Here is a 56,991-nt window from a genome sequence, read left to right as displayed (position 1 = left end):
GAAGCCCGTCTTACCCATTTAGCCTATGCTACTGAAATTGCAGGCGCAATGCTGCAACGACAACAGGCTTCAGCTATCCTCTCCGCCCGTCAAATAATCGTGGAAGGTGCTGTGGGCATGGTTCAGATGGCTGTTGAGCGGATCGAAAAAGATGGCGTCGTTAAACTGGACGAAGAACGCAAGGCGGCTATGATTAATAATCTCTTAGTGGCAGTCGTTTCCGAACGCGCTGTCCAACCGGTCATTAATACGGGGACAGTCTATTAAAGATACTCGTTTCTTAGATTCTCGTTTATTCAATCTATAACCCCAGAACAGCAGCTTGATATCGGATGTGGATAAATATGGCAATAAAAAAACAATTCCCCTTACGGCTTGATCCCAAACTTTATACCGCTCTGGAGCGTTGGGCTGCCGATGAATTTCGCAGCGCCAATGCCCACATTGAATTTTTACTTCGGGAGGCAGTTCGCCATGCTGGGCGTTTAAACGACAGAGTCAGTCCGGAAACATTAGAAGATGTTAAATAGTACGCAATATCATTAGATAAGCCCGTGAATTTCTCCTTACTTGGAGTTCACGGGCTTATTTATGTTATTCAGCGGTCCCTTCCCGCCATACGGCATCTAGCCATCCTTGGCGACGCTCTAATCTCGAACGTCCTGTTCGAGTCCTTGGTTACAGGGATACTCGTTCATCCCTGGACAGCGCCCTTATCTCGAACGTCCTGTGCGAGTCATGACCCCTCCGCATTTCTTTGTTTAAGGCACCAGGACACGCCGAGCGCCCAGATACCGTGCTGCATAATAGGTATTTGCCATGTCATCGTAAGTTACACCACCACTAGACGAATGAATCATCGTGTTATTACCGACATAGATTCCGACATGGGAAGCACCTGAAGAGTATGTGTGAAAAAATACTAAATCTCCCGGCCGTAATTCCGAACGCGAAACGGAAACTCCATTGTGAAACTGCTGTTCTGAAGTTCGACTCAAAGAAACGCCATTATTACGATAGACGTATTGCACAAAACCCGAACAGTCAAATCCAGAAGGGGTCGTGCCTCCCCAGACATATGGCGTGCCAAGAAATTGCGCCGCAAAGCTATGAATTTTTTGGGCACCGCCTGAAACTTTAACAGTTCCTGAAACCCCTCCGCCCGAATTTGCTCCCCGCGAAATACCAGAGGACTTCTCCCGAGCAGCATAGTCTGCTTCAAGCGCTTCTTGCTCGATCAATCTTTGTACCCTACTCACATTAGCTTGTGCAGCTAAAGAAGCATTCAGAGCCGTATTTTCATCTTTGCTTAATTGAGCAAGGATAGTTTGCTGCTTGTCCAGGGTTTGTTGCACAGCTTGCTGGGTTTGTGCTTTTTCCTGGATTGAAGCCTGGATTGTATTCTGCTTTTGTTTGATGAGTTCTTTCTGATTGTTCATGGTTTCGTTCAACGCTGCAAGATCCTTTTGCAGCTTACTATAACTGCCTACGATCATCTGAATCTTGTCCGCGCGGTCAATAAAGTCCGATAAACTGCTGGCCTCGAACAGCACAGCTAAATAAGTTGTTACACCTTCTTCATAATTACTCTTCAGGAATTGTCCCAGCGCTTGAATATACTCCTGCCGCTGTTTCTCAAGTTTTTTTTGCTTTTCTTCCAATCTCTTTAGGTTCTGTTGTTCCTCAGTCAGTAATAGTTGTTCCCGCTCCATACTGTTCTTCAAAGTCTGAACAGATTGCTTTAGTGCCAAAACCTGTGGCGCTACACTCGCCACTTTATCTTTCTGTATCTGTAAAACCCCATTTAGCTGATCGACTTGTTGTTTTGATTGATTGAGCTGCTGCTGCAAATCATCGGCTTGAACCGGGATTACTGAAGCGACTAAAAGACTGACTCCCAGGCTTATGACTAAGGTTGTCCTATATAGAAAACGTATTCTTATCATTCAATTAACCCCTCAAAACCCCTCAACTACTCTTTTGTCTTAGAATTCGCCACAAATGCTGAAATTCCTTGTCAACTATGTAAAAAAATTAGGAAAGCATTACTCACAAGGTTCCGAACTCAGAACATCGCCTCGTGGAGCAAAAAAAAGCAATTACGCAAGTAAAAAAGAAAAACCCACCCGTCCTAAAGGGTGCCTAAGAGCTTGGATTTTTCATGATTAGACGGGTATACTAAATAAATAATTATTAGGAGTGCATAAAGTGGACCATCCCGCATCCAATTCAGCTGGACGACGTTACCTGGCCTATGTCAGTACACTTGGTACAACTCAACTTCATTTAAGAAGCCCATTTGTAGTTGCTTTTTGGTCTCTGGCCTTCCCCGGCTTAGGTCACTTATTGTTATCAAAATACCTAATGGGCTATCTTTTGTTTCTTTGGGAACTTTTCGTGAATTCGCAAGCCCATATTAACCTGGCCATTCTCTATTCCTTTACAGGCAGACTCCAAATGGCCAAAGACATTCTTGATCTAAACTGGGTACTGCTATATATTCCTACGTATATTTTCGGCGTTTGGGATTCCTATCGATCTACAGTTGACCTGAATCATCAATATATCTTAGCCTCCAGAGAAGACGCCGAAGTTAAGACGTTTAACATCAATTCAATTGAAATTAATTATATCGATAAGCGAACACCCTGGAATGCGGCTCTATGGTCAGCAATGATGCCCAGCCTGGGACAGATCTTAATTCATCGGATCCCAAGTGCCTTGTTTATAATAGTTTGGTTTATAGTGATTGTTCAGCAGGCCAAACTGCTTCCTGCTCTCCATAACACACTCCTGGGCCAGTTTGCCTACGCTAAATCTATTCTTAATCCACAATGGTTCTTAAATCTTCCGAGTGTCTGGCTCTTTGCTGTCTATGATGCTTATGTAAGTGCTGTATCAAGAAATAACTTATTTGATTGGGAACAAACTAAATTTCTCAAGAAGAATTATGAAAATAAAAACTTTAAAATGCCCGTTGACAAGATGGCTGGAAGCGGTGATGGTATGTATATTGTCTCGACATTTGACCATTCAAATTATTATTAAGTTGCTAACCACTAAAAAATACGATAATAGGCGGAAAAAATCAAAGGCAACAGAGGTTGTCCTAATCATTGAGTGTCAAGAAGCTCAAATGGAGATGGTTCATGACTTACTTTGGGAAAACCATGCTCTCGGGGTTCGAAAGTTAAATCTGAATTAAGAAAAGTATTTTTAAGGATTTACTTATTTGGGGGGCATTAGGTTTTATGAACGAGTCAGAACTGATTAATCAAATGATTCAAACTAAGATAATGTATAAACAGTTATCCATAGAACACTGGGTTAAGTATGAGGTGTTCACCTGGCAATGGTGGCTTGGGATAGCTAGCGTAAGCTTACCATTATTATTATGGTGGAAACTGGTAGATAGACGAAGGATACTCGAAATAACGGTATTTGGGTTCATTATAAGTACTTCAGCAACCTTTCTTGATGTAGCGGGTTCAGAGTCAATGCTATGGAATTACCCCATAAGAATACTTCCCCAAATTCCGTTGCTTTTTCCCGTAGATTTCGTCTTGGTGCCTATTATTTACATGCTAATCTATCAGCGTTACAACGCCTGGAAGCAATTCCTGTTTACAAATACAATTGTTGCCCTGGTTTTAGCATTTGTTGTTGAGCCACTAGCAGTGTACATCAAACAATACCAATTAATTTATTGGAAATTTGAATATTCATTTCCAATTTATATTTTATTAGCAGTTTTTGGGAGATTATTTGTCAATAAAATGTTATCCTTGCAGGAAAAATTTCTTAAAGTTGCTGCTCCTGATGAAGCTGACCGGAGATCATGACCTGGGGCTGCACATAAAATTCAATATCATAACGCTCACTTAACCAGTTTGCCTTCCATTCATCCAATAACAAAACAGCATAGTTATCATCTTTATCCAGCACTACCGTACTCATGCTTGATTCGGTCAGCAGCTTAATAGTCTTTTCCTCTTTTTCAACCCAGCGTACGATTTCAAAGGGAAGGTGTTGAATATCTACCTGAACCCCATACTCTTCTCGCAAGCGGTATTCTAATACTTCAAACTGCAATTGCCCGACAACCCCGATGATCGGAGCCTCTACCCCGACATGGAGATCACGGAAGACATGGATAGCTCCTTCTTCCTGCAGTTCTTGAATCCCTTTAATAAATTGTTTGCGTTTTAAAGCGTTGGCAATATTGATCCGGGCAAAGTTTTCGGGGTTAAAGAAAGGCATCGCTTCAAACTGCAGCCCATCTTTTTCCGTGAGAACATCTCCGATCCTTAAAAGCCCGCTATCATGAACCCCAATAATATCGCCGGCAAACGCCTCTTCAAGAATTGTTCGTTCCTGGGCAAACAACTGTTGCGGTTGAGCGAGTCGAAGTCGTCTATGGGAACGGGTATGCAGCACGTTCATACCCCGTTCATAGCGACCGGAACAAATCCGGATAAACGCGATACGGTCCCGGTGCTGGGCATTCATATTCGCCTGGATTTTGAATATATACCCGGAAAAACTGGGGGTTGCCGGATTTAACTCGCCCTGATTCGTACTGCGGGGCTGCGGGGCAGGCGCCAAATCCAGGAAGCTGCGCAAAAAATTCGGTACGCCGAAGTTATAGAGTGCACTCCCAAAAAACACCGGCGTTACTTCTCCCCGGTTTACTCGTTCCCTCGAAAAGGTATTTCCGGCCAAATCCAAAAGGTCAATTTCCTCCTTTAACTGGTTAAGCAGGAGCTCCCCAATGCCTTCCCGTACGTTTGGATCACTGAGGGCTCCGGATATGGGTGGCTGAGCACTGGATTTACTGCTTCCTTCCGTAAAGCGCTCAACCTGCCCCGTATGGCGGTCATAAATTCCTTTAAAATCCGAGCCCATACCAATCGGCCAATTCATGGCATAGGATTCAACTCCCAGAACCTTTTCCACTTCATCCATTAAATCCAGCGGGTCCTTGGCATCACGGTCGAACTTATTAATGAACGTAAAAATCGGAATTCCCCGTTTTCGACAGACCTGAAACAATTTTTTGGTTTGGGTTTCAACCCCTTTAGCGGCGTCAATCAGCATAACGGCACTGTCAGCTGCCGTCAGGGTACGGTAGGTATCCTCACTAAAATCCTGGTGACCCGGCGTATCCAGGATGTTGACGACATATCCCTGATACTTAAACTGGAGGGCACTGGAAGTAATAGAAATACCCCGCTGCCGCTCAAGGTCCATCCAGTCCGACGTAGCATAGCGTTCCATTTTTCTGGCTTTGACCGAGCCGGCTTCGCGAATTGCCCCGCCAAAAAGGAGCAGTTTTTCCGTTAAGGTTGTTTTTCCCGCATCTGGATGGGAGATAATGGCAAATGTTTTGCGAGAATTAATTTCTGCTTTTAAATCCGTTTGGTTCAATGTCTTTTACTCCTTAACTTATCTTTTTCTCATATATTCTATTCCACAATTTATACATGGGTTTAAATGTTATGAAGAGAACTTCAGATAATTAACTCAGAGATGATGAAAATTAATTATAACATACCTCAGTGAATATTTTCAAATAATTTCCGCCTCCCTTCCCACAACACTCGAACATGAAATTTAATTTAAATAGCCGCTCTAAAAAAGAAGCGCTCAGAAATGATTCATCTGAACGCTTCTTAATACTATCCTAATGCTTTCTTTGAACTTTTGTCAAAAATACGATCCATAAAGGAATAACCGGATCCTAAATAAACATCCGCTTATGCCATCACTGCACTTTTCCAGATACCTTGGCGTGTTCTGCCAACCATTGTTCCACCGCATAATTTAACGGTAGAGTTCTCACATCTTCCCAAATATAGTCTGTCACGGACAACTGGCGCAAATCAAACTCCTTAAAATACTGCCCGCAAACTTCGCAAGCCACCACTTCAACCCCGGGGAATTCCCCTGAATTCAGATAGTTTTGTTCAGCTGCTTCTTCACTTCCGCATAGTATACAACCAACACGCTTCGTTGGCCATTCCTGCCCGCAGAGGGTACAGTGCAAGAAGCGTTGACCGTTTGGCGGAGCAAGTACGGAAAGCGTGGTTCCTTCGCCACAGATTGGACAAACCGCACTCTCGTGGATGAGTTCTCCCTGATGATCTTGCAGTGGGGCGTTAAGCATATCCTTTTTCGTTTCCATAATCCTTGCGCGTAAAAGCTGAGCTATACCGCTTATGGCGATCTGCAGACAACTTAACAACCCTGGGTCTGACACAGATTGACCGGCTTTAAATTCAAGCCAAGTTTCCCTTAAAACCGATTCGGATACTATTACTCCTCTGATCCGATTCAACCTTTCCCAAAGCTCTAAAACCACCGTTTCCGGAAAGGCCACAAAGGGGTAGTAAGGAGGAGTCTCCGCCGGACTCAATTCTTCCATCCAGAAAGAACCCCGCTCATCTTGCCAACGCCCAACTTCTTCGTTTAGGAGGCTATAGGTCTGATAAGCTTGCTCCATCGTTGTATTCCCCACGGTTTCCATCTTATGCTCAAGCATATTTTTGTCCATTTAAGGAGCTCCCCCTTACATTCATCCCATCCAAGATTCCCACTTCTACAAGCGGGAATCTCTCAAGCCAACTGTGAGCAACTCGAACTTGCTTAGTTTAAATTTTGCTCATTTTTCACTCTTTCATACCATTTCCCATAGTGATGTTTCGCAAAACTGGTTTTTACATAACCAGTGATTATGCCCTTAAGAGCAGGATTGGACTTCGGGTGGATGATAGCCAAATACAGATGCCCGGTGATAGCTGTTGCCATCATAAATGCCGACAGGTCATGCACCGGATAAGCCCAACGAACTAAACCAGCGGGGAAATACGAGGCAAACCACATAATGAGCCCACTTACCGTGATGAAAAACGAACCAAAAATGGTGAGCATAGAGTTAATTTTTTCTCCCCCATTAAACTTATCTTGAGGTGGAAACTTTCCATCGGTATTAAATCCGAAAAACTCCTTCGGGAAGGTCATCACATGTTTCACTTCTGCTTCTCCCCACGTAAAGACCGCTTTTAACCAATACCTGTGACCACTTGTATCTCCAACAAAGAACAGCAAACCCACCACAACAATAAATATGACAGCTACAATGCGGTGAATAATCCGACAAGCTGCAACCCCACCGAAGATAACCGACACCGGTTCAAAAAAGGTGCCTAGTATACTCAATCCGGTAAAGAGCAAGATAAAGAAGGCAATGGCATGAACCCAGTGACTTAGACGTTCTCCCCCACTAAAGCGCATAGTCTTATCTCCGCCAAGCGTCTTTCGGGTTGTTTTGGTTTGTGGATTGATTGCCATTAGTGTTTCCCCCCTTTCTTTCCATCATTCTCTTCATGGCCTCTGTTGCGATAATTCCCTTGTAAGAGGTTGGAGAGACCCCCCACAACTACCGCCACAGCCGTTGCAGGCCAAACATATTTGAAAAGCGGCTGAATTCCATCCTTCCATAAGGTCAGAGAGAGCGGAATCGTAGGATTAACCGGGAGGCCATAGGCCTCTGGACTATCCATTAATAAATAGAGATACGTCGTGCCACCCATTTCCTTTTCTCCATAGAGCTGCGCCTTGGGCTGAGTCTTCTGAACCTCAGCAAGACGCTTCTTCGCTTTGGCCAGCATAGCGTCACGTTCTCCAAAGCTTAAAGCACCTGGTTGACACGTGTGGACACACGCTGGAAGGAGGTTATTTTCGACCCGGTCAATACACCCCGTACATCTAAAGGCTTTATTCTTAACCTCATCAATCTTCGGAACCCCGAACGGGCAGTTTGTTGCACAATAACCGCAGCCAATACATTTATCCTGATCGACTAGGACGTACCCCGAGTCCGTCTGATAAATTGCTTTCTGAGGACAAGCCTTCATGCACGCAGGGTCGGCACAGTGGAAACATTGTGCCTTCCGTATCAGCCAGCTATTCTTTTGATTTTCATATTTTTCTGCAAATGTCATATAGGTGAAAGTCGTCGGGGTAAAGTCCTTATGAATTTGATAACTCTTGACCAGCTTGGTTTTCTCCGCCGGAAGTTCGTTCCACGCCTTGCAGGCCACAGAGCACGCCTTACATCCCGTACATAATGAAGTATCAACTAAAACCATTTTCCTTGTCATTAATTTGCCCTCCTTATATTGCATAGGCAAACTTTATACTCTGGAATACTAGCTACAGGATCCAAGGCAGCAATAGTAATATCATTAGCACCCGCACCAGGACTTAAGCTCGCAAATCCCCAGTGATAGGGCATGCCAATGGTTTCTGTATCCTTGCCATCGATCTTGTAGGACTGGATACGATCGGTTACTAAGGCGCGCACTTTAATTTTTCCGCGTGCGGAAGAAACTTCGACCATATCTCCTTCTTTTACTCCAATTTTCTTACCTAAGGTCTTACTGATCTCCGCAAACGGTTCCGGACTATTTTCATTCAGCCATGGGATGTTGCGCGTAATTCCGCCGGAACAGAAATGATCGACTGTCCTATAGGTAGTCAAAATAAATGGGAAATCTTCCGCCTTACCAATCTTAGTCGATACCACCTGCGCCATTGGGCTGGTTGAAACCTTGGGATGCAAAAGATTAGTTATCGGACTTTCTACTGCTTCGTAGAATTCCGGTAACGGTCCATCTCCGCATGTTGATGCTGCACGAACACCGACAGCAGGCAAACCATCCGCAGATTTTTCAGCCGGCAATCCGCTCATAAAAGGAGGTGCGAATAAGCGGCCAACTAACTCTGGGCACATCCGGAAACTTACCTTCCCTTCCGGAGTATCTGGTCCCTTGGTCTTATCTATAAGGTCCCCATTGTCATTTCCTGCCCATACATTGGCAGCGGCATCCCACCAAATAAGTTTGCGTTTGGCGTCGACAGGCTGTCCCAATTCATCGCAGGAAGCCCGGTTATTAAGAATACGAGTATTTCCAGGCCAGGAAAAAGCCCACTCTCTGAACAGTTTCAGACCTGACGGATCGGTATTCTTGCGACGAGCCGCAAGGTTTCCATTCCCCGTGACACCGGCATAAATCCAACAGCCTGTAGATGCCGTACCGATCGGCGCTTTAAGATAATCTCCTATTGTCGGGAAAAGCTTACCTGTTGTTTCGTCATAGCCACTCAGTTCCTGAAGCACTTTCAAAGCGCTGGGTTCCTCACCGTAGTCCCAGCGGGCCTTCAAAATCGGAGCATCTTTAGGATCCGTGCTCCCGGCATATAACTTGCGAATTTTCTTAAAGAGGAAGTCAACCAAGTCAAGGTCCGGTTTCGAATCCCCGAGCGGTTTAATCGCAGCTTCTTTCCACTGAATCAAGCGTGAAGAGTTCGACATGGAACCGGCTTTTTCATAAGAAAATGATGCTGGAAACAAGATAACTTCAGTCTGGATATCGGCTGATTTAACCGCCGGATCACGCCAGAACTGAGCAGTTTCAACTTCAAAAATATCCGATACGACCAACATTTCGAGTTTCGATAAGCCGGCACGGACGAGCGCTAGATCCGGCAAAGAGACCATTCCGTTCGATCCGAAGTTAAAGAGCATTTTAAACTGTCCCTTTTCCATCAGTCCAAACATTCTCATTATCGTTGCATTCACTTTGGGATCAGTCTTCGGCAAATAGCTAAACCCATAGTCATTCTCCTGGGTAGCGTTTTCGCCATACCAAGCTTTAAGAAGGGCGACCAGATGCTTTTCAAAAAATGACCCGTTGCGCACATAATAATCACGCGTGGTCGTATCACTATTGATAGGATAGGGCAAATAACCCGGCAAGAGGTGAACAAGGTTAGCCATATCCGTCGAACCCTGAACATTTGGCTCTCCGCGCAGGGCATTGATCCCGCCACCGGCTTTACCAATATTACCTAATAACAATTGAATGATGGCATAAGCCCGAATACCTTGCGTACCCGTAGTATGTTGGGTCATTCCCATCGCATAAAGAATGCTTGCCGGTTTCCCTTTCGAGAAGACATCGGCAATTTCTTTAATTTTAGCGGCCGGAATTCCCGAAATTTTTTCGGCTGTTTCCAAGGTATATCTGGAATAGTGAGCTTTGAGCTTAGCAAATACGCTATCCTGGTCCTCAAGACTGTCAGCTTTCAGGGGTTTATTATCCGGTCCAAGTTGATAACCCCAGCTTGGGGTAGCGTACTTCTTTGTTTTAGGATCAAAACCAGAGAAGAGACCTTCTTCCAGTTTGTAGTCTTTGCTGACCTTAAGCAGGGCATTAGTGTAATTAAGAACATACTTCTCATCATATAATTTCTTTTCGATAATATAATTAATAATTGCACCCAGATAAGCAATATCCGTTCCCGGACGGATTTGGGCGAAGATGTCGGCTTTATTAGCTGTCAGGGTAAAACGTGGATCGACGACGATTACTTTGGCGCCTTTTTCTTTAGCCCGAAGAATCCACTTCATGGCAACCGGATGGTTTTCAGCGCAGTTACTTCCCGCAATTAAAAAGACCTCGGAATTGTATAAATCTGACCATGAATTGGTCATCGCACCGCGGCCAAATGAAGGTGACAAACCTGCCACTGTGGAAGAGTGTCACACCCTGGCCTGATGTTCATGGTAAGGGGTTCCTATTAACCGGCAGAATTTCGTAAACAGGTAAGACTCTTCATTGTCTACTTCTGCAGAACCCAAGAAGGCGATCCCTTCAGCACGGTTAACAGTTAACATTTTTTTTAGTCCGGTTTTAGCATCAACAACCTCATCGGCTGCTTTCCAACTGGCATCCCGGACTTCTTTGGTTTTCTTGGCAACACGGTCCAGTGCCTCTTCCCAGGAAATGTCTTCCCATTTGTCAGATCCAGGAGCACGCCGTTTCGGCTTAGTCAGACGATTTGGTGAGTAGGCAACGCTCAGTAAACTTGCCCCCTTAGGACAGAGAGCCCCTTCATTGGTCGGATGATCCGGGTCACCCTCCAAATGAACCAACTTGCCCTCTTTTACATACGAGAGCGTCCCACATCCACCGGCACAGAAATGGCAGAGACCTGGGATCTTTTTGGTTCCTTCCAGTTTCAACGCATACCCTTTAGCCTCCGCAACGGCTGGGTCAAATCCCAATCCAGTGGCAAAAGCTGCGATGGAAAGCCCTGAGAGCTTAAGGAAACCACGTCGAGAAACATCCATCTCTTTTCCTCCCCTATTAATTACTTAACCCATACCTAATACCTAAGTCATTTCGTTTGAAAATTTAAAATGGGTGAAACATTTCACTTTATTTAAATTTTCTCATTCTACTTTTACAGCTTATCTCTTTTTGAACATTCAGTCACCATTGTGTTCATTATGTAAATTAAAAAAAAGCGCCATGTACATAAAAAAAACTTTGCCGGCACCAAGCCCTCACGTGATGACCAAAGGCTAACCAAGGCTAACCAAGAATGACCAAGAATGACCAAGAATGAACAAGACCAAGGCCGACCAAAACTAACCAAGGATGACCAAATATCCCTGGAGCTTAAGAATGACGAGAAGTGACCGCCGGAGGTAGATCGAATGCCAATAATCTTAACCTATTGTTGCATTAAATCGCGTACCGGCTGAAACAGTTTAACCGGTCTCCCTACTGTTCCATATTTTAACTCTGTTGTCAGAAATCCACATTGTTCCAGGAATTCCAGATATCTGCGAACTGTTACCCTTGTAAGATTAACACCCTCCGCGACTTTTTCTGCTGAAACCTGTTCGTTCGTCTCACGCAAATAAGAGATAATTTGCTTTAGGGTGAGTTGATTCAACCCTTTGGGCAAACCTTGTTGTCCAAGGCAACATTGCTTGATAAGATCATTCAGGATTCCATCGGCCTCTTCCATTTTGACATCCGCCAAAGGTAAATATTCCACTTTTGCGACCTTTGGGATAATAACTTGACTCATTTCGTCAGCTATGCCCTCAAATCGTTCCACCATTTGGTTAAAAGCAACCACCAGGTCACGGATCTCTCCGGCATCAGATACATTGACTTCCTCAGCAGCTTGTTGGGTGGCTACATTCCGCGACCCAAACGTAGTTTCATGTAATAGACTAATGACGATTTTCCGGCTAAAAAAATAAGTTACTAAACCAACAATCAGGGTCAATCCCAAGCCGAATAAAGCCAATTGAATTAGCGAATAAGATATAAATTCCTGTGCGTAACTTCGAGAAATTCCAACGCCGAAGATTCCGATAATATCCCCATTTGCGTCACGAATGGGTTCGTAGGCTGTCTGGTAAAGCTCCCCAACGACATCCGCTTCACCAAGGTAAGTCTGGCCTTTTATTAAAACGGTCTGAGCAGCAATATCCGACACCTTTGTTCCAATCGCTCTCTCTCCATTTGCACTGCGTACAGCGGTGGCGATGCGGGTATCTCCGAGAAATAAAGTTACTGTATCGCCGGTTAAATCAGCTAAATGATCTACAAGTTCCGCGTTATGGGAAATTTGAGTTTGTCCTTTGTAAAGCATGCCATCTTGTACATGCCAGGGACCAGGGTTGGTGAGATTAATGATTTCCATACCCATTGTTAAATCTGTATTTGCCTTAATAATTGCTGCATCCACCGCCCGCACACGCATATGCCACCCGAATACTACGATTAAACTCACAGCCAAAACACACAGTGAACTAAGCAGCAGGAAAAGAATTTTATGTTTTAGTGAATGCAAATATTATACCTCCTCGGAGATCATTATCTCAATCTTATTCGCGATCTAAAATAAAAAGCCTCTTTTTTTGGGAAAGTATATTTTTGAATAAGCACCCCATTACGGGAAGGAATTAACCGCCCCCACGTTGAATCTGTATGCAAGACAAGAAGGCAAAAGCTCAAAGCTCAGATATAGGAGGATGGTAACCATGTCCTTGTTTCGGGTGCTCTATGAGATCCTAACTCAAAATGGCTGGGAATTCGATTTTGACAATAAAAATGAAATTATCAAACTTGAGATCCGAGGCGTTAATTCTGATTTCCATGCTTTCCTTCTTGTTGATGAAGAGCAAGAATCCTTACTCTGTAACACGCATATTAAACAAAAAATCCCTCCCTCCAAACGTCTTGAAGTCTGTGATTTCATGTGTCGTGTTAACTATGAACTTGCCAATGGTAATTTTGAAATGGATATGGATAACGGAGAAATCAGGTATCGCACGTACCTTGATCTGGCTGATGCAGAACCTTCCAAAGAGCAGGTACTAAATATTGTTTGGAACGGTGTTCTTAGATTTGACACATATTATCCTGGTTTAATGAAACTTGTATACGGGGATTACAGCGCAGAAGAGGCCGCTGCTTTTTGCGCTGAGCAGGATAATTAAACATCATTTATTGTATCCAGAATAGGAAGGCTCTCTATTTTTAAACAATAATTACCTGAGTAATTTAATTTCTCTAACACATAATAAGAATGTTTCGGTACACAAACATTTAAAGGAGGGTACCTATCATGGCAAACAATAATACACCAGCTGCTCAAGGTGCTTCACAAAAATTGGATCAATTTAAGTATGAAGTAGCAAATGAAATGGGCCTACAACTTGGTGGTGACCGCACTAGTCGTGAAAACGGTTCTGTCGGTGGCCAAATGACCAAACGGATGATTCAATTCGCTGAAGAACACCTCAAGGGTGGAAGCAGAATCTAGCATTGATCAGGTTTCCAAAAGGTGAAGAGGGATATTGAAAAGATATCCCTCTTCATTATTTTCTCTTATTATTTTCGTTATAAAGCATTATTAATATGTCAGCATACTGCCCACCTATTCACATACGGAAGCCAGTTCGTTCATTAGGCGGGTATAATTCCCTATTTTTCAACGGTATACCCAGCATCTTCAATAGCTTTAATGAGTTTTGTACGTTCAGCATCTCCCGTTACAAGGGCTTCATTGGACGCGAGATCGACTTTAACACTTTCCACACCACTTACCACAAGAAGCGCTTTTTCAACTCTCAATTTGCAATGGGTACAAGTCATGCCTTCAACCTTAAGAATGGTTCGGCTCATTTTATTCACCTCCGCTTTCAGAAGCCAGAGATCAGAGGCCTGATGCCAGATGACAATTAACTTCAGTAATATTTTTATACTTATTCTCTAAAGCACTTTCAATTGCCGGCAGAGGAAAACTAACTCTGCTCCCCAAATTCTCTCTTAAGACTAACCCTCTAGTTTCTGGTCATACCTTCTCAACATCAGCGAACTGGCAACTACGGACACGGAGGAGAAGGCCATGGCTAGTCCTGCCCACTCGGGCGGTAATAGTTCCCCGGTTAAGGGATACAGGACGCCTGCGGCTATCGGGATTCCAATGGTATTGTAAATCAAGGCCCAGAAAAGGTTTTGCTTAATTTTTCCGAGCGTTTTTCGCCCTAAACGAATAGCCCGTTCCACATCAAGGAGATCATTACGGACTAACACCACATCCCCTGTTTCCTTGGCCACATCGGTTCCTGAGCCGATGGCAATTCCGATATCTGCTTGGGCTAAGGCCGGGGCGTCATTAATTCCATCCCCCACCATCGCCACCTTGAAACCTTGGTCTTGATATTTCTTGATAATATTAATTTTATCTTGCGGTAATATTTCGGCAATAACCTCATCAATTCCGATCTGCTCTCCGACCATATGGGCGACTTTTTCATTATCCCCCGTAAGTATTAAGGTCTTTGAGCCTAACTGATGCAGCCTGTTAATCGCCTCTTTGGTGCTCTCTTTAACCACATCCGCCAGAGCGATGAGCCCGATCACCCGGCCGCCTAAAGCAATAAAACTGGTCGTTTTGCCCGCTTCAGCCAGGCGCTGAAAATCCTGTTCAGCTTCCTGAACATCTATACTGTGCAAGTGCATCAGCTTAATATTGCCAATAAGTAACGTCTGCCCTTCCAAGGCGCAGGTAACCCCATAGCCCCCCTCTTCCCGATAATTCGTCACTTCTTGAATGTCAAGCCGTTCTTGCTTAGCCTCTGCAACAACAGCCTGGGCCAAGGGATGAATGGATGGGTTTTCACCTGCTCCCGCAATTTTGAGAACATCCTGTTTTGAATAAGAGGAATAAGGTATTATATCTGTTACAGCGGGAGTTCCTTTGGTCAACGTCCCCGTTTTATCAAACCCAATCACTTGTAAGTGCGCAATCCCTTCGAGTACAGCTGCGGATTTAAATAAGATACCGCGATTTAACCCTACCCCGCTGCCCACCATAATAGCTGTAGGAGTAGCCAGCCCCAAAGCACAGGGACAAGCGATCACTAAAACAGCTATAGCGGCTGTAAAGGCAAAAACGAACGTACTTTGCAATGCAAAATACCAGACCAAAAAGGTAATGAGCGCTAAAAAGACCACCGCTGGCACAAAGTAATTGGCAATGGTATCCGCCAGGCGTTGAATCGGAGGTTTTACCCCCTGGGCATCTTCCACCATTTTGATAATCCCGGAAAGTACCGTATCCTTACCTGTTTTGGTGGTTTTTACTTTAATACTTCCCGATCGATTAATCGTCGCCCCGATCACAGGATCTCCTACTGCCTTATCGACGGGAATGGATTCCCCGGTAAGCATGGCCTCGTCAATGCTGGCTTGTCCTTCCACAATCTCGCCGTCTATCGGTATTCTTTCTCCGGATTTAACGCTGACAATATCACCGATCTTTAGATCTGAGGCTGCTACTTCCTTTTCTTTCCCATTTACAAGCAGGCGCGCTTGATCAGCCTGCAGCTCGAACAGCCGTTGTAAGGCCTGACCGGCCCGCCCTTTCGCTTTTGCCTCGAGATATTTTCCAAAACGCACAAAGGTAATCAACAAGGCTGACGTATCAAAAAAATTGGGTCCTGCAAAGAAAAGCGTTGGGAAGAACATATGCAATGTTGTCATTAAACTATACCCATAAGCAGCTGTAATACCCAGGGCAACCAGGACATCCATATTGGCTGAGCGGTTTTTCAAAGCATGGAAGGCACTACGATAAAATGCCCAACCGGCCGTAAACTGGACAATAGTTGCCAAGGCAAGGATCGTATACATCATCGGCGCTGTCATGGGGAGAAACATGAGCGGCATAATAGGCAGAGCAAGAACCGCACTGAAGATGAGCCAATTGCGCAGTTTAAGCGCGTTGTCCTCTTGGCTTTCAGCCTTGTGCTCCAGGGGAGTATACCCGGCATCCCTCACTTGCTCCAGGATCTCTTTCATATTAACAAGGCCCGGATCAAACTCAACAGAAACCGTTTCACTTGCAAAGTTAACAGCAGCGTTTTGGACACCTCGCGTACCTTTAAGCTTTTTCTCAATCGCCAGGGCACAATTTGTGCAGGTCATCCCACTCACTTTAAATTGTTGTTTTCTTCTGTCTTCATTTAGAGCGGCATAACCAAGATCAACCGGACTTTGATCTTCCTCGGCAGGTTTGTCCAGCGAATAACCGGCTTCCTCGATTTCTAGACGAATATCAGCCATATCGACCTGTTTCGGGTCCCAAGCAAAGACCGCCTTAGAACCTTCCAATGACACCTGGACCTGTTCCACACCCGGAAACTTTTCTAAGATCTTAGCGACATGGTTAACACAGTGCTGACAAGTCATACCGTAAACTTGAATTTCCTTTTCTTCTCTGATCATTTGTTCAGTCATTATTTTTCTCCCTTTGGGCACCTTGGTGAACTCGCTTCTCGCTAAAGCTTAAACATCGTGACTTCGGTGACATGAGTCTCCAGTGAAGACTTTATACCCCCCCTATTCCATATGTCAATATTTAAATATTTTCTTCTCCGCATGCCCCATTTTCTCTTTCGATTCTGCCTTTAACGATATTTTCACCCTGGAGAAAACCGGCCACAAAGAACGAACCGGGCTTATCAAATACGGCCAGAGGTTCTCCTTACTGCAGGATTTTCCCCTGGTTCATCACAAGTACCTGGGTACCCGATTGCAAAGCCTCGTTAAAATCATGGCCCTTCCGCTTGATGGACTTCCTGCAGCAAAGTCCGCAGGGAATCCCTTGTTATTAATATAATAGAACTGTTTTCACCCTGAGAAACAGTTCTATTACTTAATGATATTTACTGTACTTGATACATACCTTGGTCTTGCATATAGCGAAAGATTCCTTCTCCGTGTTGCTGTTCTTCCTTTTGAATATGATTTAAAACCTGACGAATTTTAGTGTCCCTAAACTCGAAAATTGCTGTGTTATAAGTACCGGACACATATTTTTCAGTCATTAACATATCCTTACATAGTTTAGCATCTTCTTGGTTGTAGTTTCCTTGGACAGAAGCGGGCATTGGGGATCCCCCTGCCATTTGTTGTTGTCCTTGTTGTTGTCCTTGTTGTTGAGATTGATTTTGTTGCCCTCCTACGTTGGGTATTTGTCCGTTTAAAATTTGGTTTATCGTATTTAAGTGTTCTTGCTCCTGAGCTGAATATGAATTGAAGAGTTGTTTTAATTGTGGATCTTGTGCCTGGTTAGCATATTTCGCATATTTATCGACACAAGTTTCCTCATGGGTCCTTTGATCCATTAATAACATTTTTTCCTTTTGGGATAGCTGCAGTGGCAAATATAACACCTCCTTATTTTAATTATATTATTTACCATATTTTGATTTCTATGTAAGTAGTGTTCTTATGTTTTCATTTGGTACGATGAACCTAATATCCCTATCCTCGGATAAACGCTGCCCAAGGATGATCGAGTGCCCCTCCAACTAAAACTTCCCGGATTTAAAAATAGAGATAAACAGCCATAGTAACATGAGGGCAGCCATAGTAAACCCTACTTCAATCGCCGGGATCTGCCAAAGTAAGATGGGCTCGCGGCCTAAAGCCGAAGCAATAATGAGGGCAGCCATAACAATACTAAACGCGAGCAAAACAATACTAAAGGAAAGCTGATTCGTGATACGGTCCAATTTCCTCAGAAAAATATCAAACCCCGGAACGCTAACTTCTAAGCGAATCCGTCCTCGCTTCAAGTTTTGAATTAAATCCTGCATATATCTGGGAAGATCCGCCAGAAGATCACTATAATCCAAGATGTCATGCCATATTCTCCCAGCGATCGTGCTTGGTCGGTTGCGTTCCTTAAGAAGGCGAATACCAAACGGTTCAGCCATATCCATAACGCTAAGTTGGGGATCGAGTTTTTCTACGATCCCTTCCAGGGTCAGGAAGCACTTAGCTAATAAGGCGAAATCTGAAGGAATGCGGATTTGATGGCGAAAAGCAACTTTAAATAGGTCATTAATCGCCCCACCTAGACTGATACGACTCATGGGGACATCCATATACTTTTCCCGCAATTCATCGATATCGTTGGTCAAAAGAGGTAAATTAACCTCAGCCGGAATTATCCCGATTCGCAATATTGCTTTAACCATACTCCCCGTACTTTTGTGCATCATACCAATCACCAGCGAAGCAAAGTTTTGCTTCATATCAAAAGTAAGTCTACCGGCCATACCAAAGTCGATAAACGAAACCACACCGCCCTGCAAAAGAAAAATATTCCCTGGATGTGGATCCGCATGAAAAAAACCCTCGATTAATACCTGATGGAAGAGAGCCCGCACAAGTTGTTCTGCTATGACTTTCCGGTCATACCCTTTTTTTTCGATCTCCTCAAACTGATTGAGTTTCACCCCTTCCACCAATTCCATCGTAAGAACGGTTCGAGTTGAGTAATCCCAATAAATCGCGGGTATATGAATCGTCGGATCGTTCTCAAACTGTTTGGCCATTTTCTGAGCATTTCTAGCCTCAATGCTATAATCCAGCTCATTGTGCAGCGACCTGGCAAACTCCTCAACAACATCTCGCAATTGAAGACGTTCCATCCGTTCCATACGGTGTTCCGCCAAAGTGGCTAAATCCAGAAGAATTTCCAAGTCAGTTTCGATCATGGTCTTGATCTGAGGGCGCTGCACCTTAACAGCAACCAACTCCCCGGTCCGCAACTGCGCACGATGGACCTGACCAATGGAAGCCGCCGCAATCACCCCCTCATTAATCCAAGCAAAAATCTCCTCCAAGGGGGAACCGAGTTCCTCTTCAATAATCCTGGTAACTTGTTCAAAGGAAAATGAGGGAACGTTATCTTGAAGTTTTTCCAGTTCCTTTAAAATCTCTTCCGGAATGATGTCTGCACGAGTGCTGGCAATCTGCCCAATCTTGACATAAGTCGGACCAAGCTCTTCAATAACCTGGCGTATTCGCTCCCCGACCGTCATGGGATCAGTCTCTTCCATATTCGTAAAGAGCCGTTTGGGTAAGGAAAGCATATGTAAAAGTCCCATTTCTTCCACAAAGAACCCAAAACCGTGGCGGGTTAGGACCTTAGCAACATCTCGATAGCGTTTAATATGGCGTATCCTTTTCCCAATCATAAGAAAACGTCCCCTTTATTCCCGGTTCATAGTTTCGAAGACCGAACATCGCATCACGCTCATCGTCTATCTGGTCCCTGGATAAATTCCCAAATTTCAGCTGATAAACTAAGGCTGGAAAGTTTTCAAATACCCAGTCCACTAATAGAGGCCTGAACGCTATTCAGGCCTCTATTAGTTTGGTATTTGCTTGCTTACTTGTTTTCCAAGTCTTGAATACGTTGCTCCAAACGCTCCAGATCAGCTTTAGTGGGAATATTAAAGTCCCTGAGAAGCTTTTCCATTTGCTCATGAATACGGGCATTCATTTCTTTCTTCTCTGCTTCCCCCTTTTCGAACAACTTACGTGCCAGTTCCTTGGATTCAGCAGCAGAAACATCCCCCTTTTTAACTAACTCGTCTACAAGCTTCTCGATCTGTTCCTTACTAACTACCGCTAATCCCAAACCAAAAGCCAGCCCCTTGTTAATCAGATCTTTCATGCCAGGTTCCCCCTTTGTCCGTTAAAGTCCATATACGATTAGCCTTCGTTGATTATAATGACCGAAACCTATTAATATTCTTGGGTTCATTATGATTGTTTACTAAAACGGTTCAACTTATTTACTTGGAAAATTATTCTCGGATATATCCATATTTTAAAAATAATCCCCTTGGATTTCAACAAGGAACTAACCCACTCCAGCGTTGATAAAGCGTATGTTCAATCCCAAACTGATCCAAGACTCTTCCGACCACATGATTGCTTAAATCCTGAATTTCTTTCGGATGGTGATAAAATCCAGGCGAAGCAGCCATAATTGTTGCGCCTGCTCGTGCCAGCCGCAACATATTTTCCAAATGAATAATATTGTAAGGCATCTCACGCGGGACAACAACAAGCGGGCGGCGTTCTTTCAAAGTAACTTGTGCCGCTCGTGCCAGAAGATGCTCTCCCGTACCGGTCGCCATTAAGCCAAGCATATTCATCGAACATGGGATCACCACCATCCCGTGGGTACGATAAGAGCCACTGGCCAGCGAAGAAAACAGGTTTGTATTTTCATGGATATGTACGTTTTCCGGCAAAGCCGCCCGTTCGATTCCCGTTTCATAGACAAGTATTTTTTCTCCGATCGAGGACATGACCAATTCAATCTGCCAGTCCATTGCAGCGAGGACATTAATTAGCGTGAGTGCATAGATTGAACCACTTGCCCCTGTCAGTCCAACAATCAAATGTTTTCTCACAAGGCACCTCCATCATCAAACTCCTTCAATAGGCGAATTTAATTATTGACAAACTCTCAATCTCATCATATAATAAATTTTGTTATGCGGTCGTGGCGGAACTGGCAGACGCGCTAGATTCAGGTTCTAGTGCTCGCAAGGGCATGGGGGTTCAAGTCCCCCCGACCGCACCATATAAAGCTAGACATTGAGGGATTTACAAAGTATTTAGTAATCTCTCTTTTTATTATTTCACTTTTTACTAATGTTTGCTAATGGTCTCTTTTTCCATAGTATATTATATATTTGCGGCTCTGCAAAAGAATTATCTGGAAGAAGGTATATTTTATATTTGTGATTTTTTTAACTGCCCTGACAATAGCTTTCTCGGGTTCCATGATGCCTGGTCCCTTACTCACATACACTATTAAGCAATCATTAAATAACGGTCCCTATGCAGGATTTATTATAATTGTGGGACATGCGATACTTGAGATTATTATAATTGCTTTGATATTTATGGGATTCGACATTATTCTGCAATCTAACTCTGCCCAAATCAGTATTGGTATCATTGGTGGATTATCGTTAATTTACATGGGCTCTGATATGATCTTCAATTCCTTGAAGAAGAAAATTAAGATTGAATTGGACAATAACAAATCCAGTGGAAGAAATATGTTGCTTTCCGGTATTGTAATTAGTGCCGCCAACCCTTATTTTTTTATATGGTGGGCTATTATTGGCCTCGGCTTTCTCCTGCAAGCTTACAAAGCGTTTGGTGCCGCAGGAGTATTTGTGTTCTATATAGGGCATATTGCAGCCGATTTTATATGGTACGGGTTGATTTCCATAATCGTTGGCACAACACGTAAATTTATTAAAGAAACCCTGTATCGGATTGTCATTATTGTGCTTGGCTGTTTCTTAATTTTCTTTGGCGGCAGTTTTCTTTACAAAGCAATTATAATCCTGATTTGAGTATCATTTAACAATTACCCTAGGGGGTTAAACGAAGGTAATCAAATGTAATCAAATACTTTTCCCAGATATTACCCAAAATTCCCTTGAATATCTGTTTTCAATATGGGTAAATTAAATTTAGCTTCAATATCAAAAGCTCACAAATTAAAGGAGGTTATTGATCATGGCTAAGTACAAATTACCGGTAGACAAAAACACAATCTCTTCACAAATGAATGTTAAATTAGGTCCGGATGCTACTTCTCGCCAGAATGGTTCTGTTGGCGGAGAAATGGTTAGGAAAACTTTTGAAAGCTTAGGTAAATGGTAAATCATTAAATCCCTGTCAAGATCATCAAAGGGAGTGCCGTAAAACTACTTTTGAGTAGCCAGCGATACTCCCTTTTTATATACACGGAATGATCTTCAGTTCAACCTTGAACTCGTCGCTATAAAGCCAAATTCACAAAGTGAGGACAAGGCGTATCACCTAGTCTTCATAAACACCATCTGGCCTCTGTATGGATGTATCGATAACCTTGGGGCAAAGTATTAGGTCTTTTTCCATCGTTCGAGTTTATGAATATTCCGGGTATATAATGCGGCTATTAACCTTGGAAAACCAAACTCGACAATTTTGTTCTTCATGAGTTGTTTCATTTCATTAGCTGTAATGCTCGGTAAGGTAAATACACCATTTTGATAACAGTGACCACAATAAACTTGATTCTTAGTTTCTTCGCTTCCATCATTTGAAAATGGCATTCCGCAACTTTGGCATTTTTTATATTTCATCATTAGATTCCTCCTTTAGCAGCTGTGAATTTCCCTTTCAGCGACTACACAAACTACACTGTTTTATCATCACGAGTTATCATAATTATTTTAGTTAATATATTGTAGTATCCGCCGTTTTAACCGCATACTTTCCTATTCTTCAACTGCACATCATTGACAATAATACATTTTGAGTCTAAAGTAATTGTTGAGAGTCATATTACTGACGGATGTGGATAACCACAAGGGAGTATGATTGAAAGAGCCGACCGTCTGGGCAAACGACCTGGGTAGTTGGCATTTTATTAAAAAGGAGCTTTTCTGCTATGACTGAAATGAAACTAAAATATGGATGCAATCCCAATCAGAAACCGGCACGCATATTTATGAAAAATGGTGCGCTGCCGGTAAAGGTTCTAAATGGAAATCCAGGCTACATAAATTTATTAGATGCCTTTAATGGTTGGCAGCTAGTGAAAGAACTTAAGCAGGCAACCGGTTACACTGCCGCCACATCTTTTAAGCATGTTAGCCCGGCCGGGGCAGCGATAGGAAAGCCTTTAAATGAAACCTTAAGAAAAATATATTTTGTGGATAATCTTGAGTTGTCGTCTCAGGCATCAGCCTACGCAAGGGCAAGAGGAGCAGACAGGATGTCGTCATATGGCGACTTCATCGCTTTATCCGATATTTGTGACGTTTCCACAGCAACACTCATTGCCAGGGAGGTTTCGGACGGCATTATTGCTCCCGGGTATGAAGAAAAAGCACTTGACATTCTAAAAAACAAGCGCAAAGGTAGTTATACGATCATCCAGATCGACGAAAATTACAAACCAAATCCGATTGAACAAAAGAACGTTTTTGGAATTACATTCGAACAGGAAAGAAATGAAGTTAAGATTTCGGAAGAATTGCTCCGAGAAATTCCAACCCAAAATAAAGAAATCCCCAATTATGCAAAAACTGACCTGATAATCGCGTTACTCACCCTGAAATTTACGCAATCAAATTCTGTGTGTTATGTGAAAGACGGTCAGGCAATTGGAATTGGAGCCGGGCAGCAATCAAGGATCCATTGCACACGTCTGGCAGGTGATAAATCGGATAAATGGTATTTGCGCCAAAATCCCAAGGTACTCAATCTCCCGTTTAAGGAAAGTATTCGGCGACCTGACCGTGACAATGCGATCGACATCTACCTCTCTGAAGATTATACCGATATCCTTTCCCCAGGCTATTGGGAAGAAATTTTCACAAAAAGACCCTCTCCGTTTACCTATGAAGAAAAAAGAAGGTGGTTGGATACTTTCACAGGAGTATCATTGGGATCCGACGCTTTCTTCCCTTTCGGAGACAATATTGAGCGGGCACACAAAAGCGGTGCTGAATTTATTGCACAGACCGGCGGGTCAATTCGTGATGACCATGTAATTGCGACCTGTGACAAATATAACATAGTTATGGCTTTTACTGGAGTCAGATTGTTTCACCATTAATTATCCTTCAAAGATAATGTCGATTTGTGACATATTCGCTCATCCATCAATATGAATATTCAGATCGTCCCAAATTCTATAGGGTACATAATTTGGGACGATCTGGCAAGTGATTTCAGTATGAGACCTCTTACAATCCGGACTATGCCCCCGGAAGATTGCGGCGGGGGTAGAGTGTGGCAGACCGGGACCTTACGATTATTAACCGGTCTTTCGATGGGGCATTGTTTCTAAGGATGATGAATAACTAACAATTCCATTTTTCTTTTTGATAAATTCTTCAGCAATTGACGGGAACAACAAATAGCTTAGGACATCTTCATCGCTTGAAGTAATATCCTTAAGTTGTTCTTTGGCCTTTTCAAAGGCAGGCTCTAACGTGTCGGCATATCTTCCCGGCAAAGGTTGTTTTTTCTTAAGAGCTTTTTTAGCAACCTCTTCGTTAATCGGTCCGGGTACCTTGCCGTACTCTCCCATAAAGTAGTTAATTACTTCTTTAATAACAATTTTATATCGTTCACCCGTTAAGACGTTAAAGACAGCTTGCGTTCCAACGATCTGGCTGGTTGGAGTTACAAGCGGAGGATATCCCAGGTCTTTTCGAACCTTAGGGACTTCATTAAGTGCCGCATCCAACTTTTCCATAGCATTTTTCTCTTTAAGTTGGGATATTAAATTGGAGAACATCCCGCCAGGAATCTGGTAGACCAAGCTTTCTGGTTGAGGAGTAAGTAATTGAGGATCAAGTATTCCGGAATAAATAAACTCTTCCCTGACTGGTTTGAAAAAGTCATTAACAATTTTTAATTTACTGACGTCCAAGCCGGTAGAATAGCCGGCATTCTCTAAAGCGAAATACATTGTCTCCGTAGGGGGTTGGGAGGTACCGCTGGAGAAAGAAGAAATAGCACAATCTATACCGTCTACTCCGGCTTCTATTGCTTTTAAGTAGGCCATTTCCGCCATTCCATTAGTACAGTGGGAGTGGAGGTAGATCGGTAATTTCACAGTTTGCTTTAATTCCTTTATGAGATCAAAGGCAACCTGAGGCATTAAAAGGCCCGCCATATCTTTGATACTAATAGAATCGGCACCCATTTCCTCCAACTGTTTAGCCAAGTTCCGGTAATTCTTAACATCGTGAATAGGGCTCACTGTGTAGACAATGGTTCCCTGAGCATGAGCTCCTTGTTTCTTGACTTCATCCATAGCGACTTTAATATTATTTAAATCATTAAGGGCATCAAAAACACGGACAATATCGATACCGTTAGCCACAGCAGCCTTGACAAAGTTACGGACTACGTCATCAGGGTAGTGTTTATAACCCAGAATGTTTTGGCCCCTAAGAAGCATTTGTAAGGGTGTTTTGTTCACAACTGCTTTAATTTTTCTCAGTCTATCCCATGGGTCTTCATTGAGGAACCTTAGACAGGAGTCAAAAGTTGCTCCTCCCCAACATTCTAAGGAGTAGTAGCCAACGTTATCAAATTCCTTGAGAATAGAGGCAAATTGTTCAAAAGCCAATCTTGTCGCGATCAATGATTGGTTACCGTCTCTTAAGACGGTTTCTGTAAAATTTACTTTTCTCATTTTTTTCACCTCGCTCTCTCTTGTATATGAAACTTATTTAAGTATTGTGAGCTAACATACATCTATGCTAGCATAAATATTAGAATATTCAAGAATAATACAATATTCATGAGCGCGGGGCATCTGCAATATGGTTTATCCGTTACAGTAATCCTTTTTCTGCACAACTAACGTAGTCTTCTCCTGAAGCAATTATATGGTCAAGCACGGATATGGAAATCTGTTCTAAAGCGACTTGAATCCTTTTCGTTACTTCAATATCTTGCGGCGAAGGAGTGGGACTCCCTCCAGGGTGATTGTGAGCCAGAATGACACTGTGGGCTTTATGTCTCAAGGCCGTTTCCACAATGACCCTTGGGTAAACCGGCGCTTGGTCAATGGTCCCCTCATGGACAAGCGCCGGATATATAACTTTATGTTGGGCATCCAGACAGATCAGATAAAAAACTTCATAGGTTCTTCCCGCACAAAGCGTTAGGACATACTCCCCCGCTTTGGCAGTGCTATCGAGGGTAGGTCTTGTTCCCCAACGATCTTTAAGATAAATACGTGCCAGAGAAGGTATAAGCGCTAGTAAAATAGCTGAGTTCTCTCCTAAACCCGGAGTCTTAGCCAAATCTTTAGGGTCGGCTTCCAAAACTCCAGACAAAGAACCATATTTATTAATCAAGGAATGGGCGAGTTCGTTGGTGTCCTTTCTGGGTATGGCATAAAACAACAGAAGTTCTAGAATTTCATGATCTTCAAAGCCGTCCAGTCCTTCTTCGAGGAATCTATTTTTCGATCTGCTTCTGTGTCCTTCATGCATGGAACAACGTCATTCCTTTCGTGTTAACTTCCCTGACGAAGTCTTGAGCAAACACTTCAACATGCTTCCTAATTATTCCTTCCGAATTAACAATTATTTTATGTAGACAACACAAGAGCGTCCCAACTCTCTGACAAATGATAAAGAAAGCCTATTGGGTACTATGCTCAATCTAATAAACACAGGGACTTCGAAAAATATATTCACAAATTCTTGACAAATTCTTATCATGTTCTCCTCTTAAATTGGGCATTATAGGATACGTTCCAGTTAAACTAAACTATAAGGAGGAGTGCAAATGTCGAAAAAGTTTGCAGTGAGTTTGCTAACCTTTGCTTTCCTGGCTTTGAGCGCTGGAACGAGCTTAGCCGCGCCAGATCCTGCCAAACTTGATGAGCTTAAAGCGTTAAACCAACAAATGTATACGCTGAAAAAGCAAATGGTGGACAAACAATTGGAAGCAGGCCTTCTCGATCAGGAGAAGTCCGCCAAGATTAAAACCTTCATCGAGAAGCGTCAACAGCAGATTGAAGAAGACTTTGCTAAGGGACAATACACTGGCTTTGGGAAGAAACACGGTCAGGGCTTTAACAAAGAGTGCAAACGCAAGGCTCAAGACTCTCCCACAACGAGCCCTTCTCCAAGTAACACTTAATCTATAAGTAACCTTACAGATTATGAACTGGAACTTGTCCCGATTGGGGCTGTGTGAAAACACAGTCCCTTAAAAATAAAGTGGAGGACTTGACATAAGCCAAGTCCTTTCTTTTGTTTAGTCTGTTAAACCAAGGCGCTTATTGCGCCAATAGCTGGAATAAATGGCTCCCAAGGGATTGTGGGCCAACAAACGGTCTTTAACTATGAGTGTGGATACTGGAACAGAGGAGTGGCGGTTGAAGATCATGTCATGTCCTACGCAGAGACCGACGGTGAAGTTTAATTCAGTTTTAGCGTCATTTAATAGTTTGGCTTGTATAGCCGGATTACACATGGCTTCAAAGCGGTCCGCTTGGATTTGTTCCAGACCAAGCCGGTGTTTATCCAAGCCACAGACTTTACAGCATACGGAGTGTACGGTGAAAAATTTCCGGAAATATTGCCCAATATAGTTGGCTTCGGTAGCTAAGCCGATACAAAAGGCCAAACCGATGACTGTACAGCTCATCTCTTGGGCAAATTTTACGCTTTCTTCCAGGCGCGACAGCTGCATATAATAACGTCCTTCAACTTTGGCTGCCGCCGTCATGAGCTGTCGGTCAATTGGATCATACACTGCTTCGATTTCAGCAGATTGGAGACCAAGGCAGTTTTGTCCAGTGTAGCAATTATGATGTTCGCATCGTGCGCACTGCATCAGATCATCTCCCTGGATATAGATCGTTTATCAAACGTCACTAGCGCTAATCAGTCGTATCCCCAAAAAGTAAAACCCCCTAAATACCAAGGGGATACGCTGGATTCTATGAGAGACACCAAGGTTTGGTGTCTCTACCCTTGAGCATGCCCATGGTCATGCTCAAGGCAGACCGATCCGGTACTCGTGAGATTACCTGAAGCATACGACTTTGCCACATCAACCACATTTCCTGAGGCTCCTGTTACTACTTCCAGCCCTATCGCCTTGAGGCCATTAATCATGCCTCCGCCAATACCTCCGCAAACCAGCACGTCTACTCCATTACGTTTAAACATACTTGCCAGTCCTTCGTGCTGATGCTGAAGACCTGATGCACTAAGTAGTTCTACAAATCGGGCTTCTTTATCTTCAATTTCAAACACTGTAAATCCCGCTGCCCTCCCGAAATGAGCATCCACGAGCTCACCTTTAGTTGGAATTGCGATCTTTTTTGACAGGCCACAACAACGCCGTCTTGACATTTCATCAGCTCCTTTTTTGAGCATATGCTCAATTTAATAATATCCAAAGTTGTATGATAAATCAATGGAGTTAAGAGAAGATTATCCTGAATTTCACAAGTACACAAATGGAGTATTTATGCTATAATAAATGATATATAGAAAGGTTTAATACGATTTATGCAGATAATGTAAGAAAACTTCCGAAATTTATGAAACGCTGTCTCGAATTGGCATTTGCAAAGGTGCCCATTCAGTTAACGGCGAAAGTTATCTAGGAAAAAAGGGAGTTAAAACTATGAAAGATAGTATTGAAGGTGTCGTAATTGGAGTAATTGCTGAAATAGCTAAAGTGAAAATCAATAGACATAGTGACTGCAGCAATTGTGGTTTGTGTCCGGGCGAAGACGCGATGGTTCTTGATGCCCTAAATACCCTCGACACTAAACCAGGGCAAAGAGTCATCCTTGAAATTAAGGAAAAAAATATGCTTAAGGCCGCTTTTGCTGTTTATATCTTACCACTGGTAGCAGTAGCGGGCGGAATATATCTTGGCTATTTTCTTGCGTCCATTTTTAAAATTGCGGATATATTGCCCATGACCATAGGCGGAGTAGTTTTCGGTTTATTGGCAATTTTGGCCATCAAACGGCTTGATATATCGTTACAATCAGCTACTGAGATGCCGGAAATTGTAAAAATAATTCAATGACTTTTCAAGGAGATGTTCTGATGTTTAATAAATTCAGGTGGGGGATTCACCCTGAAACGCACAAAACACCTACGGAAGGTAAGGTGATTGAAAGTGGGCCATTGCCAGACAAAGTGATTCTACCAGTCCGACAACATCTTGGCGTTCCTTGTGCGCCTATTGTCAAGAAAAAAGATTGTGTCAAAAAAGGACAAATAATAGCCTCCAGTGACGCACCTGTGTCAAGTAATGTTCATGCAACTATTTCAGGGACCGTTGTGGATGTTTCGAACAAGCCACACCCCGGATTAGGCGAATGCTTAGCGATAACTATTGAGAGTGATGGTCTGGATCAATGGGCGGAAGGAATTCCGGTTGAGCGCGACTGGAAAGCCTTGGATGCCGATGAACTGATTACTATTATAAAAAATGCCGGCATAGTTGGTTTGGGGGGAGCAACTTTTCCGACTCATATCAAACTTCTCCCCCCAAAGGGTACCGTGATCGATACCCTGATTATTAATGGAGCTGAATGTGAACCGTTTTTAACGGCGGATCACAGGATGATGCTGGAATATACCGGGCGGCTGGTAACAGGAATTTTGATCTTAAAGAAAATTTTAGCGGTAGAAACCGCTATCATCGGGATTGAAGACAACAAAATGGATGCTGTTAAAAAAATGACGGAAGCTTTGGCCGGAACAAACATTAAGGCAGTTGCGATACCAACTCGCTATCCTCACGGCGCCGAGAAAATACTCATCAGAACTTTGACTAAGCGTGAAGTTCCCCCGGGAAAATTACCTCTCGATGTTGGCGTGGTAGTTCAAAACGTTGGTACTGCGGTTGCAGTTTGCGATGCTGTCCAAAACGGAATACCTCTTCTCGAAAGAATTGTCACCGTAAGCGGAAGCGCAATTAAGGAACCTAAAAATCTTAAACTTAGAATTGGTACCCCCTTTGCCGAGGCCATTGAGCTCTGCGGAGGATTGATTTTTGAGCCTGAAAAAATTCTCATGGGTGGTCCTTTTATGGGAATAGCGCAATATACAACCGAAGTGCCAATTATCAAAGGCGTAAACGGGATACTTGCGTTAAGTAAGGAAGATCTCAATAGCGGAATCGATACAAATTGTATTCGCTGCGGCCGCTGTGTAAGTGCCTGTCCGATGGGTTTGAACCCCAGTATGCTAAGCACTTTGGCGGATAAAGGACTTTTTGAAGAAGCAAAAGAGGAGTACCATCTGCTGGACTGTATGGAATGTGGTACTTGCTCATTTGTTTGTCCTGCCAAAAGAAAACTGGTTCACTATCTTCGATATGCCAAGGTTTCAGCCGCTAAGGGGGGTAAATAGATGAGTGTCCTGAATGAATCAGAAAAAGCCGAAAGAAGTCTTCTTAACGTATCCTCCTCACCACATATTCTATCCGCTGACTCTACCCAGAAAATTATGTGGACTGTAGTCTTGGCGTTATGTCCGGCCATAATCTTCGCTGCTTTTCACTTTGGAATGCCTGCTGTGAGAACATTGGCTCTTGGTGGTTTATCCGCTGTTTTCTTTGAAGCTTTAGTCCAAAAAATTCAGAACAAAGCTATTACAATCAGTGACGGCAGCGCCTTAATAACCGGTTTACTTTTGGCAATGTGTTTGCCTCCTGAAGTTCCGTTCTTTCTTCCTATCGTAGGTTCTTTCATTGCGATTGTGATCGCAAAACATTCCATGGGCGGGTTAGGGTTTAACATTTTTAATCCGGCTCATATTGGCAGAGCAGCCTTAATGGTTTCCTGGCCAGTGGCCATGACAGCCTGGACAAGCATGTCTCCAACAATAGATACGGTTACCAGCGCTACTCCTTTAAACGTCTTGAAACAACAGGGGTATGATGCTTTAGTCACTTCGTTTGGAAGTGCGTCGCATATGTATGAGTCCTTATTTTTGGGGCTAAGAAACGGGAGTATTGGTGAAACGTCTGTTTTATTACTTGTCTTAGGAGGATTAATACTCATCTATAAGCGCTATATTGACTGGCTCGTCCCGGTTGCGATGATTGGTACGGTTGGGCTGCTAACCTGGATATGCGGGCCCAAAGGGTTTTTTACCGGCGACCCACTCTTCCATATGATGGCCGGCGGCTTAATTATCGGTGCGTTTTTTATGATTACGGATATGGTTACAATTCCGATAACCAGAAAAGGCCAAATAATTTTTGCGGTTGGTGCCGGCGCAATAACCGTTCTGATAAGACTTGCGGGAGGTTATCCTGAGGGAGTTTGTTACTCTATTCTCTTGATGAACTGCGTGACACCATTAATTGATCGTTTTGTACAACCAGTGCGATTCGGAAGGAAGTGAGATAATATAATGGCACAGGAACATACCGGCAATAATAACAGTATATTAAAAATTGCTCTAAATCTTATCTGCGCTTGTCTTATATCCGGGCTTATAATTGCCGTCGTCTATACATTAACTGCGAGTACGGCAGCAGCGAAACAAGACGAATTGAAAGAAGACTCTCTGAAAAGTCTGGTAACAGCAGATAATTTCCAAGCAATAGAAGGTAAGCCTGAGTGGTCTGCAGCTTTGAAAGATGGCCAAACTATTGCCTACATTGTACCTGCCGAAAGCAAGGGTTATTCAGGAGCAATTAAGCTGCTTGTGGCGATTAGCCCTGATCAAAAGGTTATAAAGTATTCTATACTTGAAAGTAAGGAAACACCTGGTCTGGGTGATAAAGCCAAAGATGAACCGTTTGCCGGACAGTTTACCGGCAAGAGTGTTGAGCAGCTTGACCCACTTGAAGATGTAACAAAGACTAGTGAAAATGGGAAAATTCAGGCTATTAGCGGTTCTACGATAACATCAAGAGCAGTTACCAAAGCAGTGCAAGAAGCAGTTGAGGAAGTTACTGTTTTCGTACAAGGAGGGCAATAACATGTCTGAAATATGGAAAATATTTTCCAAAGGTTTAATTATGGAAAACCCGATATTTGTACTGGCATTAAGCCTTTGTCCCGCTTTGGCTGTAACATCTTCAGTAGCAACTGCCATAACAATGGGTCTCACCGTTATGTTTGTTTTGTCAACTAACAATGTTGTTGTTTCACTAATCAGAAAGCTTGTCAATCCTAAGGTGCGTGTCCCAATTTATATTATTTCAATTGCCACCATTGTTTCCGTTGCAAGCTTATTACTTCAGGCCTACTTCCCGCTTTTATTTAAAGAATTAGGCATTTACCTTGAACTTGTAGTTGTATTCGCCATTATTTTAGCCCGGGCGGAAGTGTTTGCCTCCAAAAATTCAGTGATTCGCTCTTTCTTTGATGGTTTTGGCATGGGTTGTGGTTTTGCTTTGGCAATGGTAATCATCGGTGCGATACGTGAATTGCTTGGGAATGGAACCATCTTAGGATTTGCTGTGATGGGAGAATCCTATCAACCGGCCTTAATAATGATTCTGCCTCCAGGCGCCTTTATTTTGATCGGATATTTAGTCGCCCTGGTCAAAATAATCAATGAGCGTTGGGAAAAACGTCAAGGAATTAGAGGTGAAGCTGCATAATGCAAGAATATTTATTACTCTTTGCTAGCGCAGTAGTTGTAAATAACTTTGTCTTAACGAGATTTTTAGGTCTTTGTATTTTCTTTGGAGTATCCAAAAATGTTAATGCTGCAGTTGGAATGGGCATGGCGGTTACTGCTGTCATGACTCTTAGTTCGATGTGTTCCTGGGTTGTCTATGATTTAGTATTGGTACCATTAAATTTAACTTTTTTAAAATTAGTCGTTTTAGTTCTGCTGATCGCTAGTTTTGTGCAGTTACTGGAAATGATCATCCGAAAATATGTCCCGGCTTTGTACAAAATGTGGGGAATTTACTTGCTTTTAATCGCAACAAATTGTGTAATTCTCGGTGTTCCGCTTATTAATATTGAATCCAGCTATTCCTTTGCCTTAAGTACCGTAAATGCTTTAGGCGCCGGAGTTGGATTTGCGTTAGCTCTTGTTTTGATGGCAAGTTTAAGGGAAAAGTTGAGACTTGCCGATGTACCCAAGTCACTTGAAGGTTTGGGAATTGCTTTTATCCTGGCAGGTTGTCTGTCATTAGCGTTTTTTGGTTTTTCAGGAATGATTAACATTTAGAAAGGAGGCGATCAGCGAATGGGTACAATGATTTCCATTCTCGCCATCATGGGCGTTATAGGAATTATCTTCGGATTTATTCTCGCCTTTGCGAATAAAAAGCTTGCCGTAGAGTTAAATCCGCTAATCCATTTGGTTGAGGATGTCTTGCCTAAAGGACAATGTGGCGCTTGCGGGTTTGCGGGGTGTCAGGCTTACGCTGAGGCGGTAGTTTTAAATAAGGATGTTTCTCCCAGTCTTTGTGTTCCGGGGAAAAAATCGGTGGCCCAAAGGGTAGCTGAACTAACTGGGAAAAAACCGGAAGAGCTTGAGCCGAGAATTGCTTATGTGAAATGCGCAAGTCCAATTGATCCTTCTTCCCAAAAATATATCTATTCAGGCCTTCAGGATTGTGTTGCGGCGAATATCTTGCATTCCGGCCCAAAAAATTGCCAATATGGTTGCCTTGGATTAGGTACATGTGTGAAACAATGTGTTTTTGGGGCGCTTGAACTCAACGCTCAGGGATTGCCGGTTGTCGATCAGGCAAAATGTACAGGATGTGGCAAGTGTGAAAGTGCCTGTCCAAAGAAGGTAATTCAAATGATTCCGCCTGACGCCCATGTTGGTGTTGTCTGTAATTCGCAGGATAAAGGGGCCGTTGCCCGCAAGATTTGTTCGGCTGCTTGTATCGGTTGCGGTTTATGCAAAAAATTATGTCCGCATGGCGCCATCGAGATTGTCAATAATCTGGCCGTCGTTAATTCACATATCTGTATAGAAAAATGCTCTCAAATGGTTTGTTTGGATAAGTGCCCAACTAAAGCAATCCAAGCATACGAACACAGCCCATTCGGAAAAGTGGCTTCCCTCTAATTGACCAAAGTCAACTGATAGTCTGGAGAGACAGCATGAGGAAAATTATCCATATATTAGCTATTTCGATGCTATTGATTTTATCAACATCCTGCGGTCAAGTTAAGCCCTACGAAACAGACGCCTTTGCTATGGGGACCGTGATCTCACAGGAAGTCTACGGTTCAAATTCTCAAAAGACCTCTGATGAAGTAATAACCAAGATAAAATATCTGGAAACACTTCTGACTATTAACGCTCCGGACGGAGATATCAACAAGCTTAATGGCAACGCCGGTAAAGGGTATGTAGAGTTGAATCCGGGAACTGTGAGCGTCTTGCAAAGTGCCCGAAAAATTTCGGGGTTAAGCGGGGGTGCTTTTGATGTAACAGTTGGACCTGTCGTTAAAGCCTGGGGTATCGGTACAGACAATCCACAGGTCCCGACGGAGGCAACCTTGAAAGATTTAGTTTCTCTGATTGATTATGCAGATATTCATCTCGATGAAGCAGGAAATATGGCATGCCTGCAAAGACCCGGCCAAATAATCGATGTGGGTGGAATCGCCAAAGGGTATGCCGGTGATGTTGCCAAAGCAATATATCAAAAAAATGGCCATAAATCTGCGTTTATTAATCTGGGCGGAAATGTTGTAGTGCTTGGCCATAAACCGGATGGAAACGCCTGGAACATTGGTATTCAAAATCCCAGATCCGAAACCGGCGAAGTCGTTGGCGCTGTTCAGGTTACGGACAAAGCGGTTGTGACCTCAGGGGATTATCAACGCTATTTTGAAAAGGATGGCAAGCGCTTTTGTCATATCATCGACCCGCAGACCGGTTATCCGGCTGAATCGGGTTTGATGAGCGTTACCATTATTGCCTCCTCGTCTGCTGAAGCTGATGGCCTATCAACGGCGTGCTTTGTCTTGGGACTCGATAAGGGATTGGACCTCGTAAAACGTTATGGCCAGGCCGAAGCGATTTTTATAACGACGAATAAAAAGATCCATTTAACCAAGGGATTGCAGGGAAATTTTCAATTAAAGGATGCAAATAATGAATATACGGTTATTCAAGAAGGGTGACCTTTTTTTATTCTTTTGTATGGTAATAATTGCCGTTCTGACGCTTGCCTGGAATACTTATTCATCGCCAAGCAGCTTCGATGCTATTACTGCAGTAATAACTCAAGACGGAAAGGTCATTAAATCCATCAATTTAAATACTGTTACTGGTCCTGCATATGTTAATATCAATAATCATGGTATCAAGCAGGTGATTGTCGCCGAAAAAGGGAAAATCCGGTTTTCGGAATCAGCTTGCCTGGATAAGATTTGTGTGAAGACCGGTTGGCTGACAAAAACAGGTGCCAAAGCCATATGTTTGCCCTCGGCAACGATCATCACCATTGTTGGCGATCGCAAGGATTTTGACAGTATTACCTACTAAACCCCTATGCTCCTCAGAGCACAAACCCTCCTGAAAATGCTATTTTCTTACAAAAGGAGAAAAATGAGTACTAAACGAAATACTGTCATAATAATTCTGGTTTGCAATGCCATTTTAATTTCTTTATTGGAATTAATTATTCCCATACCTATTCCTTTACCAGGAATCAAGCTCGGACTGGGAAATATTATTACCATCATCGCTATTGCTTTTTTGGATCTTAAGGCTGTCTTGATGATTGTTCTGCTGAGATGTATTGTTGTGGCGGTTTTGAGTAAAGGGCTGATGATGCTGGCTTTTAGCCTGTCCGGAGGCCTTTTAAGCGCCCTGATTATGTGGCTGCTTTATAAAAAACTGCTTAATATTTTCAGTATCAAAGGAATTAGCATTGCCGGCGCTATAGTACATAACACGGCACAAGTAATTGTGGCCTCACTAATACTAAAAGAGATGATCCTCTTATATTATCTTCCAATCCTCCTGGTTTCATCGGTCGTCACAGGGTTAATAACCGGGAGCATCAGCGATTTAACTGTACGTGAGATTAGGAAAAGAGGAATCCTTTCAGATTCTATCTAGTTATTTGGGGAAGTGAGTAAAGTGCTGAGTTATTTATCCGAAATTAATCTCAAAAATTCCTTATTGGCTGAATTGGATGCCGGACTAAAAGCCTGTCTGGCCCTAATTCTTACAGTTCTAGCCTCCGTCTGTGAAAAGCAAGTAAGTTTCTTCATTATTTTTCTCTATTTACTTCTGGCAACACTTTTGTTGGGTAGTAATTTTCGATTTCTTTGGAAAAACATAGTTGCTTATGGAATTATTTTTATGTTGCCCTATTCTTTCGGCCTCTTATTATCAATACTTTTTGGTTATCTTTTTTCTAATGCCCTCTTTGTTTCCGACTTAGTTATCCCAGAAACATTTTTGAGAATGCTCAAGATATTTTTTGTCTGGTATATAGGCAGCCTGTATATTTGTTCTACTCCTCTTCAAGCAATTCTGGGTATGCTCAAGAAAGTTTTTAATCCCTTGAATAGTTTGGGTGTTCCGGTATCCAAATATCTAACTATTATTATGTGTATAGTAATTCAACTTACTGAGTCCGTGAGTGAATTTCAGAATAATACCGTAGAACAGGCACGTACTATATTCAAAGAAAAGCGTATGGGTTTGAAGACCAAGCTCAAAGAGATATCAAATCTATTAGTATTTTACATTGCGAATTCTTTGCATAAAACAGAAGAGATCCAGAAACTTGTTGATCAAACAAATCCGAATAATTTTACTTATAATATTCAGATTTCCCGAAAAGAAATCTTTACATTATTTAGTTTTCTATTATTGCTTACAGTTTTGATATTCCTGGAACTATAAAACATTAATAAGTTTAATGTGGAACTATAATTGGGTCCGCCTCCAACAGGGTTAGTGCTCTCTGTATACATTATCTCTTTTTGAGAAGTGTTGACACCTTTATTCTAATGGATTAATATCAACAAGGGAAAATAACTTAATAGCTTGGAGGAAAATATTTTTGGCTACTATAAAACCTTTTAAATCGGTGAGGCCCAGGGAAGATGTTGCAAGTAAAGTAGCCGCACTCCCCTATGATGTTTATAATCGTGAAGAAGCTTTAGAAGAAGTATTAAAGGAACCTCTGTCGTTTTTGAGAGTTGATAGAGCAGAAACACAATTTGCTAAGGATTTCAACCCTTATGATGCTCAGGTCTATGAGAAAGCAAGAGATAACCTCCGGAACATGATAAATGAAGGTCTGTTAATTAAGGAAGGGCACTCCTGTTACTATGTCTATGAACTGATTATGGATGGTCGTTCTCAGACGGGTTTAGTTGGATGCGCTACGATAGAAGACTACCTGAACAATGTCATCAAAACCCATGAGAAAACGAGAGAGGACAAGGAAATCGATCGAACAATTCATGTCGATGTTTGTAATGCTCAAACCGGACCTATTTTTTTAACATATCGTTCTCGAAAAACTATAAATGAAGTTGTGGATGTGATCAAAAAGAACTCTCCCTTATACGATTTTGTAGCTCCTGATGGAGTGAGACATACGGTATGGAAAGTTGATAATGTTAACGACATAGAAACAATATCTACGGAATTTAGTAATGTCGAAAGCATCTATATAGCAGATGGGCATCATAGAACAGCTTCCGCAGTTAAGGTTGGCTTAAAAAGAAGAGCTGAAAATCCGGGGTACACTGGAGAAGAGGAATTCAACTTCTTCCTTTCGGTGCTTTTTCCACATGACCAATTGATGATTTTAGACTACAACCGTGTGGTCAAAGATTTAAATGGCTTGACTAAAGAAGAATTTTTACGTGAGGTAGCTAAAGCATTTTTAGTTGAAAAAATAGGGTCGGAACCCTATAAACCTGCAGAAAAAGCTACATTTGGGATGTATTTGGAAGGAGTATGGTATAAGTTAACAGTAAAAAAGGAGATCCGTTCCAATGATCCTGTAGAGGGACTGGATGTATCATTGCTTCAAAATCATTTACTCACTTCAGTTCTAAATATCCAAGACATAAGAATGGATAAAAGAATCGACTTTGTCGGTGGAATACGAGGACTTAAAGAACTTGAAAAAAGAGTCAATCGTGATATGAAGGTTGCCTTTTCCATGTATCCAACTTCAATAAATGAGTTGTTTGATGTATCCGATGCAGGTAGATTAATGCCCCCGAAGTCTACTTGGTTTGAACCTAAGCTTAGAAGTGGATTGTTCATTCATGAGTTAAAGTGATCCTTAAGATTACTTTGTGGGTTCCAAGGGCTTTGTGCATCCTAGGAAGACATTCTCCTGTCCAGATCGAGCCCGTACTCAGACTCTGTTAAGCGGGCTTTTATCTCAAGTATGCTCGCTAGTCTTCTATCATCCGATTCCCTACCCGTTTTTCCTCTGAACTCGATGTTATTTATTTCAATAGTTTCTTGTTCTCTATTATTCTGAACGTAAAAGTTATAGTAAAAGAAAAGAGAACCGATTACAGCAAAGAAGATTGCCAAAACAAAATACCCCGTTGCCAAAAATACATTAGTAGTATAGTCGTAAGTATTTACATATTCTGTAACGGCGTTCTTAAGGACCGTAATTTTCGAAAATCCCATTCCATAGAACAATAACGAGGAAAGATAACAAATAGCTGTTGCTTTTGGCATTATTACACCTCCATTATAATCAAGACGACGCTATTAAATGATCTAAGATAAACGTAATCAGAGCATATGTTTTATATTCTACCCACCTCGCAGTACATATATTTGGCTAATTTCCGAACCTATGTTCTTATTATAACTGCTGACTGTGTAAATTACAATATAAACTTTATGAACTTTCAGTTCACAGGGAGGTATGAAAATTAATTTTAAGCAACACAAATAGGGGTACAGAGTACCCCTAAAAATAGCCACAAGAAAGAGGTCTCCATCAATTTGGATCAAAGACCTCTTGGTTTTGTTATTAGGACGTAATTAATGTCTGTTCTCCTCCCAATGCTATTTATTTATTTGGCAAATCGGTCCGGATGGAATAAATTAAGGTCGATTCGCTCAGTTCCGCCGTTCAAAATCAGATCTGCTACGATGCATCCGATAGCGGGAGCGTGCATAAAGCCATGCCCGCTGCACCCGTTAGCCAAAATAAGTCCGTTTAAGCCTGGAGCTTCGCCGATAATCGGCAGAAAATCAGGTGTTTGTTCGCAAATCCCCGTATAAGTGCGCAACCATTTGATATCAATGGCGGAAGGAATTGTATCAATTGCGGCCAGAAAAAAATCTTCAGCCCTGGATTTATCAACCGCGTCTTCCAGTCCTGGCCAAGTGTATTTATCTGTTCCCCCCAATAAAACCACCTTGGCGCTGACTTCCTGATGCAAATAGAAACCGGAAGCCAAATCCATAATCAAGGGCGTAACCGGCGGCACACCTCTGGGGTTGGTACAGACGTAGACCTGGCGACGAAAGGGCTGCACAGGAAGCGTAATCCCCGCCATTGCCGCAAACTGGGCAGCATACGGACCGGCGGCATTTACTATAATTGGGCTCCACATAGTCCCTTGCTTGGTTTCAATGCCTTTTATTCTATCTCCATCGATGATGATTTTCGTTGCTTCCCGTCCAAAATGAACGGTGGCGCCTTTTCGACGCACCGCAGAATATAAGCCAGCCAGAACAGCATACGGATCAGCATAGGCATCCCACGGACAATATGTTCCGCCCAGGAAGCGGTCTCTGCGGAGGTATGGGAAATTCTCCCGCAATTCTTCCTGTTTCAGGAGCTTCATCGGTATGCCCTCAGCCTCGGCTTGTTCACTTGTCACTTGAAGTTGATTCCACAAGCCCTCATGAGCGGCCAGCATTAAGCCCCCCTTTTCCAGATACCAAATTGGGGTATCAAAAGCGGACTCAAAATTTCGAAAGAAATCCCTGCTGAGTAAACTCAGACGCCGGAGCAGGGGACTGCTGAATTGGTAGCGGATACTGCCGGTTCCTTTGCCGGTGGAACCCAGCCCCAGTATTTTTTCCTTTTCCAATATTGTTACCGATAGTTGGGGATCCGCCTCCAGAATGTGATAAGCAATGCTTAATCCAATAATACCTGCGCCAATGATTATGATATCCGATTTAAGCTGCTTACTGCTTATGTGCATTAAGTTTTCCACCTGCATTATCTTATTTTTCAGTTCCGTTTCCAACTACTTGGGTACAGGTACAGGTACAGGTATATAAGATGTACTTAATTCTGTCGATTCCTGGTAGTGTTCACCATCCTGGACATGGTGAATATCACGATGGAAGTTCATCGTGCTTCATGAAATTATTAACAACAGCTGTCTCCGCCGCCGTCCGAACAACCGCAGCTTGGTTCTGTTCCCGTCAGCCAGCCCTTAATGATACCGGCGGCACAACCCACACCGGGCTTAACCTCCAGGGCATTAAACGGGCAGTTTTTAGCGCAGGCGCCACATTCCATACAGCCGTCTTTATCAAAAATAACCGTTTTTCTGTTTTCTATGAGAAACACATTATGCGGACAAACCTCAATGCACCTGCCACAGCCCGTACATTGCTCTGACTTCAAATTCAACGTGGACACATTTTTAAAATATCTATTCCTCATTAAATAACAACTCCTTTAAGTTCAAAAAAATTGTTAAGCAAAATCAGGATTATTCCTAAGGCTATCGAGATAATTATCAGTGGAAGAGCTATTTTCATCTCTTTCAAGACGCCTGAAAAGGAAGTAAATGTTGAAGCACCTGTAAAGTTCATCGCCAAAAAAGCAGCTACGGAAGGAAGAATCAGTAAATATCCCAGCACTCTCCAAATGCTATTCTGGGGAACGGTTATCCATCCATTCCATCCATTCCATCCATTCCATCCATTAAGCATATAAACAACGATCACCCAAATAAATCCCAATAACCACCCTTTCCACGCGAAAGCTTTGCCTGGAATCCACGGCAGCAAAACCGGGGTTAAAACACATCCTACAATGACTGCACCCATATAGGCATAAAAATCAACGCTTCCGAAAGGCCCCAGACCAAGGAGATTTAATAAAAAGAGTACCCCAAAAATCATCAGGGAAGCTTTGCAGGCACCGACTAATTCTATTGGCGTCAAAACCAAGCGATCATAGGCACTAAACCTGACCGTCCGCATTTCTGCAGTAGCTTTCATTCCCGTATTGATAAACTCTTTGATATCCTTGGCCCTCACCGGTCCATAAACCACTTTAAAACCGGAAAACTTGGCAACCAAATGGGCACTTATCCCCGGTGCGCCCAATTGTGGTACGATAACTGTTTTGTGAGACACAAACTTCTCCAATTGTACTATAGCAATCCGGTTGAGAAGCTCTTGGGTCCCAAAGGTTCCCTTTCCGGCAGCACACCATACATTTATGCCCTTGGTATCCAGCACTAAAATCCAGGCGTTTAAGCCATTCAATTCTTTTCTTAAACTATCAAAGCTCATTTTATAATTAGCTGAAACCAGGACAAGAGAATTACTATCTGGTTTCCCCACCCTATAAAGACCAGGTTCCACAATATAGTTCATTCTGTTAATTCCCCAACGAGCTTTCCAACTACCTAAAACATCACTAAACGTCAATTCAGCTGAGGTTTGCATCACTTTCAATTCCCTGATGGTTATTTCCATATCGGCACCTCTTCTAATGATATAGACACTAAAATTGGTTATTTAGCACTCTTTCCTTAAGCTCTAAAATTTTACGTTCTATTGTCCTGGCCGTTTTTTGAAATTCATCATCACTTTTTCCTGTTGGATCTCCCAGACCCCAATCCTCTCTGTACTTGCACGGCAAATAAGGACAATTTACATTACATCCCATAGTTATTACAATATCAGGCTGTGGTATATCAGAAATAAGCTTTGAAAACTGCGTCTTTTCCATATCAATATCATAAAGTTGTTTGATTATCCTAACCGCATCCTTGTTAATATAAGGTTTTGTTTCAGTACCCGCTGAGTATGATTCAAAGACATTTGCTGCTAGCTTCTTTCCTAAGGCTTCAGCGATCTGTGAACGGCAAGAGTTGTGTACACAAACAAAGGCTACCTTTGCTTTATTCATTAAATGTTCACCTCTACATGACAATTACAATTATTATCCGACATTCTTATACATTGTTCATTATTAGATTTAATCTTTCCTAAAAACTCAGTGATATTTTCAATAACAGCACCATTAATACGATAATACATCCATGCCCCTTCACGCCTTCCATCAACAATCCCGCTATCGCACAGAATCCTCATATGATATGATAAAGTTGGTTGGGTAATCTTGAAATTATCCAATAGTTGACAGGCACACTTTTCGCCGTCAGAAAGTAAGTCTACTATGTTCAGACGTGTCTGATCGGCTATTGCCTTAAATAATAAAACATATTCTGCATAACTATACTTCATAAAAACCTCCGAAATCTTTTTGAAGCAGATATAGATTACTGTCTATATCCATATTATAATCGTTATATAGATAACTGTCTATATAGCGGTTGTTCACAAAACCATGATCTTTTGCGATCATGTTTTGTTTTGTCCGTAAGTCAAATAAGTCTTGAATTCCGGGCAAGGAGGAATCCCAACCTCTTTGTCGAAACTAATAATAGTTGAACTATAGAGCAATAATAATGAAGAATAGGAGTATCGAGATTAAATGGGAAAACTTAATTTTCGGTTTAGTATTTTTAGTATCGTTCTTTGTCTGGCCATCGTTGTTTCCGGTTGCGCCGCAACTAAGGCCCCGGAAAATAATCAACCAGCTAAAAGCGTCGGGAAAACGGTTAAAATTGGGGTGTTGCCCATTGAGGATAACTTGCCGTTCTATGTTGCCGAAAAAGATGGCCTCTATGCCAAAGAAGGAGTTCAAGTAGAACTCATCACCTTTGCGAGTGCCCTGGAGCGGGATACAGCATTGCAAGCAGGACAAATTGACGGAGAAGTTGCGGATTTGATAGCCGTGGCTTTGTTAAAGAAAGTCGGAACCGAGGTGAAGATTGCTTCGATCGGGCTTGGAGCAACTCCTCAAGAAGGACGTTTTGCGATTTTATCCTCACCCAAGTCGAGTATTAAAGACATGGCAGGATTAAAAGGAGCGACCCTGGGGATATCGCAGAACTCGATCATCGACTATGTAAGCGATCAAATGCTTCTGGATCACGGAGTTCTGCTCAGCGATGTGAAGAAGATGTCGATCCCTAAAATGCCTGTTCGTACAGATATGTTACTATCGGACCAGATCAATGCCGCTTGCCTTCCTGATCCTCTGGCTTCCCTGGCTCAAGCCAAGGGAGCCCATCTGATTATTGATGATACGTACCGGAATATTTCCCAGACCGTTTTCATATTTCGGACCGGTAGTATTCAGGAGAATCCTGCTGGAATTATAGCTGCCGTAAAAGCTTATGGATCCGCCGGACAAGCGTTAAATAACAATCCCGATCAATATCGCAGTCTTTTTTTCGAAAAAACCCAAATCCCTGCTGAGTTAAAGGAAAGCTATAAAATGCCTACCTTTTCGAAGCTTCAGCTTCCAACAGAGAAAGAAATCAATGGTATTATGAAATGGATGGTTGAGAAGAAGCTCCTTCCCCAAGCTTACAGCTATCAAGATTTAGTAGATTCCAATATAAGGGGAGAATAACCTGTGATTGAAGTTTCTCATTGTGATCTGGCTTATGTTCAAGGAGCGTCACAGGTCAAGGTCTATGACGATTTTAGCTTGAAAGTTGAACAAGGAGAAAGCTTAGTTTTAATAGGCGCGTCAGGCTGCGGCAAGAGCACCCTCCTTTATCTCTTAGCCGGGTTATTGCAACCAACAGGCGGGGAGATCAGAATTTGGGATGAGCCGGTGAAAGGTACCCGGCGGAAAACAGCCTTTATTCTGCAGGAATATGGGCTCTTTCCCTGGCTTAATGTGGAGCAAAATGTTAGTTTAGGTTTGCGGGTTCGGCATATGCCTAAGCGGATGTATCATGGAACAGTCGAAGAAATGCTCCACAAAATGGGCTTGTGGGAAGTGAAGAATCATTTTCCCAGTCAGTTGAGCGGAGGGCAAAGACAAAGAGTGGCTTTGGCCCGGGCGTTAACCTTACAACCGGATTTGCTCTTAATGGATGAACCTTTGTCAGCCCTCGATGCCTTGACCCGTGAACGACTGCAAAAACTATTATTAGAAATCTGGCAGGAACAGAAGTTAACAACTGTTTTAGTAACTCACAGTATTGAAGAGGCTGTTTTTCTAGGCAGTCGCATCTTAGTGCTGGCGGATGGCCGCCCCACTCAAGTCATGGGCGAAATACTTAATCCTCTTGTTGCGCAAAATGACTATCGTCAGACATCGGAATTTTTCCAGAAGACGAGATATGTCCGTTCTCTCCTGGAAGGGGGGACGGTTGGATGAGCCGGCAAGGAAGAGAATTTCCGGGACAGTTCTTTGGATATTTGGGAGCTGCTTTATTTTTGTTAATACTCTGGCTGTATGCCGCCTGGAGCTTTAATACGCCCCTGTTACCGACACCTCAGGCAGCTATATGCGCCACCTCTCGCTTGCTGTTCGAAGCGGACCTCGGGAGACACCTTTGGGTCAGCACGTATCGAGTCGTCCTATCTACGTTACTCTCGTTACTGATTGGTCTTCCCCTCGGATTGATTATGGGATATGAACGGCGGATTGACAGGTTCCTGGCCCCTTTGGTTTATATAATCTATCCCATCCCAAAGATTGTCTTTCTCCCATTGATCCTCTTGTTTCTCGGACTTGAAGATCGCTCGAAGATTTTCCTCATTACATTGATCGTCTGTTTTCAAATATTAGTTACAACACGCGATGCTGTTCGCAAAGTAACGGCTGAAACGGTTTCTTCCCTACGTTCTCTGGGCGGAAACCGAGCTCAAGTCTACCGGTACGTGCTCTTGCCGGCAAGTTTGCCCGATATTCTGACTTCTCTTCGCCTGAGTATGGGGACAGCGATTGCTGTTTTGTTCTTTGCCGAGTCGTTTGCTACAACCGAGGGATTAGGTTATTTCATTATGGATTCGTGGAGCCGGGCGGCTCCGGATGAGATGTTTGCCGGAATCATTATGATGGCTCTACTGGGGGTCAGTTTATTTATTGTCGTGGATCTCTTGGAAACGACCCTTTGCCGTTGGCAGCATCTCAAGGGGAACTGAACGAACGCATTAACCAATATTACAGTAAGCACATGTTTTCGAGAAAGTCTGGTTAAAGTAATAATGAAGTTCCATTATCAAGGAGGACCATCGATGGATAAATTGGATAAGTTACTCGATGCACAGGAAAAGACCGAACAAAATAACAAAAAGCAAGGTAAAAGGCAACCAAACAAAAAGTTACCTAATAAGCAACACAGTACTAATAAATAACCCTGCCGGAAACCATGATCTTTGGAAGGTCATGGTTCTTTTATGTTTCAGTGGGCCTTCAGAATGCATTGGAACCTATCAAAATAAGCAGGAAAATTGTTACTTTATAGCGAAGAATAATAGGATCGAATAACGATTGGATAATTCATAGGCAGAATGTAATGGGGGTAATGATGGCTACTAAAGAACTTAGTCAAGTTAACTTGGATTCATATCTGGATAAGCTCTATGAAAACTTGCAAAGGTGTGGAGACAAGCTGAATGCCCGGATTCTCAACACCCTTAAATTAAAACTCGAACGCCAGGAAGTTGCTGTAGCCTGCTATGGTTATGTCTCTTCAGGCAAATCCAGGTTATTAAACGTGTTAATAGGTGAGGATAACCTCCTGCCGGTAAGTCCACTGTCTTCAAGTAAGAATTCCGTGTACATCAGACCGGGTAAATCATTAAATATAGGGATATGGCCAAAGTACAAGCCCCCTACCAGGGTTGCTTTACCGGAGCGTGAGCAGTTCCATGCGTTATGTCAGGATCCAAAATTGGAATGCCTGAAGCTTTTTTGGGCAACTCCGGAGGGCCTAAGTTTGATTGACACCCCTGGAATTGATTCCATTGAGAGCGGGCATGAGCAGGCGGCAAATCCCCTCCTGCTCTTGGCGGATGTGGTGATTTACGTAACGGATTACAATCATGTTGAATCTCAGGTGAATTTCAGTTTTTTGAAAACCCTGCAAGCTCGTGAAATTCCCTACGTACTGATCGTTAATCAAATAGATAAACATGTTGACTTGGAGCTTTCTCTGGCCGATTTTTATACTAAGCTAACCCAGGGCTTGAAACAATGGGACTTGAAACCACTAAGAGTATATTTTACCAGTCTGACAGAGGATAAATCCCCCGCTTGCCAATTGGAGCAGTTGGAAAAAATGTTAACTGCGTTGCGCTCAGGAGGAGCGAAACTTGTAATTTCAACGGTCATCCGCTCTGTACGTCAGGTACTACAGCGCCATAGCAGCTTTTTCTCTGAACAGCAAGAGGTTCTGCGTGAACCTCATCTTTGGGTCAGAGAACAAGCCATTAATGAGCAGGAAGTCTTGTTTGCTTTTCAGGATCTGGAAAAGCAAATCCGGATGTTAACCGCTTTGGCAGAAACCATCGATTCTGAAATTATGACAGAGGTAAACCAGCTCTTGGAAAATGCTCGTTTGTTTAGTTATGAAACGCGGGAACTGGCCAAACATGTGCTTAGTTCCAGACAGCCCGGTTTTAAAGCCGGTTTTTTTGCCAGTTCAGCTAAAACGAAATCCGAGCAGGAGCAACGCCTTAACAAACTTTTTACGGAACTGGCAACCCGCTCAGAAGCAAACATAACCTGGCATTTGCGCAAAATATTAGCGGAAATACCTGCTCGCTATGACCTGCCGGCAGAAAGCTACGTCGATCAGGTATCTCAAATGAACGTATCGTTTGAACCTGAACTTTTGCTTCAAACAATACGTCCCGGGGCTATGGTTTCCGGAGAATATGTCATGAACTATACCAACGACTTAGACGTTGCCCTCAAATCCGTTTATCGGCAAAGCGGTAAAAAGTGGATCGAACGCGCTCAGGAAGCCGCAAATCAAAAAACCCACCGGGAATTACCGAGCCTTCAGGAACAATTAGAGGACCACAGACGGATGCTTGGCTCACTAGCGGAATTAAATAGACTTGATGTGCTCCACAACAATCATATGGCGGAACTGCTAACCTTCTGGGAGCAGGCATCTTCGCAATTTACGGAAGATCGTCTCTGGACAGACGATAAACTACCTGACTCGAACAGGGATCAAGCTTTAAAGGCAAGTCGTCAGCAGGCGGATCGTCAAAAAGGATATATGGGGCTGCGGGGGAATATCAATTCTTCCCAAAGCGAATTTCCCGGGTTAAAAAATAAAACCTCAGCTGCAACGGTGCGAAGGGGACACCCGAAACTATGGGAAACTGTCCAGGATTTAACGATCTGCTCTGATTTAGTAGCCCCTTTACCAGGTTTTAGTTTAAGGGTAAAATCTCTCCGTCAAAGGATTGCCCGCTTAGAAAATAATTTATTTACAGTCGCCCTTTTCGGTGCTTTTAGCGCGGGAAAATCCTCCCTGGCTAACGCTCTGCTTGGAGATTCAGTGCTTCCGGTTTCTCCGAATCCCACGACTGCCACTATCAATAAAATTTTACCCCCAACTGACCGATATCCTCATGGCACTACCAAAGTAAAATTAAAGAGTCTTCCTGATCTGACCACTGATGTGCTATCGTCCTTAGCGGTATTTGGGTTAACCGCAACAGACTTAACCCAAGCTTTACGCCAAATTCCCGGCTTAGACACCCAGGATGTCCCGCTCGAAGCAAAACCATACTTGAGTTTTCTCAAGGCTGTTGCGCGCGATCAATCCTCTTTACTGGAGCACTTAGGCGAAGAGCTAACCGTCGATTTTCTTGATTTCCGTGATTTTGTCGTTTCAGAGGATAGGGCTTGTTTTGTGGAAGGCATTGAGCTGTACTTTTCCTGCCCGTTAACAGAACTAGGGGTAGTACTGGTGGATACGCCCGGATCTAATTCCACGAATGTCCGCCATACCAATATTGCTTTTGATTATATTAAAAATGCCGATGCCGTACTATTTGTCACTTACTATAACAATCCTTTCTGTAAGGCGGATGCCCAATTTCTTTCCCAATTGGGTAAAGTTAAAGACACCTTCGAAATGGACAAGCTCTTTTTCATTGTCAATGCCTCGGATTTGGCCCAAACGCCTGAGGAATTAACTCTGGTCCTTAAACACGTCGAACAAAATTTACGAACCAGTGATATTATTCGGCCACGGCTCTTCCCGGTTTCCAGTCAGTTGGCTCTTTTGGTAAAGCTGGCTGCTGAGGGAAACCTTCAGCCTGAGGAAGAGCAGCTTTATCGCCGACGCCTTAAGCTAAGTCCGCAAGAGAGTCTTCCGGAACCGGAAAAGGCGCTCTTTGCTTCCGGGCTAAAACTCTTTGAAACAAGTTTCTATACCTTTATCGAAGAAGAGTTGATCAACTTAGCGGTAGAATCTGCTAACAAGGAAATTCAAAGGATCTTACAGTCGGTGAATGGCTTATTGGAAGCAGCCCAATCCGATGCTTCTCAAAAAGCGAGAAAACTGCAGGGTTACCGAAATCTTGAACAAACGATTCTTTCAGGTTTAGAACAGATTTCTCTTTTAGCGGAGGAAAGTTACATTGCCCAAGAGATTGACGAACTTATTTATTATGTTAATCAAAGACTCTCCTATCGTTATTCCGGTCTGTTTGACCGAGACTTTTTTATCCTAAAGAAGCCAAAAGAGGAGCAGCCTAAGCTTGCTGTTCAGCAATGTATTGGGGACTTTCTCCAGGACATTGAAGTTGAACTGGTCCAGGAGATCCATGCTACCTCCCTTAGAATGGAGAGATTTGTGCAAAAAACCCTGGACCTTGTTTTAAATAAGTATGCCGCCTTTGTCAGCCAATCTGATCAACAGTGCAGTTTGCCAAACGAGCACAAAATTCCTTCCCAGGAAGAGCCTGGAACGCCTGTTCTAAACTGGGATACCAACTCTCTTTCTAAAACGGCCGATCTCTATAAAAATCCTAAAGACTGGGTCGAGGGGCAAGGTCGGGCTAAAATGCTGGATACGATTATGCAGCTGATCCAGCCCAAAATTAAGGCTTGGCTAAATGAATGCAGTAATACCCATAAAGAATTTTGGCAGGAATTGTTTGAGCTTGAATGCCAAAAGCTTAGAGAGCAAGCTTTTTTGGAAGTATCCGGCTATTACTCCAGGTTAGCCACAGCCCTGGCGGATGGCTATGACGTAAACTACCTGGAACAAGTTCAAACAGAATTGGCCGGATTGGCTAACATTAAAAAAGTCTAATTTCTTACACGCCTCATTTTTATTTCTTTCATTTCAAAGAAGAGAAATGCAGCTGTCAACACCACAGCCAAAGAATCTGCAATCGGCGCCGTTATCCAAACTCCTTCTATTCCATATAAATTAGGCAAAATGAGTAAGAGTGGAATGAAGATGAGCACCTGTCTTGATAGGCTGAGAATCGTTGATTGAACAGGTTTGCCCACGGCTTGGAAATAATTTGCGCCAATGATCTGAAATCCGACGATTGGAAGAACGGCAAGAAAGGTAACCAGAGCGTGCACGGTCAATTGCGTCAGGGCAGTATCTCCTTTGCTAAAGAGTTCTACGATTGGGGTAGCAGCGGTTCGAACGATGATATAACCCACGGAAGCTATGGCCGTACCGGCAATCGTTCCTTTTATTAATGTTTCTTTCACTCGCTCATAAAGCTGAGCGCCGTAATTAAACCCAATCAGAGGCTGAGCTCCCTGACTGATTCCGACAATTGGCATTATGAGGAACATTGCCAAACTCATGAGAATACCTACAGCTGAAAGGGCTATATCTCCGCCATAAGCCATAAGGGTTTTGTTTAAGATCGTTTGCTGAACACTATTGGCTATTTGCATCGCAAAAGGAGCAAAGCCTATCGTAACGATCCTCACAACAATCGGAACTTGGAGTTTCAGGTTTTTGAGTCTAATTTTAATCTTACTTCGACCTGTATAGAAATAACTGAACACCCAAACCGCCGAAACAGTTTGCCCCGTGATAGTTGCCAAGGCTGAGCCTTTGATACCCCACCCCAGGTTAAAGATAAATACATAGTTTAAGATAATATTGATTACAGCGCCAATGATTTGGGTTATCATAGCAAACCGAGGATTCCCTTCGGCCCGGATGAAGTTATTTGTCCCATAGGAAAGCGCTCCAGGGACTGCCCCAATCATGATAATATGGATATAATCCCGGGCATAAGGTAAAACCTCTGAACTGGCGCCAAACAGCCTTAAGATCGGCTCAGAAAAGAGGAAATAGACGCCGGAAAGCATTAAAGGCAATAAGATTAATAAGAGGGTAGCGTTACCTGCAATTCTCTCTACTTCTTCTTGTTTCTGTTCCCCAAGACGGATCGAAATCAAGGCGGTCGCGCCAATGCCAATCAGCATGGCTACAGCAAATAATATAATCATAATCGGGAGAGCTACAGTGGTGGCGGCAATTCCTATGGAACCCACGCCTCGCCCCACAAAGATTCGGGCTATAATAATATAAAAGGCATTCACTAACATGCCAATAATTGCGGGTAAGGAAAATTCCCAGAGCAGACCGCCAATATTTCCATTACGCATATCTAAACTTTTCATTATATAAGTTCTTCTCTCTTCTTCCTTTTGGGATACTATAATAATCTAAACTGGGATGGTGTCATTATCCCCTGTATTTAATAGCTAATCCTTTTAAGAAATTTCTAGCGTATTTATCTCCACACTCTTTATAATTCTTATGTCCTTCTTTTCTTAGCAGAGCGCTTAATTCTCCTTTTGTTACCATAACCCCTGTTTTTTCAAATATATCAATCATATCATCACTTGTTAGTGATAACGCAATTTTCAATTTCTTAAGCAGCATATTATTAGGATTGTTAGGATTCTTATTCTTTAGAACCGGTCTTTCAGCTTGTCCCGGTTTTGGATCTTGTTTTCCTCTTTTAAATATAATAAAGCCATTTAAAAATGACTCCAGCGTACTATTATTACACTTTATATTTTCTTCCTTTGCTTCTATTTTGTCATGATCGTCAGCTTCATTATTGTAACGGTAAGTGTCTTTTGATTTGATGAGCAGCTTCCTCACAATTTCTCGTGATAGTTCAACGCCGCCAAGTTTAAATATCTCTACCATATCCGGATCCCTGATATCCAGTGCATATCTTAATCTAATTAATATATCATTATTATCCATCTATAATCCTCCTAAATCTTTCTTATGCTATACTTATATTATAGCATGAACATTTCAAGGTGGCAGGGTCACCGATATGCACGCTTGAGCCCAGTAGGTATTGGCAATTTCTCCTAAGAGAGATTGCAGCTATAATATCCTTCAACTTTGCAGCGGGTAGTATTAAGATGAGGTTATTTGATTATTAATGGAGGCAAAACGGTGATAGCAGAAGTATACCCAAATATATTCAAGAATGAAATAGTCCTGCCCAGAAACCCCTTAAAAGCCATCAACAGCTACATCATAACATCCGAAAACAGGAATTTAATTATCGATACGGGCTTTAATACAGCAACCTGTCAGGCTCAGTTAATGAGCGGTCTGGAAGAACTAACCATTGCTCTCAATAAAACCGATCTCTTTATTACTCATATGCATACCGACCACTCCGGTCTTGCTCCAATCCTGAAAAAACACGGCGTACAGGCAATCTATTTTAGTCAGCTGGATGGGGATTTGTTTAATAATATCTCCCGAAAAGGGAATTTTGTTCAAACCATCCAAACGCATAACAAAATATATAATCTGACAAGCAACAACCCTTTTGGCAAAGATTTTGGGGACGTGCAGATCGAACCGCTGGAATTCATCCCGTTATCTGAGGGAAACGAAATAGTCATAGGGGATTATTGCTTTGAAGTTGTGGATATTCCCGGTCATTCTCCGGGACATATCGGCTTGTATGAAAGAAAACACAGGCTGTTTTTTTGTGGGGACCATATCTTAGATGAAATTACTCCTAATATATCATTCTGGGGATTTGGACAGGATATTTTGGCTACATATTTAAATAGCCTCCAGAAGGTGTACGAGTATGAAATTAATTACTTATTTACTGGACACAGAAAAGTTCTTAGGGAGCACCGGAAAAGAATCATTGAGCTCTTTGACCACCATGAAAAACGCCTCAAAGAAGTTTTAACTATTTTGAAAGATAGTGCAAAGACAGTCGGCGAAGTGGCTCCTCATATGCACTGGGATATTGGCAATCTAAGGTGGGATGATTTTCCAAACTCACAAAAGTGGTTTGCCTCTGGGGAAGCCCTGTCTCATTTAGAACATTTATTCCATACCGGACTCGTTGGCCGAAGCGATAGGAATGGGATGTTTTTTTATGGGATTATATGAATTGCTATTCGATAATTTTCCGGAAATATCGTACATTCTCAATTAGTTGCGGACCATGCATAAAAAGCCCTCCGCCAACCAAAAAGATGACATCCTTCCCGTAGATTTTAAGTGATTCGGGAATACTTGATAAACTCATGCCCCCGGCAGGGCAAGGGAAAATCGTTTTAAGAATTCCCATGGGCATAGCTGTTCCACGAACAATGCCTTCACATTCTTCGCGACTAAAAGAAAAACGTCCTCCAAAGTTTGGGAATATGGTTCCATCGCCACCGGCCAGTCGCACGATTTGACCAAATAAAGCATGATGGGAAATCCCACTTTGATTTAAGACATAACTTCCTTGGAAGGCAGGGTGACTAATTATTGGAAGCCCTAAACTCTCATCTTCTGCAATTTCACGCATAAGATCTAACCCCGTTAAACCTGGGGAAATCAAATATCCACCCGCTCCAAGGTCCTTGGCGAGTTTCGCTCGCCCTTTTATTTCAGAAAAAGGTGCTGTGATATTAGGCATATAGATAGAATGACGCCCCGTCTCCCAATTGGCTCTTTGAACTGCCTCGGCACAAAGTTTTACTCGTTCTTCAAAGGGACAGAAGGCCTGGTTTGATAGGCCATGGTCATCCTTAATAATATCTATACCCCCAAGGGCAAATGTATAGGCTAGTTCCGCTAACTCTTTCGAACCAAGCCCCATAGGTTTAAGTGCTGTAAAGAGAAGGGGACGCTCCTGTACGTCAAGAAGTTCTCTTAAACCATTCCGACCAAAGCGGGGGCCCTTAAAGCATTTGAGTAAAGACTCGGGGAGTTCTAAATGCTCCACACGAATATTGGGTTTTATACTGATATTGCCAAATACGACGTTAAGGAGTTGGGTAAGCTCTCCGGCAGCAGTAGCCACGGCATAGGAAATTACAGATTCATATTGATTCTCCCCACAAGCTGCGAAGGATTCTATGCGACCCAAAATATGTTCCCGAATTATTCCGTCAGGCACGAGTTCGTCAGGAAACTCCACTGTTTGCTCAAGACAAATATCTTTTGCTTTTGCATAGGCCTCATTTTCAGCACCCCACAATCGGTAGGTCACCAAAAACCTTTCACAAGGCAAGGTGAGTTGTGAACTACCAGAAAAAAACATAACTCTTCCTCCAATCAAAGCGCTTCCGGCTTAGCTGAACTATGCACCGCAGCCACAAAAGCTTCGGCCAGTTCTGCCTCTTTAATCCCGAAGTTCGCACCGAGTAAATTTTCCACTGTTGCAATAAGGGATAGAGCATCGAGACCATACTCTGTCATAAGATATTTTTTACTTGCACCATGAACAAAGGTATCTTTCAGGCCAATTCTTACGAGCCGTTTTCCAATTCCCGCTTCGGCTATCTTTTCAGCTATTATGGTACCCAAACCGCCGATAATTGAGTGATTTTCCATGGTTATTACGCCATATTTAGATTGTTCGATAGCCTCAAGAACAGTTGGATCGTCAAAGGGTTTTAAGGTAGTAATATGCATGTGCTGAATAGCTACCCCCTGAGTCTGGAGAGCTTGAAGCGCACGAATCGCTTCTTCGGTACAGATTCCGCTTGAAAGCACGACAAGATCTTTTCCAAGCGAAAGAGTCCGGGCTTTGCCAAATTGCATCGGTTCAGTTGAAGGAAACAAGCGGGGAATTTCGCCGCGGAGGATGCGGATATAAACCGGTCCATGAATAGCCTGGGCTACATCAAGTACCGACTCGACATCTGTCGCATCTCCACATTCCAGAATGGTCATATTCGGCAGGGAGCGCATCACCGAGATATCTTCAATCGCCTGGTGAGTTGCCCCGCCTGGAGTCATGATTCCAGGTAAGAAACCAAACATTTTCACAGGCAGTTTTGGATAGGCAACAGACATAGCTATCTGGTCATAAGCCCGACGATAAATAAAGACTGCAAAGGTATGCACAAAGGGAATATAACCTTCGCGGGCTAACCCCCCGGCAAAACTCAACATATTTTGCTCAGCGATTCCCATCGAAAAAAACCGCTCGGGATAGGTATCTCTAAAATCATCAATTTCAACTGAACTTGTCAAGTCAGCGGATAAAACGACGACCTCGGGTTTGTCCTTAGCCCATGTTATCAAATTCTTTGCATGAACCTTTGATAGGATCTCCATTACGGTTTTTCCTCCTTGAATAATTGTTCGAAAGCTAATTGATAGGCTTTCTTTTCCTCTTCACTCGAAAAACGAACGTAGTGAAGTTTGGGGACTCTTTTTTCAAGGAGCGGAATCCCTCTACAGGGGTCTGTGTCACATAAAATAAAGATGGGCCGTCCATCGGATTCAAGTTGTCCGAGTTCTGTCAAGGCTGCCACATCGTGACCATTCACCCGGTAAACTCTTGCCCCAAAAGCTTCGAGCCGTTGATCGAAGGGTTCTATATTCATAACTGTGGTCATTAAACCATCACACTGGTAGCCGTTGATATCCACATAAATGAGCATGTTTCCAAGCTTATGAAAAGACATCGCCTGCACGGCTTCCCAGAATTGCCCCGCTTGGCACTCACCGTCGGACATAAATAAAACGACCCTACCGGATTCATTTTTCAATTTCCGAGCCAGAGCGATACCCGCCGCTTGGCTGATTCCCTGACCAAGGGAACCGGTCATGATTTCCATACCAGGCGAATGTTCAGCCCCAATCATTTCGACGACACTGCCATCCTGATTAAACTGATCAAGGCCTGATTGGGCCATACGCCCCACTTCAATCAGAGCCGCATAAAGTACGAGCGAGTATTGGGAAGGGGAAAGGAAGAAGCGATCATACTCTTCGGACTTTGGACCGTTATAGTTTGCTCCCGTAAAATATTTAGAATTGTTCGCTCCAGGCACACCCGGGAATTGTGCCGGAACGATAGGACGTTCAACTTTTCCTAATTTAAGTACGCTTAAATACAATGCAGCGAATATCTCCGCAGAGGAGCAAGCTTGACTGAGATACCCTCCGTTGTTTTTGAGGGTATGGTCCATCACGCGTCGCCGGATTCGATCGGCTACCCTGTAGATTTCATCATGATGTAAAGGACTTTCCTTCGGGTTCATCTTGACATCTGCCCCACTTTCCCCAAAATATTGATACAAACTATGGGTGAATGAATCAAAGTTGTCCAGTCCAAAAATACAAACCTATTCAACCCCCAAAGCCTTAAACACTGCATCCTCAGCACTCTGATAAAATATAATGTTAAAGCAGCCAATCAATTCAGATGGAACAGTTCCGAGGTCAACAGCCGATGTAATGGGGAGCAAGACCTTCTTGGCTCCACTGTCCAGACATACCTGCAAAGTATTCACCAATTCTTCCACCTTTATGATAGTGCCACCGATGCTGAGGTCACCCAAAACAACCGTACTACATCACAATGAAGCACACGGCATATCTTATCCGTGTCTCTATCCAGTTCAAACTGATCCAAAGATCATCATAATATTTGTTAAGAGGAAACCTGTTTGGGGTCTCTATCAATTTCGGGGGTGCCTCTTTGACTATATCCATAAATTCGGCATATTTCTGCTATGTCCTGCCAAAAACTGCTTCGTTTTGTATTTCTTATGGAAATTTCCCTAATATGAGAAATTAAACACAATAAAACCTCACATTTTTTGAACGTGAGGTTCCATGCTAAAGGAATCTTTCAAGTAATAAGTCTTCAACATTTCTCCTTCCATCGATTACGGCAAGCACCCAGAGCTTATTCTCTTCAGTTTTATAAATAATTCGCCAAGGCGGACTAATTAATTCTCTGTAAATCAGGATGCTATGAAGTCTCAATTCGGGAACAATTCGTCCTTGCAGAGGCATCTGCCCTAAGTTATCGGCTTTTTGTTTAATGGCAAGGTAAACTCGTCTTGCTTGAAGGTCATTGTCTGCGGCAATATATTCTATTATTCTTTTTAAATCCTGCTGGGCCGTTTGGGTCCAGAAGCCATGCTGTTCGCTTGTCGTCATGATCTTAGCTTGGCATAGTTGTCTAATTCACGCTCAAAGCCTGAAAAAAAGTCTTCCTGTGATAAAATTTTCCCCTCTATGATATCCCTTTCCCCTTGGGTCAGTAATTTTAATAAACCGATAGCTTTCTTCATGTTTTCATAGGATTCAGTATCTACTAAAACAGCCCTGGCCTCTCCATTTTGGGTGACATAGACAGGTCTGCGGGTCTCATTAACTTGTTCCAGAATCTCAGCAGCATTAGCCTTAATATAAGATATGGGTCTAATATCTTCATTTATATTCATTGCATTATCCCTCCCTATACAAATATAGTACTAAATTAAATCCGGTTGGTCAAGGGCATCCCTAAAACCATATGGTTAAAGTCATGGTCATGATTTTCCTACTAATTCAAATTCAAAACCGCTAAATTGTATCAAGTGCTTTATCTTTCGTTTCGGCAGCCGAAAGGGCTTCCTGGGATGAAGAAACCCAAGCAGTCCTGTTGATACTATACTTAACCCGGCATATAATAGAAGCATGATTAAGTCAAAATTTTGCATAGGAGTGATCAGTAATGATTATTAAACCCACATCTGCATTGAGGACAGAACTTGGTGAAATAACCAGGATATGCAAAGAAAGGTCTGAGCCTGTTTATTTGACCAAAAATGGTGAGGGCGAGTTGGTTGTAATGAGCATTGCTGCATTTGAACGCAGAGAAGCAACGCTAAACCTAAGAGCAAAGCTGTTAGA

The 56,991-nt window shown here is 42.8% G+C and carries 61 protein-coding genes, 1 tRNA gene, 1 pseudogene and 1 riboswitch (1 of these 64 only partly in view); of the genes and pseudogenes, 30 read left to right on the top strand and 33 right to left on the bottom strand.

Features of this window, described 5'->3' with window-relative positions:
- Together AC6I5A_RS08845 and AC6I5A_RS08840 are read left to right on the top strand one after the other, a co-directional pair.
- Positions 1-267: the 3' end of an SPFH domain-containing protein gene (locus AC6I5A_RS08845; protein WP_034614575.1), read on the top strand. It extends 576 nt beyond the left edge of the window; the window shows 267 of its 843 coding nt (coding positions 577-843); its start codon lies beyond the left edge, outside the window; it ends in the stop codon at positions 265-267.
- Between the two features lie 77 nt (positions 268-344).
- Positions 345-530, top strand: coding sequence for a type II toxin-antitoxin system antitoxin (locus AC6I5A_RS08840; protein WP_497900617.1), 186 nt, complete (start codon positions 345-347; stop codon positions 528-530).
- 231 nt (positions 531-761) lie between these two features.
- On the opposite strand, the gene AC6I5A_RS08835 is transcribed toward AC6I5A_RS08840, so the two are convergent.
- The gene (locus tag AC6I5A_RS08835; protein ID WP_034614572.1) at positions 762-1,946 is read right to left on the bottom strand and encodes a C40 family peptidase; all 1,185 of its coding nucleotides are present in this window, start codon (positions 1,944-1,946) and stop codon (positions 762-764) included.
- 262 nt (positions 1,947-2,208) lie between these two features.
- Between AC6I5A_RS08835 and AC6I5A_RS08830 the strand changes: the two genes are divergently transcribed.
- Together AC6I5A_RS08830 and AC6I5A_RS08825 are read left to right on the top strand one after the other, a co-directional pair.
- The gene (locus AC6I5A_RS08830; protein WP_052167981.1) at positions 2,209-3,048 is read left to right on the top strand and encodes a hypothetical protein; all 840 of its coding nucleotides are present in this window, start codon (positions 2,209-2,211) and stop codon (positions 3,046-3,048) included.
- Between the two features lie 203 nt (positions 3,049-3,251).
- On the top strand, positions 3,252-3,842 hold the full coding sequence (locus AC6I5A_RS08825; RefSeq protein WP_052167979.1) for a CBO0543 family protein: 591 nt from the start codon (positions 3,252-3,254) through the stop codon (positions 3,840-3,842).
- Here AC6I5A_RS08825 and AC6I5A_RS08820 read toward each other — a convergent pair.
- From AC6I5A_RS08820 to AC6I5A_RS08795, 6 genes are all read right to left on the bottom strand, one after another.
- Positions 3,802-5,427, bottom strand: a complete 1,626-nt coding sequence (locus tag AC6I5A_RS08820; protein ID WP_034614571.1) for a peptide chain release factor 3 — start codon at positions 5,425-5,427, stop codon at positions 3,802-3,804. The genes AC6I5A_RS08825 and AC6I5A_RS08820 overlap by 41 nt on opposite strands.
- Positions 5,428-5,764: 337 nt before the next feature.
- Positions 5,765-6,553, bottom strand: a complete 789-nt coding sequence (locus AC6I5A_RS08815) for a formate dehydrogenase accessory protein FdhE (protein ID WP_497900616.1) — start codon at positions 6,551-6,553, stop codon at positions 5,765-5,767.
- Positions 6,554-6,645: 92 nt separating this feature from the next.
- On the bottom strand, positions 6,646-7,350 hold the full coding sequence (locus AC6I5A_RS08810; RefSeq protein WP_497900615.1) for a formate dehydrogenase subunit gamma: 705 nt from the start codon (positions 7,348-7,350) through the stop codon (positions 6,646-6,648).
- Positions 7,350-8,162 carry a 4Fe-4S dicluster domain-containing protein gene (locus AC6I5A_RS08805; protein ID WP_034614570.1) on the bottom strand — a complete coding sequence of 271 codons (813 nt, stop codon included), beginning with the start codon at positions 8,160-8,162 and terminating at the stop codon, positions 7,350-7,352. Before AC6I5A_RS08805 ends, AC6I5A_RS08810 begins: the two co-directional genes overlap by 1 nt.
- A complete protein-coding gene (gene fdnG / locus AC6I5A_RS08800) occupies positions 8,162-11,197 on the bottom strand; it encodes a formate dehydrogenase-N subunit alpha (RefSeq protein ID WP_497900614.1) in 3,036 nt (1,011 codons plus the stop codon). Before fdnG ends, AC6I5A_RS08805 begins: the two co-directional genes overlap by 1 nt.
- 386 nt (positions 11,198-11,583) lie before the next feature.
- Entirely contained in the window at positions 11,584-12,720 is a 1,137-nt protein-coding gene (locus tag AC6I5A_RS08795) for a cache domain-containing protein (protein WP_034614568.1), read from the bottom strand.
- Between the two features lie 190 nt (positions 12,721-12,910).
- On the opposite strand from AC6I5A_RS08795, the gene AC6I5A_RS08790 reads away from it, so the two are divergent.
- Complete coding sequence (locus tag AC6I5A_RS08790) at positions 12,911-13,369, top strand: YbjN domain-containing protein (protein ID WP_034614567.1); 459 nt, start codon at positions 12,911-12,913, stop codon at positions 13,367-13,369.
- 128 nt (positions 13,370-13,497) lie between these two features.
- Complete coding sequence (locus tag AC6I5A_RS08785) at positions 13,498-13,695, top strand: alpha/beta-type small acid-soluble spore protein (RefSeq protein ID WP_034614566.1); 198 nt, start codon at positions 13,498-13,500, stop codon at positions 13,693-13,695.
- A gap of 161 nt (positions 13,696-13,856) precedes the next feature.
- Here the strand turns inward: AC6I5A_RS08785 and AC6I5A_RS08780 are convergent, their stop codons facing one another.
- The 6 genes from AC6I5A_RS08780 to AC6I5A_RS08755 form a co-directional block, all read right to left on the bottom strand.
- On the bottom strand, positions 13,857-14,057 hold the full coding sequence (locus AC6I5A_RS08780) for a CopZ family metallochaperone (protein WP_034614565.1): 201 nt from the start codon (positions 14,055-14,057) through the stop codon (positions 13,857-13,859).
- A gap of 150 nt (positions 14,058-14,207) precedes the next feature.
- Positions 14,208-16,676 carry a heavy metal translocating P-type ATPase gene (locus AC6I5A_RS08775; RefSeq protein WP_034614564.1) on the bottom strand — a complete coding sequence of 823 codons (2,469 nt, stop codon included), beginning with the start codon at positions 16,674-16,676 and terminating at the stop codon, positions 14,208-14,210.
- Positions 16,677-17,104: 428 nt separating this feature from the next.
- Complete coding sequence (locus tag AC6I5A_RS08770) at positions 17,105-17,575, bottom strand: spore coat protein (RefSeq protein ID WP_497900619.1); 471 nt, start codon at positions 17,573-17,575, stop codon at positions 17,105-17,107.
- A gap of 177 nt (positions 17,576-17,752) precedes the next feature.
- Positions 17,753-19,429 (bottom strand): ABC1 kinase family protein, encoded by a 1,677-nt coding sequence (locus tag AC6I5A_RS08765; RefSeq protein ID WP_034614561.1) that lies wholly within the window; start codon positions 19,427-19,429, stop codon positions 17,753-17,755.
- A 194-nt stretch (positions 19,430-19,623) separates the two neighbouring features.
- The gene (locus AC6I5A_RS08760) at positions 19,624-19,911 is read right to left on the bottom strand and encodes a phasin family protein (RefSeq protein WP_034614560.1); all 288 of its coding nucleotides are present in this window, start codon (positions 19,909-19,911) and stop codon (positions 19,624-19,626) included.
- Between the two features lie 178 nt (positions 19,912-20,089).
- Positions 20,090-20,659 carry a UbiX family flavin prenyltransferase gene (locus AC6I5A_RS08755; RefSeq protein ID WP_034614559.1) on the bottom strand — a complete coding sequence of 190 codons (570 nt, stop codon included), beginning with the start codon at positions 20,657-20,659 and terminating at the stop codon, positions 20,090-20,092.
- A gap of 86 nt (positions 20,660-20,745) precedes the next feature.
- Here AC6I5A_RS08755 and AC6I5A_RS08750 point away from each other — a divergent pair.
- From AC6I5A_RS08750 to AC6I5A_RS08740, 3 genes are all read left to right on the top strand, one after another.
- Positions 20,746-20,832: transfer RNA gene (locus AC6I5A_RS08750), tRNA-Leu, on the top strand.
- 160 nt (positions 20,833-20,992) lie between these two features.
- A complete protein-coding gene (locus AC6I5A_RS08745; protein ID WP_497900613.1) occupies positions 20,993-21,619 on the top strand; it encodes a LysE family transporter in 627 nt (208 codons plus the stop codon).
- 166 nt (positions 21,620-21,785) lie between these two features.
- Positions 21,786-21,932, top strand: a complete 147-nt coding sequence (locus tag AC6I5A_RS08740; protein ID WP_034614558.1) for a small, acid-soluble spore protein, alpha/beta type — start codon at positions 21,786-21,788, stop codon at positions 21,930-21,932.
- A 221-nt stretch (positions 21,933-22,153) separates the two neighbouring features.
- Here AC6I5A_RS08740 and AC6I5A_RS08735 read toward each other — a convergent pair whose 3' ends face one another.
- Positions 22,154-22,399 (bottom strand): zinc ribbon domain-containing protein, encoded by a 246-nt coding sequence (locus AC6I5A_RS08735; RefSeq protein ID WP_034614557.1) that lies wholly within the window; start codon positions 22,397-22,399, stop codon positions 22,154-22,156.
- 188 nt (positions 22,400-22,587) lie between these two features.
- Positions 22,588-22,664: riboswitch (ZMP/ZTP riboswitch) on the top strand.
- Between the two features lie 40 nt (positions 22,665-22,704).
- Between AC6I5A_RS08735 and AC6I5A_RS08730 the strand changes: the two genes are divergently transcribed.
- A complete protein-coding gene (locus tag AC6I5A_RS08730) occupies positions 22,705-23,877 on the top strand; it encodes a phosphoribosylaminoimidazolecarboxamide formyltransferase (RefSeq protein WP_034614556.1) in 1,173 nt (390 codons plus the stop codon).
- Between the two features lie 201 nt (positions 23,878-24,078).
- Here the strand turns inward: AC6I5A_RS08730 and AC6I5A_RS08725 are convergent, their stop codons facing one another.
- Together AC6I5A_RS08725 and radC are read right to left on the bottom strand one after the other, a co-directional pair.
- On the bottom strand, positions 24,079-25,470 hold the full coding sequence (locus tag AC6I5A_RS08725; RefSeq protein WP_034614587.1) for a pyruvate carboxylase subunit B: 1,392 nt from the start codon (positions 25,468-25,470) through the stop codon (positions 24,079-24,081).
- Positions 25,471-25,612: 142 nt separating this feature from the next.
- Positions 25,613-26,278 carry a RadC family protein gene (gene radC / locus AC6I5A_RS08720; protein ID WP_034614555.1) on the bottom strand — a complete coding sequence of 222 codons (666 nt, stop codon included), beginning with the start codon at positions 26,276-26,278 and terminating at the stop codon, positions 25,613-25,615.
- Between the two features lie 298 nt (positions 26,279-26,576).
- Between radC and AC6I5A_RS08715 the strand changes: the two genes are divergently transcribed.
- Positions 26,577-26,933, top strand: a complete 357-nt coding sequence (locus AC6I5A_RS08715) for a DUF2680 domain-containing protein (RefSeq protein WP_034614554.1) — start codon at positions 26,577-26,579, stop codon at positions 26,931-26,933.
- Positions 26,934-27,050: 117 nt separating this feature from the next.
- Here AC6I5A_RS08715 and AC6I5A_RS08710 read toward each other — a convergent pair whose 3' ends face one another.
- Together AC6I5A_RS08710 and AC6I5A_RS08705 are read right to left on the bottom strand one after the other, a co-directional pair.
- Positions 27,051-27,632 (bottom strand): DUF1847 domain-containing protein, encoded by a 582-nt coding sequence (locus AC6I5A_RS08710; RefSeq protein WP_034614553.1) that lies wholly within the window; start codon positions 27,630-27,632, stop codon positions 27,051-27,053.
- A 134-nt stretch (positions 27,633-27,766) separates the two neighbouring features.
- Positions 27,767-28,132 carry a NifB/NifX family molybdenum-iron cluster-binding protein gene (locus AC6I5A_RS08705; RefSeq protein WP_034614584.1) on the bottom strand — a complete coding sequence of 122 codons (366 nt, stop codon included), beginning with the start codon at positions 28,130-28,132 and terminating at the stop codon, positions 27,767-27,769.
- Positions 28,133-28,433: 301 nt separating this feature from the next.
- Between AC6I5A_RS08705 and AC6I5A_RS08700 the strand changes: the two genes are divergently transcribed.
- The 12 genes from AC6I5A_RS08700 (at position 28,434) to AC6I5A_RS08645 (ending at position 38,030) form a co-directional block, all read left to right on the top strand.
- Positions 28,434-28,847 carry a SoxR reducing system RseC family protein gene (locus AC6I5A_RS08700; protein ID WP_034614552.1) on the top strand — a complete coding sequence of 138 codons (414 nt, stop codon included), beginning with the start codon at positions 28,434-28,436 and terminating at the stop codon, positions 28,845-28,847.
- A gap of 20 nt (positions 28,848-28,867) precedes the next feature.
- A complete protein-coding gene (rsxC, locus tag AC6I5A_RS08695) occupies positions 28,868-30,181 on the top strand; it encodes an electron transport complex subunit RsxC (protein ID WP_034614548.1) in 1,314 nt (437 codons plus the stop codon).
- Entirely contained in the window at positions 30,182-31,180 is a 999-nt protein-coding gene (locus AC6I5A_RS08690; protein WP_497900612.1) for an RnfABCDGE type electron transport complex subunit D, read from the top strand.
- A 9-nt stretch (positions 31,181-31,189) separates the two neighbouring features.
- A complete protein-coding gene (locus tag AC6I5A_RS08685) occupies positions 31,190-31,762 on the top strand; it encodes an RnfABCDGE type electron transport complex subunit G (RefSeq protein WP_034614545.1) in 573 nt (190 codons plus the stop codon).
- 1 nt (position 31,763) lies between these two features.
- A complete protein-coding gene (rsxE, locus tag AC6I5A_RS08680) occupies positions 31,764-32,390 on the top strand; it encodes an electron transport complex subunit RsxE (RefSeq protein WP_034614542.1) in 627 nt (208 codons plus the stop codon).
- A complete protein-coding gene (locus AC6I5A_RS08675; protein ID WP_034614539.1) occupies positions 32,390-32,971 on the top strand; it encodes an electron transport complex protein RnfA in 582 nt (193 codons plus the stop codon). Before rsxE ends, AC6I5A_RS08675 begins: the two co-directional genes overlap by 1 nt.
- A gap of 18 nt (positions 32,972-32,989) precedes the next feature.
- On the top strand, positions 32,990-33,826 hold the full coding sequence (rnfB, locus tag AC6I5A_RS08670; protein ID WP_034614537.1) for an RnfABCDGE type electron transport complex subunit B: 837 nt from the start codon (positions 32,990-32,992) through the stop codon (positions 33,824-33,826).
- Positions 33,827-33,861: 35 nt separating this feature from the next.
- A complete protein-coding gene (locus AC6I5A_RS08665) occupies positions 33,862-34,893 on the top strand; it encodes an FAD:protein FMN transferase (protein WP_034614534.1) in 1,032 nt (343 codons plus the stop codon).
- Positions 34,865-35,257: a NusG domain II-containing protein gene (locus AC6I5A_RS08660; protein ID WP_052167978.1), complete on the top strand. Its 393-nt coding sequence runs from the start codon at positions 34,865-34,867 to the stop codon at positions 35,255-35,257. Before AC6I5A_RS08665 ends, AC6I5A_RS08660 begins: the two co-directional genes overlap by 29 nt.
- Before the next feature lie 63 nt (positions 35,258-35,320).
- Complete coding sequence (locus AC6I5A_RS08655) at positions 35,321-35,836, top strand: Gx transporter family protein (RefSeq protein ID WP_034614530.1); 516 nt, start codon at positions 35,321-35,323, stop codon at positions 35,834-35,836.
- Positions 35,837-35,857: 21 nt separating this feature from the next.
- Complete coding sequence (locus tag AC6I5A_RS08650; RefSeq protein WP_034614527.1) at positions 35,858-36,631, top strand: hypothetical protein; 774 nt, start codon at positions 35,858-35,860, stop codon at positions 36,629-36,631.
- Between the two features lie 160 nt (positions 36,632-36,791).
- The gene (locus tag AC6I5A_RS08645) at positions 36,792-38,030 is read left to right on the top strand and encodes a DUF1015 domain-containing protein (RefSeq protein WP_034614524.1); all 1,239 of its coding nucleotides are present in this window, start codon (positions 36,792-36,794) and stop codon (positions 38,028-38,030) included.
- A gap of 41 nt (positions 38,031-38,071) precedes the next feature.
- Here AC6I5A_RS08645 and AC6I5A_RS08640 read toward each other — a convergent pair whose 3' ends face one another.
- The 7 genes from AC6I5A_RS08640 to AC6I5A_RS08610 form a co-directional block, all read right to left on the bottom strand.
- On the bottom strand, positions 38,072-38,446 hold the full coding sequence (locus tag AC6I5A_RS08640; protein WP_052167977.1) for a hypothetical protein: 375 nt from the start codon (positions 38,444-38,446) through the stop codon (positions 38,072-38,074).
- A 344-nt stretch (positions 38,447-38,790) separates the two neighbouring features.
- A complete protein-coding gene (locus AC6I5A_RS08635) occupies positions 38,791-39,936 on the bottom strand; it encodes an NAD(P)/FAD-dependent oxidoreductase (RefSeq protein ID WP_034614521.1) in 1,146 nt (381 codons plus the stop codon).
- A 170-nt stretch (positions 39,937-40,106) separates the two neighbouring features.
- Positions 40,107-40,406, bottom strand: a complete 300-nt coding sequence (hgcB, locus tag AC6I5A_RS08630; protein ID WP_034614517.1) for a mercury methylation ferredoxin HgcB — start codon at positions 40,404-40,406, stop codon at positions 40,107-40,109.
- On the bottom strand, positions 40,406-41,452 hold the full coding sequence (gene hgcA, locus AC6I5A_RS08625; RefSeq protein ID WP_034614515.1) for a mercury methylation corrinoid protein HgcA: 1,047 nt from the start codon (positions 41,450-41,452) through the stop codon (positions 40,406-40,408). The genes hgcB and hgcA overlap by 1 nt, the downstream gene beginning before the upstream one ends.
- 28 nt (positions 41,453-41,480) lie before the next feature.
- Positions 41,481-41,888 (bottom strand): arsenate reductase ArsC, encoded by a 408-nt coding sequence (locus tag AC6I5A_RS08620; RefSeq protein WP_034614512.1) that lies wholly within the window; start codon positions 41,886-41,888, stop codon positions 41,481-41,483.
- Complete coding sequence (locus tag AC6I5A_RS08615; RefSeq protein ID WP_034614509.1) at positions 41,888-42,226, bottom strand: ArsR/SmtB family transcription factor; 339 nt, start codon at positions 42,224-42,226, stop codon at positions 41,888-41,890. The genes AC6I5A_RS08620 and AC6I5A_RS08615 overlap by 1 nt, the downstream gene beginning before the upstream one ends.
- Positions 42,216-42,392 (bottom strand): hypothetical protein, encoded by a 177-nt coding sequence (locus AC6I5A_RS08610; RefSeq protein ID WP_497900611.1) that lies wholly within the window; start codon positions 42,390-42,392, stop codon positions 42,216-42,218. The genes AC6I5A_RS08615 and AC6I5A_RS08610 overlap by 11 nt, the downstream gene beginning before the upstream one ends.
- A gap of 84 nt (positions 42,393-42,476) precedes the next feature.
- On the opposite strand from AC6I5A_RS08610, the gene AC6I5A_RS08605 reads away from it, so the two are divergent.
- The 5 genes from AC6I5A_RS08605 (at position 42,477) to AC6I5A_RS08585 (ending at position 49,134) form a co-directional block, all read left to right on the top strand.
- Entirely contained in the window at positions 42,477-43,463 is a 987-nt protein-coding gene (locus AC6I5A_RS08605) for an ABC transporter substrate-binding protein (protein WP_034614506.1), read from the top strand.
- Positions 43,464-43,466: 3 nt separating this feature from the next.
- A complete protein-coding gene (locus AC6I5A_RS08600) occupies positions 43,467-44,222 on the top strand; it encodes an ABC transporter ATP-binding protein (protein WP_034614503.1) in 756 nt (251 codons plus the stop codon).
- Positions 44,219-44,992: an ABC transporter permease gene (locus AC6I5A_RS08595; RefSeq protein ID WP_034614500.1), complete on the top strand. Its 774-nt coding sequence runs from the start codon at positions 44,219-44,221 to the stop codon at positions 44,990-44,992. Before AC6I5A_RS08600 ends, AC6I5A_RS08595 begins: the two co-directional genes overlap by 4 nt.
- Positions 44,993-45,085: 93 nt before the next feature.
- Positions 45,086-45,205: a DUF4023 family protein gene (locus AC6I5A_RS08590; protein WP_034614497.1), complete on the top strand. Its 120-nt coding sequence runs from the start codon at positions 45,086-45,088 to the stop codon at positions 45,203-45,205.
- Positions 45,206-45,375: 170 nt separating this feature from the next.
- Positions 45,376-49,134 carry a dynamin family protein gene (locus AC6I5A_RS08585; protein ID WP_497900610.1) on the top strand — a complete coding sequence of 1,253 codons (3,759 nt, stop codon included), beginning with the start codon at positions 45,376-45,378 and terminating at the stop codon, positions 49,132-49,134.
- Here AC6I5A_RS08585 and AC6I5A_RS08580 read toward each other — a convergent pair.
- Both AC6I5A_RS08580 and AC6I5A_RS08575 read right to left on the bottom strand, forming a co-directional pair.
- Entirely contained in the window at positions 49,131-50,483 is a 1,353-nt protein-coding gene (locus AC6I5A_RS08580) for an MATE family efflux transporter (RefSeq protein WP_497900618.1), read from the bottom strand. The genes AC6I5A_RS08585 and AC6I5A_RS08580 overlap by 4 nt on opposite strands.
- Positions 50,484-50,544: 61 nt before the next feature.
- Positions 50,545-51,078: a YehS family protein gene (locus AC6I5A_RS08575; RefSeq protein ID WP_034614490.1), complete on the bottom strand. Its 534-nt coding sequence runs from the start codon at positions 51,076-51,078 to the stop codon at positions 50,545-50,547.
- A gap of 201 nt (positions 51,079-51,279) precedes the next feature.
- Between AC6I5A_RS08575 and AC6I5A_RS08570 the strand changes: the two genes are divergently transcribed.
- Positions 51,280-52,248 carry an MBL fold metallo-hydrolase gene (locus AC6I5A_RS08570; RefSeq protein ID WP_034614487.1) on the top strand — a complete coding sequence of 323 codons (969 nt, stop codon included), beginning with the start codon at positions 51,280-51,282 and terminating at the stop codon, positions 52,246-52,248.
- 4 nt (positions 52,249-52,252) lie between these two features.
- Here AC6I5A_RS08570 and AC6I5A_RS08565 read toward each other — a convergent pair whose 3' ends face one another.
- The 6 genes and pseudogenes from AC6I5A_RS08565 to AC6I5A_RS08540 all read right to left on the bottom strand — a co-directional run bounded on the left by AC6I5A_RS08565 (position 52,253) and on the right by AC6I5A_RS08540 (position 56,540).
- The gene (locus tag AC6I5A_RS08565) at positions 52,253-53,392 is read right to left on the bottom strand and encodes a RuBisCO large subunit C-terminal-like domain-containing protein (protein ID WP_034614484.1); all 1,140 of its coding nucleotides are present in this window, start codon (positions 53,390-53,392) and stop codon (positions 52,253-52,255) included.
- 14 nt (positions 53,393-53,406) lie between these two features.
- Complete coding sequence (locus AC6I5A_RS08560) at positions 53,407-54,414, bottom strand: transketolase family protein (RefSeq protein ID WP_034614481.1); 1,008 nt, start codon at positions 54,412-54,414, stop codon at positions 53,407-53,409.
- Entirely contained in the window at positions 54,414-55,346 is a 933-nt protein-coding gene (locus AC6I5A_RS08555; protein ID WP_034614478.1) for a transketolase, read from the bottom strand. The genes AC6I5A_RS08560 and AC6I5A_RS08555 overlap by 1 nt, the downstream gene beginning before the upstream one ends.
- Positions 55,347-55,430: 84 nt before the next feature.
- A pseudogene (locus AC6I5A_RS08550) lies at positions 55,431-55,649 on the bottom strand (protease Lon-related BREX system protein BrxL); the annotation flags it as partial.
- Between the two features lie 277 nt (positions 55,650-55,926).
- Complete coding sequence (locus tag AC6I5A_RS08545; RefSeq protein WP_034614477.1) at positions 55,927-56,253, bottom strand: type II toxin-antitoxin system RelE/ParE family toxin; 327 nt, start codon at positions 56,251-56,253, stop codon at positions 55,927-55,929.
- Positions 56,250-56,540, bottom strand: coding sequence for a type II toxin-antitoxin system Phd/YefM family antitoxin (locus tag AC6I5A_RS08540; protein WP_034614475.1), 291 nt, complete (start codon positions 56,538-56,540; stop codon positions 56,250-56,252). The genes AC6I5A_RS08545 and AC6I5A_RS08540 overlap by 4 nt, the downstream gene beginning before the upstream one ends.
- A gap of 272 nt (positions 56,541-56,812) precedes the next feature.
- Between AC6I5A_RS08540 and AC6I5A_RS08535 the strand changes: the two genes are divergently transcribed.
- Positions 56,813-56,991, top strand: a 179-nt coding sequence (locus AC6I5A_RS08535; protein WP_034614472.1) for a type II toxin-antitoxin system prevent-host-death family antitoxin, incomplete at its 3' end; no start/stop codon positions are given.

It is taken from the genome of Desulfosporosinus sp. Tol-M2 (assembly GCF_059735615.1).
This window is presented reverse-complemented; position numbering and strand designations above follow the sequence as displayed.

Bases quoted from the DNA above. Each gene is read 5' to 3' on its own strand.
- AC6I5A_RS08840 (WP_497900617.1), top strand. From the start codon at position 345: ATGGCAATAAAAAAACAATTCCCCTTACGGCTTGATCCCAAACTTTAT.
- AC6I5A_RS08835 (WP_034614572.1), bottom strand. From the start codon at position 1,946: ATGATAAGAATACGTTTTCTATATAGGACAACCTTAGTCATAAGCCTG.
- AC6I5A_RS08825 (WP_052167979.1), top strand. From the start codon at position 3,252: ATGAACGAGTCAGAACTGATTAATCAAATGATTCAAACTAAGATAATG.
- AC6I5A_RS08815 (WP_497900616.1), bottom strand. From the start codon at position 6,553: ATGGACAAAAATATGCTTGAGCATAAGATGGAAACCGTGGGGAATACA.
- AC6I5A_RS08810 (WP_497900615.1), bottom strand. From the start codon at position 7,350: ATGGCAATCAATCCACAAACCAAAACAACCCGAAAGACGCTTGGCGGA.
- AC6I5A_RS08805 (WP_034614570.1), bottom strand. From the start codon at position 8,162: ATGACAAGGAAAATGGTTTTAGTTGATACTTCATTATGTACGGGATGT.
- AC6I5A_RS08790 (WP_034614567.1), top strand. From the start codon at position 12,911: ATGTCCTTGTTTCGGGTGCTCTATGAGATCCTAACTCAAAATGGCTGG.
- AC6I5A_RS08785 (WP_034614566.1), top strand. From the start codon at position 13,498: ATGGCAAACAATAATACACCAGCTGCTCAAGGTGCTTCACAAAAATTG.
- AC6I5A_RS08780 (WP_034614565.1), bottom strand. From the start codon at position 14,057: ATGAGCCGAACCATTCTTAAGGTTGAAGGCATGACTTGTACCCATTGC.
- AC6I5A_RS08775 (WP_034614564.1), bottom strand. From the start codon at position 16,676: ATGACTGAACAAATGATCAGAGAAGAAAAGGAAATTCAAGTTTACGGT.
- AC6I5A_RS08770 (WP_497900619.1), bottom strand. From the start codon at position 17,575: ATGTTATTAATGGATCAAAGGACCCATGAGGAAACTTGTGTCGATAAA.
- AC6I5A_RS08765 (WP_034614561.1), bottom strand. From the start codon at position 19,429: ATGATTGGGAAAAGGATACGCCATATTAAACGCTATCGAGATGTTGCT.
- AC6I5A_RS08760 (WP_034614560.1), bottom strand. From the start codon at position 19,911: ATGAAAGATCTGATTAACAAGGGGCTGGCTTTTGGTTTGGGATTAGCG.
- AC6I5A_RS08740 (WP_034614558.1), top strand. From the start codon at position 21,786: ATGGCTAAGTACAAATTACCGGTAGACAAAAACACAATCTCTTCACAA.
- AC6I5A_RS08735 (WP_034614557.1), bottom strand. From the start codon at position 22,399: ATGATGAAATATAAAAAATGCCAAAGTTGCGGAATGCCATTTTCAAAT.
- AC6I5A_RS08730 (WP_034614556.1), top strand. From the start codon at position 22,705: ATGACTGAAATGAAACTAAAATATGGATGCAATCCCAATCAGAAACCG.
- AC6I5A_RS08725 (WP_034614587.1), bottom strand. From the start codon at position 25,470: ATGAGAAAAGTAAATTTTACAGAAACCGTCTTAAGAGACGGTAACCAA.
- radC (WP_034614555.1), bottom strand. From the start codon at position 26,278: ATGCATGAAGGACACAGAAGCAGATCGAAAAATAGATTCCTCGAAGAA.
- AC6I5A_RS08715 (WP_034614554.1), top strand. From the start codon at position 26,577: ATGTCGAAAAAGTTTGCAGTGAGTTTGCTAACCTTTGCTTTCCTGGCT.
- AC6I5A_RS08710 (WP_034614553.1), bottom strand. From the start codon at position 27,632: ATGCAGTGCGCACGATGCGAACATCATAATTGCTACACTGGACAAAAC.
- AC6I5A_RS08700 (WP_034614552.1), top strand. From the start codon at position 28,434: ATGAAAGATAGTATTGAAGGTGTCGTAATTGGAGTAATTGCTGAAATA.
- rsxC (WP_034614548.1), top strand. From the start codon at position 28,868: ATGTTTAATAAATTCAGGTGGGGGATTCACCCTGAAACGCACAAAACA.
- AC6I5A_RS08690 (WP_497900612.1), top strand. From the start codon at position 30,182: ATGAGTGTCCTGAATGAATCAGAAAAAGCCGAAAGAAGTCTTCTTAAC.
- AC6I5A_RS08685 (WP_034614545.1), top strand. From the start codon at position 31,190: ATGGCACAGGAACATACCGGCAATAATAACAGTATATTAAAAATTGCT.
- rsxE (WP_034614542.1), top strand. From the start codon at position 31,764: ATGTCTGAAATATGGAAAATATTTTCCAAAGGTTTAATTATGGAAAAC.
- AC6I5A_RS08675 (WP_034614539.1), top strand. From the start codon at position 32,390: ATGCAAGAATATTTATTACTCTTTGCTAGCGCAGTAGTTGTAAATAAC.
- rnfB (WP_034614537.1), top strand. From the start codon at position 32,990: ATGGGTACAATGATTTCCATTCTCGCCATCATGGGCGTTATAGGAATT.
- AC6I5A_RS08665 (WP_034614534.1), top strand. From the start codon at position 33,862: ATGAGGAAAATTATCCATATATTAGCTATTTCGATGCTATTGATTTTA.
- AC6I5A_RS08660 (WP_052167978.1), top strand. From the start codon at position 34,865: ATGAATATACGGTTATTCAAGAAGGGTGACCTTTTTTTATTCTTTTGT.
- AC6I5A_RS08655 (WP_034614530.1), top strand. From the start codon at position 35,321: ATGAGTACTAAACGAAATACTGTCATAATAATTCTGGTTTGCAATGCC.
- AC6I5A_RS08640 (WP_052167977.1), bottom strand. From the start codon at position 38,446: ATGCCAAAAGCAACAGCTATTTGTTATCTTTCCTCGTTATTGTTCTAT.
- AC6I5A_RS08635 (WP_034614521.1), bottom strand. From the start codon at position 39,936: ATGCACATAAGCAGTAAGCAGCTTAAATCGGATATCATAATCATTGGC.
- hgcB (WP_034614517.1), bottom strand. From the start codon at position 40,406: ATGAGGAATAGATATTTTAAAAATGTGTCCACGTTGAATTTGAAGTCA.
- hgcA (WP_034614515.1), bottom strand. From the start codon at position 41,452: ATGGAAATAACCATCAGGGAATTGAAAGTGATGCAAACCTCAGCTGAA.
- AC6I5A_RS08620 (WP_034614512.1), bottom strand. From the start codon at position 41,888: ATGAATAAAGCAAAGGTAGCCTTTGTTTGTGTACACAACTCTTGCCGT.
- AC6I5A_RS08615 (WP_034614509.1), bottom strand. From the start codon at position 42,226: ATGAAGTATAGTTATGCAGAATATGTTTTATTATTTAAGGCAATAGCC.
- AC6I5A_RS08605 (WP_034614506.1), top strand. From the start codon at position 42,477: ATGGGAAAACTTAATTTTCGGTTTAGTATTTTTAGTATCGTTCTTTGT.
- AC6I5A_RS08595 (WP_034614500.1), top strand. From the start codon at position 44,219: ATGAGCCGGCAAGGAAGAGAATTTCCGGGACAGTTCTTTGGATATTTG.
- AC6I5A_RS08590 (WP_034614497.1), top strand. From the start codon at position 45,086: ATGGATAAATTGGATAAGTTACTCGATGCACAGGAAAAGACCGAACAA.
- AC6I5A_RS08585 (WP_497900610.1), top strand. From the start codon at position 45,376: ATGATGGCTACTAAAGAACTTAGTCAAGTTAACTTGGATTCATATCTG.
- AC6I5A_RS08575 (WP_034614490.1), bottom strand. From the start codon at position 51,078: ATGGATAATAATGATATATTAATTAGATTAAGATATGCACTGGATATC.
- AC6I5A_RS08565 (WP_034614484.1), bottom strand. From the start codon at position 53,392: ATGTTTTTTTCTGGTAGTTCACAACTCACCTTGCCTTGTGAAAGGTTT.
- AC6I5A_RS08560 (WP_034614481.1), bottom strand. From the start codon at position 54,414: ATGGAGATCCTATCAAAGGTTCATGCAAAGAATTTGATAACATGGGCT.
- AC6I5A_RS08555 (WP_034614478.1), bottom strand. From the start codon at position 55,346: ATGAACCCGAAGGAAAGTCCTTTACATCATGATGAAATCTACAGGGTA.
- AC6I5A_RS08545 (WP_034614477.1), bottom strand. From the start codon at position 56,253: ATGACGACAAGCGAACAGCATGGCTTCTGGACCCAAACGGCCCAGCAG.
- AC6I5A_RS08540 (WP_034614475.1), bottom strand. From the start codon at position 56,540: ATGAATATAAATGAAGATATTAGACCCATATCTTATATTAAGGCTAAT.